The sequence below is a fragment of the Flavobacterium soyangense genome, assembly GCF_015277675.1.
GTDB classification, from domain to species: domain Bacteria; phylum Bacteroidota; class Bacteroidia; order Flavobacteriales; family Flavobacteriaceae; genus Flavobacterium; species Flavobacterium soyangense.
In genome coordinates, this window is record NZ_JADHEC010000001.1 from 1 (window position 1) to 57,671 (window position 57,671).

At 34.9% G+C, this 57,671-nt stretch carries 46 protein-coding genes and 1 pseudogene (1 of these 47 running past the window's edge); 22 read left to right on the forward strand and 25 right to left on the reverse strand.

The window, feature by feature from the left end; all coding sequences use genetic code 11:
* A partial coding sequence (locus IR213_RS00005; RefSeq protein WP_194310263.1) for a gliding motility-associated C-terminal domain-containing protein occupies positions 1–4,090 on the forward strand: 4,090 nt, incomplete at its 5' end.
* Between the two features lie 57 nt (positions 4,091–4,147).
* On the opposite strand, the gene IR213_RS00010 is transcribed toward IR213_RS00005, so the two are convergent.
* Positions 4,148–4,624: a TspO/MBR family protein gene (locus tag IR213_RS00010; protein ID WP_194310264.1), complete on the reverse strand. Its 477-nt coding sequence runs from the start codon at positions 4,622–4,624 to the stop codon at positions 4,148–4,150.
* A 103-nt stretch (positions 4,625–4,727) separates the two neighbouring features.
* Here IR213_RS00010 and IR213_RS00015 point away from each other — a divergent pair, with 103 nt between their 5' ends.
* The 6 genes from IR213_RS00015 to IR213_RS00040 all read left to right on the forward strand — a co-directional run bounded on the left by IR213_RS00015 (position 4,728) and on the right by IR213_RS00040 (position 9,614).
* Positions 4,728–5,810, forward strand: coding sequence for a diphosphomevalonate/mevalonate 3,5-bisphosphate decarboxylase family protein (locus tag IR213_RS00015; RefSeq protein ID WP_194310265.1), 1,083 nt, complete (start codon positions 4,728–4,730; stop codon positions 5,808–5,810).
* 13 nt (positions 5,811–5,823) lie between these two features.
* On the forward strand, positions 5,824–6,171 hold the full coding sequence (locus IR213_RS00020; protein ID WP_194310266.1) for a four helix bundle protein: 348 nt from the start codon (positions 5,824–5,826) through the stop codon (positions 6,169–6,171).
* Positions 6,172–6,220: 49 nt separating this feature from the next.
* Positions 6,221–7,159 carry a mevalonate kinase family protein gene (locus tag IR213_RS00025; RefSeq protein WP_194310267.1) on the forward strand — a complete coding sequence of 313 codons (939 nt, stop codon included), beginning with the start codon at positions 6,221–6,223 and terminating at the stop codon, positions 7,157–7,159.
* Between the two features lie 2 nt (positions 7,160–7,161).
* Positions 7,162–8,082 (forward strand): geranylgeranylglycerol-phosphate geranylgeranyltransferase, encoded by a 921-nt coding sequence (locus tag IR213_RS00030; RefSeq protein ID WP_194310268.1) that lies wholly within the window; start codon positions 7,162–7,164, stop codon positions 8,080–8,082.
* A gap of 187 nt (positions 8,083–8,269) precedes the next feature.
* Positions 8,270–9,178, forward strand: a complete 909-nt coding sequence (locus tag IR213_RS00035; RefSeq protein ID WP_194310269.1) for a pseudouridine synthase — start codon at positions 8,270–8,272, stop codon at positions 9,176–9,178.
* 73 nt (positions 9,179–9,251) lie between these two features.
* Positions 9,252–9,614, forward strand: a complete 363-nt coding sequence (locus tag IR213_RS00040; protein ID WP_194310270.1) for a nuclear transport factor 2 family protein — start codon at positions 9,252–9,254, stop codon at positions 9,612–9,614.
* A gap of 4 nt (positions 9,615–9,618) precedes the next feature.
* Here IR213_RS00040 and gldD read toward each other — a convergent pair whose 3' ends face one another.
* The 4 genes from gldD to mutY are packed head-to-tail and all read right to left on the reverse strand — an operon-like array spanning position 9,619 to position 13,032.
* Positions 9,619–10,182, reverse strand: coding sequence for a gliding motility lipoprotein GldD (gene gldD / locus IR213_RS00045; RefSeq protein WP_194310271.1), 564 nt, complete (start codon positions 10,180–10,182; stop codon positions 9,619–9,621).
* Between the two features lie 7 nt (positions 10,183–10,189).
* Entirely contained in the window at positions 10,190–11,485 is a 1,296-nt protein-coding gene (locus IR213_RS00050) for a gliding motility-associated protein GldE (RefSeq protein ID WP_194310272.1), read from the reverse strand.
* A gap of 23 nt (positions 11,486–11,508) precedes the next feature.
* Positions 11,509–11,949 carry a single-stranded DNA-binding protein gene (locus IR213_RS00055; protein ID WP_194310273.1) on the reverse strand — a complete coding sequence of 147 codons (441 nt, stop codon included), beginning with the start codon at positions 11,947–11,949 and terminating at the stop codon, positions 11,509–11,511.
* A 39-nt stretch (positions 11,950–11,988) separates the two neighbouring features.
* A complete protein-coding gene (gene mutY, locus IR213_RS00060; RefSeq protein ID WP_194310274.1) occupies positions 11,989–13,032 on the reverse strand; it encodes an A/G-specific adenine glycosylase in 1,044 nt (347 codons plus the stop codon).
* A gap of 133 nt (positions 13,033–13,165) precedes the next feature.
* Here mutY and IR213_RS00065 point away from each other — a divergent pair, with 133 nt between their 5' ends.
* The 4 genes from IR213_RS00065 to IR213_RS00080 all read left to right on the forward strand — a co-directional run bounded on the left by IR213_RS00065 (position 13,166) and on the right by IR213_RS00080 (position 19,332).
* Positions 13,166–13,456, forward strand: a complete 291-nt coding sequence (locus IR213_RS00065) for an HU family DNA-binding protein (protein ID WP_143390122.1) — start codon at positions 13,166–13,168, stop codon at positions 13,454–13,456.
* A 389-nt stretch (positions 13,457–13,845) separates the two neighbouring features.
* The gene (locus IR213_RS00070) at positions 13,846–15,390 is read left to right on the forward strand and encodes an Rne/Rng family ribonuclease (protein WP_194310275.1); all 1,545 of its coding nucleotides are present in this window, start codon (positions 13,846–13,848) and stop codon (positions 15,388–15,390) included.
* 313 nt (positions 15,391–15,703) lie between these two features.
* Positions 15,704–18,712, forward strand: a complete 3,009-nt coding sequence (locus IR213_RS00075; RefSeq protein WP_194310276.1) for an HsdM family class I SAM-dependent methyltransferase — start codon at positions 15,704–15,706, stop codon at positions 18,710–18,712.
* The gene (locus IR213_RS00080) at positions 18,712–19,332 is read left to right on the forward strand and encodes a hypothetical protein (RefSeq protein WP_194310277.1); all 621 of its coding nucleotides are present in this window, start codon (positions 18,712–18,714) and stop codon (positions 19,330–19,332) included. The genes IR213_RS00075 and IR213_RS00080 overlap by 1 nt, the downstream gene beginning before the upstream one ends.
* Positions 19,333–19,445: 113 nt before the next feature.
* Here IR213_RS00080 and IR213_RS00085 read toward each other — a convergent pair whose 3' ends face one another.
* Positions 19,446–19,889, reverse strand: a complete 444-nt coding sequence (locus tag IR213_RS00085) for a nucleoside deaminase (RefSeq protein WP_194310278.1) — start codon at positions 19,887–19,889, stop codon at positions 19,446–19,448.
* A gap of 38 nt (positions 19,890–19,927) precedes the next feature.
* Here IR213_RS00085 and IR213_RS00090 point away from each other — a divergent pair, with 38 nt between their 5' ends.
* On the forward strand, positions 19,928–21,697 hold the full coding sequence (locus tag IR213_RS00090) for a 1-deoxy-D-xylulose-5-phosphate synthase (RefSeq protein ID WP_194310279.1): 1,770 nt from the start codon (positions 19,928–19,930) through the stop codon (positions 21,695–21,697).
* Positions 21,698–21,735: 38 nt separating this feature from the next.
* Positions 21,736–22,770, forward strand: coding sequence for a DUF3078 domain-containing protein (locus IR213_RS00095; protein ID WP_194310280.1), 1,035 nt, complete (start codon positions 21,736–21,738; stop codon positions 22,768–22,770).
* A 2-nt stretch (positions 22,771–22,772) separates the two neighbouring features.
* Here the strand turns inward: IR213_RS00095 and IR213_RS00100 are convergent, their stop codons facing one another.
* The 6 genes and pseudogenes from IR213_RS00100 to IR213_RS00125 all read right to left on the reverse strand — a co-directional run bounded on the left by IR213_RS00100 (position 22,773) and on the right by IR213_RS00125 (position 30,425).
* On the reverse strand, positions 22,773–24,119 hold the full coding sequence (locus IR213_RS00100; protein ID WP_194310281.1) for a deoxyguanosinetriphosphate triphosphohydrolase: 1,347 nt from the start codon (positions 24,117–24,119) through the stop codon (positions 22,773–22,775).
* Positions 24,120–24,215: 96 nt separating this feature from the next.
* Positions 24,216–24,695, reverse strand: a complete 480-nt coding sequence (locus tag IR213_RS00105; RefSeq protein ID WP_194310282.1) for an RDD family protein — start codon at positions 24,693–24,695, stop codon at positions 24,216–24,218.
* 66 nt (positions 24,696–24,761) lie between these two features.
* Positions 24,762–25,603, reverse strand: a pseudogene (gene dinD, locus IR213_RS16605) (DNA damage-inducible protein D).
* Positions 25,604–25,967: 364 nt separating this feature from the next.
* Entirely contained in the window at positions 25,968–28,397 is a 2,430-nt protein-coding gene (locus IR213_RS00115) for a ribonucleoside-diphosphate reductase subunit alpha (RefSeq protein WP_194310283.1), read from the reverse strand.
* A 222-nt stretch (positions 28,398–28,619) separates the two neighbouring features.
* Positions 28,620–29,597: a ribonucleotide-diphosphate reductase subunit beta gene (locus IR213_RS00120; RefSeq protein ID WP_194310284.1), complete on the reverse strand. Its 978-nt coding sequence runs from the start codon at positions 29,595–29,597 to the stop codon at positions 28,620–28,622.
* 261 nt (positions 29,598–29,858) lie between these two features.
* Positions 29,859–30,425 carry a DUF3109 family protein gene (locus IR213_RS00125; RefSeq protein WP_194310285.1) on the reverse strand — a complete coding sequence of 189 codons (567 nt, stop codon included), beginning with the start codon at positions 30,423–30,425 and terminating at the stop codon, positions 29,859–29,861.
* A gap of 203 nt (positions 30,426–30,628) precedes the next feature.
* Between IR213_RS00125 and IR213_RS00130 the strand changes: the two genes are divergently transcribed.
* The 4 genes from IR213_RS00130 (at position 30,629) to IR213_RS00145 (ending at position 32,971) form a co-directional block, all read left to right on the forward strand.
* Positions 30,629–31,207 (forward strand): MarC family protein, encoded by a 579-nt coding sequence (locus tag IR213_RS00130; protein ID WP_194310440.1) that lies wholly within the window; start codon positions 30,629–30,631, stop codon positions 31,205–31,207.
* Between the two features lie 138 nt (positions 31,208–31,345).
* Complete coding sequence (locus tag IR213_RS00135) at positions 31,346–31,549, forward strand: hypothetical protein (RefSeq protein WP_194310286.1); 204 nt, start codon at positions 31,346–31,348, stop codon at positions 31,547–31,549.
* Positions 31,550–31,551: 2 nt separating this feature from the next.
* Positions 31,552–32,160: an FAD-dependent oxidoreductase gene (locus IR213_RS00140; RefSeq protein ID WP_194310287.1), complete on the forward strand. Its 609-nt coding sequence runs from the start codon at positions 31,552–31,554 to the stop codon at positions 32,158–32,160.
* A 67-nt stretch (positions 32,161–32,227) separates the two neighbouring features.
* On the forward strand, positions 32,228–32,971 hold the full coding sequence (locus tag IR213_RS00145; protein WP_194310288.1) for a phosphatase PAP2 family protein: 744 nt from the start codon (positions 32,228–32,230) through the stop codon (positions 32,969–32,971).
* 7 nt (positions 32,972–32,978) lie between these two features.
* On the opposite strand, the gene IR213_RS00150 is transcribed toward IR213_RS00145, so the two are convergent.
* Genes IR213_RS00150 through IR213_RS00160 form a run of 3 tightly spaced genes read right to left on the reverse strand, consistent with a single transcriptional unit; the run spans position 32,979 to position 35,581 of the window.
* On the reverse strand, positions 32,979–34,553 hold the full coding sequence (locus IR213_RS00150; RefSeq protein WP_194310289.1) for a S41 family peptidase: 1,575 nt from the start codon (positions 34,551–34,553) through the stop codon (positions 32,979–32,981).
* On the reverse strand, positions 34,554–34,982 hold the full coding sequence (locus IR213_RS00155; RefSeq protein WP_194310290.1) for a deoxycytidylate deaminase: 429 nt from the start codon (positions 34,980–34,982) through the stop codon (positions 34,554–34,556).
* Between the two features lie 5 nt (positions 34,983–34,987).
* The gene (locus IR213_RS00160; protein ID WP_194310291.1) at positions 34,988–35,581 is read right to left on the reverse strand and encodes a HupE/UreJ family protein; all 594 of its coding nucleotides are present in this window, start codon (positions 35,579–35,581) and stop codon (positions 34,988–34,990) included.
* A gap of 184 nt (positions 35,582–35,765) precedes the next feature.
* Between IR213_RS00160 and IR213_RS00165 the strand changes: the two genes are divergently transcribed.
* Complete coding sequence (locus IR213_RS00165) at positions 35,766–36,197, forward strand: tellurite resistance TerB family protein (RefSeq protein WP_194310292.1); 432 nt, start codon at positions 35,766–35,768, stop codon at positions 36,195–36,197.
* Positions 36,198–36,307: 110 nt separating this feature from the next.
* Here IR213_RS00165 and fbp read toward each other — a convergent pair whose 3' ends face one another.
* Positions 36,308–37,327, reverse strand: a complete 1,020-nt coding sequence (gene fbp / locus IR213_RS00170; RefSeq protein ID WP_194310293.1) for a class 1 fructose-bisphosphatase — start codon at positions 37,325–37,327, stop codon at positions 36,308–36,310.
* A gap of 169 nt (positions 37,328–37,496) precedes the next feature.
* On the opposite strand from fbp, the gene IR213_RS00175 reads away from it, so the two are divergent.
* The 4 genes from IR213_RS00175 (at position 37,497) to IR213_RS00190 (ending at position 44,002) form a co-directional block, all read left to right on the forward strand.
* Complete coding sequence (locus IR213_RS00175; RefSeq protein WP_194310294.1) at positions 37,497–37,979, forward strand: GNAT family N-acetyltransferase; 483 nt, start codon at positions 37,497–37,499, stop codon at positions 37,977–37,979.
* 26 nt (positions 37,980–38,005) lie between these two features.
* The gene (locus tag IR213_RS00180) at positions 38,006–39,262 is read left to right on the forward strand and encodes an aspartate kinase (RefSeq protein WP_194310295.1); all 1,257 of its coding nucleotides are present in this window, start codon (positions 38,006–38,008) and stop codon (positions 39,260–39,262) included.
* A gap of 152 nt (positions 39,263–39,414) precedes the next feature.
* Entirely contained in the window at positions 39,415–42,828 is a 3,414-nt protein-coding gene (locus IR213_RS00185) for a hypothetical protein (RefSeq protein WP_194310296.1), read from the forward strand.
* Positions 42,829–42,934: 106 nt separating this feature from the next.
* A complete protein-coding gene (locus IR213_RS00190) occupies positions 42,935–44,002 on the forward strand; it encodes a glycosyltransferase family protein (protein ID WP_194310297.1) in 1,068 nt (355 codons plus the stop codon).
* Between the two features lie 132 nt (positions 44,003–44,134).
* Here the strand turns inward: IR213_RS00190 and phoU are convergent, their stop codons facing one another.
* From phoU to IR213_RS00235, 9 genes are all read right to left on the reverse strand, one after another.
* The gene (gene phoU / locus IR213_RS00195) at positions 44,135–44,800 is read right to left on the reverse strand and encodes a phosphate signaling complex protein PhoU (protein WP_194310298.1); all 666 of its coding nucleotides are present in this window, start codon (positions 44,798–44,800) and stop codon (positions 44,135–44,137) included.
* 57 nt (positions 44,801–44,857) lie between these two features.
* Positions 44,858–45,616 (reverse strand): phosphate ABC transporter ATP-binding protein PstB, encoded by a 759-nt coding sequence (pstB, locus tag IR213_RS00200; RefSeq protein ID WP_194310299.1) that lies wholly within the window; start codon positions 45,614–45,616, stop codon positions 44,858–44,860.
* 49 nt (positions 45,617–45,665) lie between these two features.
* A complete protein-coding gene (pstA, locus tag IR213_RS00205) occupies positions 45,666–46,610 on the reverse strand; it encodes a phosphate ABC transporter permease PstA (protein ID WP_194310300.1) in 945 nt (314 codons plus the stop codon).
* Between the two features lie 2 nt (positions 46,611–46,612).
* The gene (gene pstC, locus IR213_RS00210) at positions 46,613–47,818 is read right to left on the reverse strand and encodes a phosphate ABC transporter permease subunit PstC (RefSeq protein WP_194310301.1); all 1,206 of its coding nucleotides are present in this window, start codon (positions 47,816–47,818) and stop codon (positions 46,613–46,615) included.
* An 82-nt stretch (positions 47,819–47,900) separates the two neighbouring features.
* Positions 47,901–48,734 carry a phosphate ABC transporter substrate-binding protein gene (locus IR213_RS00215; RefSeq protein WP_194310302.1) on the reverse strand — a complete coding sequence of 278 codons (834 nt, stop codon included), beginning with the start codon at positions 48,732–48,734 and terminating at the stop codon, positions 47,901–47,903.
* An 86-nt stretch (positions 48,735–48,820) separates the two neighbouring features.
* A complete protein-coding gene (locus tag IR213_RS00220; RefSeq protein WP_194310303.1) occupies positions 48,821–49,654 on the reverse strand; it encodes a phosphate ABC transporter substrate-binding protein in 834 nt (277 codons plus the stop codon).
* Positions 49,655–49,700: 46 nt separating this feature from the next.
* Positions 49,701–51,014: a porin gene (locus IR213_RS00225; protein ID WP_194310304.1), complete on the reverse strand. Its 1,314-nt coding sequence runs from the start codon at positions 51,012–51,014 to the stop codon at positions 49,701–49,703.
* 300 nt (positions 51,015–51,314) lie between these two features.
* Positions 51,315–54,458 (reverse strand): T9SS type A sorting domain-containing protein, encoded by a 3,144-nt coding sequence (locus tag IR213_RS00230; RefSeq protein ID WP_194310305.1) that lies wholly within the window; start codon positions 54,456–54,458, stop codon positions 51,315–51,317.
* A gap of 238 nt (positions 54,459–54,696) precedes the next feature.
* On the reverse strand, positions 54,697–57,671 hold the 3' portion of the coding sequence (locus tag IR213_RS00235; RefSeq protein ID WP_194310306.1) for a TonB-dependent receptor. 25 nt of this gene lie beyond the right edge of the window; 2,975 of the gene's 3,000 nt are visible here — the last part of the coding sequence; the start codon falls outside the window, past its right edge — the gene reads right to left on this strand; the stop codon is at positions 54,697–54,699.

Below are 57,671 nucleotides of genomic sequence, written 5' to 3' on the forward strand. Positions count from 1 at the left end.
TCCTGTGACTATGACCATTGTCGTGAATCCGATTTTGGCTACTTTCATTCAAGTTTCCCCGATTTGTTCGGGTGCTGTTCTGGCTGATTTGCCTACGACTTCCACCAATGGCGTGACAGGAACCTGGTCGCCGGCTATCGATAACACCGCAACAACCACCTATACGTTTACGCCTACTGCGGGTCAATGTACCGTGACGCCTGCCACGATGACCATTGTCGTGAATCCGATTGTGGCCACTTTCAGCCAAGTTTCCCCGATTTGTTCGGGTGCTGTTCTGGCTGATTTGCCTACGACTTCCACCAATGGCGTGACCGGAACCTGGTCGCCGGCTATCGATAACACCGCAACAACCACTTATACGTTTACGCCTACTGCGGGTCAATGTACCGTGACGCCTGCCACGATGACCATTGTCGTGAATCCGATTGTGGCCACTTTCAGTCCCGTGGCGCCGATTTGTTCGGGTGTTGTTCTGGCTGATTTGCCTACGACTTCCACCAATGGCGTGACCGGAACCTGGTCGCCGGCTATCGATAACACCGCAACAACCACTTATACGTTTACGCCTACTGCGGGTCAATGTACCGTGACGCCTGCTACGATGACCATTGTCGTGAATCCGATTGTGGCCACTTTCAGTCCCGTGGCGCCGATTTGTTCGGGTGCTGTTCTGGCTGATTTGCCTACGACTTCCACCAATGGCGTGACCGGAACTTGGAGTCCAGCAATAAACAATACTTCCACAACCACTTATACTTTTACCCCTACTGCGGGTCAATGTACCGTGACGCCTGCTACGATGACCATTGTCGTGAATCCGATTGTGGCCACTTTCAGCCAAGTTTCCCAGATTTGTTCGGGTGCTGTTCTGGCTGATTTGCCTACGACTTCCACCAATGGCGTGACCGGAACTTGGAGTCCAGCAATAAACAATACTTCCACAACCACTTATACTTTTACCCCTACTGCTGGTCAATGTGCTACAACTCCTGTGACTATGACCATTGTCGTGAATCCGATTTTGGCTACTTTCATTCAAGTTTCCCCGATTTGTTCGGGTGCTGTTCTGGCTGATTTGCCTACGACTTCCACCAATGGCGTGACAGGAACCTGGTCGCCGGCTATCGATAACACCGCAACAACCACCTATACGTTTACGCCTACTGCGGGTCAATGTACCGTGACGCCTGCTACGATGACCATTGTCGTGAATCCGATTGTGGCCACTTTTATTCCCGTGAATCCGATTTGTTCGGGTGCTGTTCTGGCTGATTTGCCTACAACTTCCACCAATGGTGTGACAGGAACCTGGTCGCCGGCTATCGATAACACTGCCACAACCACTTATACGTTTACCCCTACTGCGGGTCAATGTACCGTGACGCCTGCCACGATGACCATTGTCGTGAATCCGATTGTGGCCACTTTCAATCCCGTGGCGCCGATTTGTTCGGGTGCTGTTCTGGCTGATTTGCCTACGACTTCCACCAATGGTGTGACTGGAACCTGGTCGCCGGCTATCGATAACACCGCAACAACCACTTATACGTTTACGCCTACTGCGGGTCAATGTACCGTGACGCCTGCTACGATGACCATTGTCGTGAATCCGATTGTGGCCACTTTCAGCCAAGTTTCCCCGATTTGTTCGGGTGCTGTTCTGGCTGATTTGCCTACGACTTCCACCAATGGCGTGACCGGAACCTGGTCGCCGGCTATCGATAACACCGCCACAACCACTTATACGTTTACGCCTACTGCGGGTCAATGTACCGTGACGCCTGCTACGATGACCATTGTTGTGAATCCGATTGTGGCCACTTTCAGCCAAGTTTCCCCGATTTGCTCGGGCGCTGTTCTGGCTGATTTGCCTACGACTTCCACCAATGGCGTGACCGGAACCTGGTCGCCGGCTATCGATAACACCGCAACAACCACTTATACGTTTACGCCTACTGCGGGTCAATGTACCGTGACGCCTGCTACGATGACTATTGTCGTGAATCCGATTGTGGCCACTTTCAGTCCCGTGGCGCCGATTTGTTCGGGTGTTGTTCTGGCTGATTTGCCTACGACTTCCACCAATGGCGTGACCGGAACTTGGAGTCCAGCAATAAACAATACTTCCACAACCACTTATACTTTTACCCCTACTGCGGGTCAATGTACCGTGACGCCTGCTACGATGACCATTGTCGTGAATCCGATTGTGGCCACTTTCAGCCAAGTTTCCCCGATTTGTTCGGGCGCTGTTCTGGCTGATTTGCCTACGACTTCCACCAATGGCGTGACTGGAACCTGGTCGCCGGCTATCGATAACACCGCAACAACCACTTATACGTTTACGCCTACTGCGGGTCAATGTACCGTGACGCCTGCTACGATGACCATTGTCGTGAATCCGATTGTGGCCACTTTCAGCCAAGTTTCCCCGATTTGTTCGGGTGCTGTTCTGGCTGATTTGCCTACGACTTCCACCAATGGCGTGACCGGAACCTGGTCGCCGGCTATCGATAACACCGCAACAACCACTTATACGTTTACGCCTACTGCGGGTCAATGTACCGTGACGCCTGCCACGATGACCATTGTCGTGAATCCGATTGTTACACCAACTTTTACTGCAATTGCTCCTATTTGTTCGGGTTCGGTAAGTCCTGTTTTGCCTAATACATCAAATAATTTAATCACCGGAACTTGGAATCCTGCAACTGTGAGTAATATTGCTACGGCTACTTATACTTTTACACCAACTGCGGGTCAGTGTGCTTTAACGACTACTATAGTTGTAACAATAACTCCAAAAACTGTTTCCTTATTTAATCCAATAGCTGATGTTTGTTATGGTTCTACCGCACCAAGTTTGCCTAGTTCTTCTACTAACGGAATTACCGGGACTTGGAATCCTGCAACTGTGAGCAATACGACTTCCACAACTTATACTTTCACACCAACTGCTGGTATTTGTGCTACAACTGCGACATTAACCATAAATGTAAACACAATTATACCAATATTTAATGCCGTTGCTCCAATTTGCGCTAACGCAACAGCACCAATATTATCATCACCATCAACAAACGGAATAACTGGAATCTGGAATCCAGCTACAGTTAGTAATACCGTTTCTGGAACTTATACTTTTACTCCTGATGCTGGTCAATGCGCAACAATAATAACTTTAAACGTAGCCGTTAATCCAATACTTACTCCAAGTTTTACTCAAATTACTCCAATTTGTTTCGGCACTTTACCCCCTGTTTTACAACTTACATCAAACAATGGAATTACCGGAACTTGGAATCCTGCCGTTGTGAGTAATACAACTTCTGGTGTATATAATTTTACTCCAAATGTTGGAGAATGTGCAATAGCAACTACTTTGAATGTAACGGTTAATCCAACTATCACTCCAACTTTTATAGCAATTGATCCAATTTGCTCAGGTTCGGTAATTCCGGTTTTACCTAAAACATCAACTAATTCAATAACTGGAACTTGGAATCCAGCAATTGTGAGTAATACTGCTTCCGGCACCTATACTTTTACTCCAACAGCCGGTCAATGTGCATTAACAACAACTTTGAATGCCATTGTTTATCCTTCTCCAACAGAACTTACTTTAAAAACAACGGATGTTATCAATGAAAGACCAGATGGAATAATTGAAATTGTTAGTGTAACAAGCGGTTTAAGTCCCTATCAATACAGCATAAATAATAGTTCTTTTACTACGAATACGACCTATAGCAATCTTTCTCCAGGAAATTATACAGTTACAGTAAAAGACTCTAATGGTTGCGAATTTAGTAAAGTAACTACCATTAGTTCTATTTGTCTCTTTCCAAATGCAATTTCACCAAATAACGATAGTTATAACGACACCTTTAACCTTAAAGGCTGTGGCGTTTCTAAACTCCAATTATTTAACAGATATGGAAGGGAAGTAAAAAATTATACAAATTATTCCGACCAATGGGATGGAACTAATAGCAAAGGAGAAAATCTTCCTGATGGCACTTATTTTTATGTTGCCGAAATAGCCGATGGAACTTCAAAATCCGGCTGGGTATTTATAGCTCGCTAGTTTAAAACAGAAAAAGCTCCAATTGGAGCTTTTTCTGTTTTAAATATCTTTAGAAAATTAACGGTTTAGCCACCAAATACTGGCATTTAAAACCGTTGCGAAACTTACCCAAAGCAAATACGGAATAAATAAATACCCTGCTATTTTATTGATTTTAGCAAATTTAGTATAGGTTTCAAAAATCATTAGCCAAAGAATGACAATTTCCAGACCGGCCAACATTGGGTTTTTCAAACCAAAAAACAAAAACGACCACAAAGCATTTAAAGCCAGTTGAACCGCAAAGAAAACCAAAGCGTTTCTAGCCGCTTCTTTTTCGTACTCCATTCGATTCCATACCAATCCAGCTGCGACCCCCATCATCACATAAAGCATACTCCAAACGGGTGCAAAAATCCAATTTGGCGGGTTAAAACTAGGCTTGACCAATGTTGGATACCAAGTTATAATCGCCGAACGGGTAACTATTCCAGAAAAATATCCTATCACCAAGCAAGTGACAACCACAACTAAAATTTTAGAAATTTTGTTCATAATGTGTTTTTTTACAAAATTAGTCAAAACTTTGACCGATTCAACAAATAAACAAATCAAGGTATAAACCAAAAAAAGTATCTTTGCATAAATTATACAATTGATGGTTTCAGCAAATGATTTTATTCCTACTCATTATTCTCATTCCATAGAGAATGGAAATTTCTCATGGAGTTCGCCCAGTAATATTGCTTTGGTGAAATATTGGGGAAAAAAGGAAAGCCAGATTCCAGCCAATCCATCGGTGAGTTTTACGTTGAATAATTGTAAAACGATTACCAAATTGGCTTTCGCCAAAAAAATAAATACTGGAAATTTTTCTTTTAATTTACTTTTTGAAGGAAAACCAAAAGAAGATTTCAAACCAAAAATCCAAAAATTTCTGGAGCGAATTGAAATCTATTTACCTTTCTTAAAAGACTATCATTTTACGATTAACACGGAAAATACCTTTCCGCACAGTTCCGGAATTGCCTCATCGGCATCGGGGATGGCTGCTTTGGCAATGAACTTGATGAGTTTGGAAAAAGCATTAAATCCGGAAATGACCGAAGATTACTTTTATCAAAAAGCCTCTTTCTTGGCTCGTTTGGGTTCAGGAAGTGCCTGTCGTAGCATAAAAGGAAAAGTTGTCGTTTGGGGAAATCACAAAAACATTCAAGGAAGTTCCGAATTATTTGGCGTTGAATTTCCAAATGCAATTCACGAGAATTTCAAGAATTTTCAGGACACCATTTTATTGGTTGACAAAGGCACGAAACAAGTTTCAAGTTCCCTCGGACATAATTTAATGAACGGACATCCTTTTGCCGAAAGGCGATTTGAACAAGCACACGAAAACTTGGACAAATTAATCAGCATATTCGAAAGCGGAAATCTAGAGGAATTCATCACCATTGTCGAAAGCGAAGCCTTGACTTTGCACGCGATGATGATGACTTCTATTCCTTATTTTATTTTAATGAAACCCAATACACTTGAAATTATTAATGCCATTTGGAAGTTCCGAAACGAAACAAAAATACCGGTTTGTTTCACTCTCGATGCCGGCGCCAATGTTCACGTTTTATACCCGCAAAATGTAAAAGTAAACGTTTTGCAATTTATTAAGGACGAATTAGTTGGCTATTGTCAAAATGGTCAGTACATTTGTGACGAAATTGGAATGGGTTCAATTGATAATTGATAATTGGCCATTAATGGAGAAGAATATTATCAAAGAAAAATCTTTTATTTTTGCAATTGAAATTGTTGGTCTTTATAAAGTTTTAGCAGAGAGGAAAGAGTTAGTTTTATCAAAACAATTATTACGTTCAGGAACATCTATTGGCGCAAATGTTAGAGAAGCCGAACACGCTCAAAGTAAGGCAGATTTTATTCATAAACTATCTATTTCATTAAAAGAAGCCAATGAAACAGAATATTGGTTAGATTTATTGTTTGAAACAAAATATCTTACGGAAGAAGAATTTCAAAGTATAAAATATAAAATAGTAGAATTATTAAAATTATTGACAAGTATAATTAATACTTCTAAAAACAAATAATTATCAATTACGAATTATCAATTGTTAACTGTTAATTATCAATTAATTTATGAAAGGACCATTATTTTACTCAAAAATATTACTTTTTGGAGAATACGGAATTATTCGTGACTCAAAAGGGTTGTCTATTCCTTATAATTTTTACAATGGCGCTCTGAAACGAGAAGAAAATCCATCAGTAGAAGCCATAAAATCCAACGAAAATTTAAAGCGTTTTGTTTCTTACTTAGAAACCTTACAAAGCGAACAACCTGAATTAGTTACTTTCGATTTAGCCACTCTAAAAAACGATGTCAAAACCGGAATGTTCTTTGATTCCAGTATTCCGCAGGGTTATGGTGTGGGAAGCAGCGGCGCATTGGTTGCAGCTATTTACGATAAATATGCCCAAAATAAAATCACGGTTCTGGAGAATTTGACTCGTGAAAAACTGTTGCAATTAAAAACTATTTTCTCCCAAATGGAATCGTTTTTTCACGGAAAAAGTTCCGGTTTGGATCCTTTAAACAGTTATTTGAGCATTCCTATTTTAATCAATTCTAAAGATAATATTGAGGCAACCGGAATTCCAACCCAAAGTTTAGAGGGAAACGGTGCCGTATTTTTGTTAGATTCAGGAATTGTGGGCGAAACCGCTCCGATGGTGAATATTTTTATGGAAAAATTGAAAGACCAAGGTTTCAGAAAAATGTTGAAAGAACAATTCATCAAACATACTGACGCCTGTGTCGAAAATTTCTTGGGTGGCGATATGAAATCCTTGTTTGCCAACACCAAAAAATTATCAAAAGTCGTTTTGAACAACTTTAAACCAATGATTCCGGAACAATTTCACGGAATTTGGCAAAAAGGAATTGACACTAACGATTACTACCTAAAACTTTGTGGTTCAGGTGGCGGCGGCTATATTCTAGGTTTTACTCAAGACCTTGAAAAAGCAAGAATTTCTTTAAAAGACTATAAACTAGAAGTCGTTTATCAATTCTAAAAATGCTAAGCAGACAGCACAAACTTTTAGTAATGAAATTTGTCAGTTTGTTCTCTGTCATTAGAGGTTATAACATTCCTATAATTGTTATCGCTCAATATCTTTCGGCAATATTTATCATTGCACCCGAAAAAAGAGCACTATCCATCTTACTCGATTTCAACTTGTTTATCATTGTTTTTGCTTCTTCCTTGACAATTGCATCAGGTTATATTATCAATAATTTTTACGATAGTAAGAAAGATTTAATCAATCGTCCCAATAAGTCAATGCTCGACCGATTGGTTAGTCAAAACACAAAACTAAATGTCTATTTTGCCCTCAATTTTATTGTCGTTTTTTTAGCAATTTTTGTTTCATGGCGTGCATTTGTATATTTTTCAGTTTACATTTTCCTGATTTGGTATTATTCACATCGAATTAAAAAATTCCCTATAATCGGGAATCTGACTTCGGCATTTCTGTCTGTTTTGCCATTTTTTGCCATTTTTTTATATTACAAAAATCTATATGAGGTTATTTTGGGGCACGCAGCTTTCTTATTTTTATTGTTGCTGATTCGTGAAATGATAAAAGATCTGGAAAACATCAAAGGCGACTTGGCAAATGATTACAAAACTATTCCCATTATTTATGGCGAACCTGTTTCGAAAAAAATAATTACCGTTTTGACAATCGCAACAATAATTCCGGTGTATGTTCTAATTGAAATTTTCGACGTAGGCTATATGGACATGTATTTTTATTTCTGCCTGATAATTCTGATTTTTTTCTTGCTGCGCCTTTGGAAATCGAACACAAAAGAACAATATTTATTACTTCATAATGTGTTGAAATTCCTTATTGTGGCAGGAGTTTTTAGCATTATCCTCATCAATCCAAGCGTATTGTGGCACGGAGAAAAATTGCTGCGTTCTATCTAATATTTTGGGAGCTATTTCCCGCTGTTCACTATATCTCTTGTGGCGAACCCCGCCACAAGAGGATGCCGTTTCCATCAGGGCTACGAAACCGTAATCCAAAAACAATCAACTATTAAGCAATAAAAAACTATCTTTGCAGACTCGAAGCCATTAAAGGCCGAACTGACCAAGTAAATTATAGAATATTATGAATAACAAGGAAGGCAATAACAAAAAAAGCGGTGGTAGAGCAAACAGCTCTAGACCAAGCTCAAATAAGCCAAAACCTGCGATGCAAAAAAGGGCACAAGGGCCTAAAAAAGTAAAAATAAATACTAAAGTTGCTGAGGTAGCTACTGATAAAGTGGAGAAAAAACCAAATCAGGCACCAAAAAGACCAAAAGTAAAAGATGAAATTCGTTTGAACAAATACATCGCCAATTCTGGCGCGTGTTCCCGTCGTGACGCTGATATTTACATTCAATCCGGAACAGTTAAGGTCAACGGAATTCCTGTTACCGAAATGGGATATATGGTAAAACCTGGAGATATAGTAAATTTTGACGGAGCAACTTTGACACCGGAAAAAAAAGTATATATCTTGTTGAACAAACCCAAAAACTTTACAACAGCGCTTGACGAAGGTCAAGAATACCGCAATGTTTTGGAATTGGTAAAAGGTTCAACTACAGCAAAAATTGGAGCTGTTGGAAGAATGGACAAGAATACAACCGGTTTGTTGTTGTTTACAAACGACACCGATATGATTCGTAAATTTACTTTACCAACTAACAAATCATCAAAAATCTATCAAGTTTCATTGGATAAAAACCTGAAATTTGAAGATTTAGAAAAAATAAACAAAGGACTTGTTCTTGACGGACACAGAGTTTTTGTAGAAGATGTAAGCTATGTTGAAGGAGAAGCAAAAAGCGAAATCGGACTGAAATTAAGATCGGCAAACGTTAAAGTGGTTCGTTCTATTTTCGAGAATTTTGGTTATGATGTTTTGAGAATTGACAGAGTAGCTTTTGCAGGATTGACAAAAAAGAATTTGCCTCGAGGAAACTGGAGATTACTTACTGAGCAAGAAATTATCAATTTGAAAAACGTATAAGTTTTATTAATTTATAACAGATATTAATTCCCGCTCTTTTCAAAGCGGGAATTTTGTTTAAAAAAAAAACTAAATGACATCTACAAAAAATTTATCTATTGCCCACAAATGGTTTGACGCATTCAACAACCATAATCTAGACCAACTTTTGTCTTTGTACGATGAAGATGCGGAACATTTTAGTCCCAAACTAAAAATCAAAAAACCAGAAACTAATGGTTTGGTAAAAGGAAAACAATCACTACACGATTGGTGGCAAGAAGCTTTTGAGCAAATACCAACTTTACATTACAAAGTAACCTCGCTTACCGCAAATGAGAATCGGGTTTTTATGGAATATGTAAGAACTGTTCAAGGTGAAAGCGATATGCTAGTCGCCGAAGTTCTAGAAATAAAAGAAGACAAAATTGTATTTTCGCGTGTTTATCACGGCTAAAAAATTACTTCCACTTCAAAGTTTCCATCAAACGCTGCATATCATTTCTGACGTAGCTTGCGGCTGGCATAATGGAATCAAAATTAGGTTTTGCGTAGAAATAAACAGAACCTGTTACAAAATGTTTGATGCTGTCAGTCACATAAAACTGGGAATTTGTAGCTGCATTTCCATCAACTTGATAGAACATTCCATATACTTTTTGGGTTGGATTCAAATACGGTTGTTCTAAAATATCATCTGCTTTTATCACGTGCTCGTAGGTTAGTTTTTGAGCATCTTTCAACAGCAAATTAATATCATTGTTTACTGGTTTATAAGTTAAGTAAATCGTGGCTTTCATTTTTGGATACGTAATGGTAAATCCACAATCCTTCTCGCCTTTGATGACTGCTTCTGAATTCATTTCGAAAGTGAAAGGACATTTACTTTCGAAATTGGCATATTTTGCCTCAGGATAATCCAATCGCAAATAGCTGGATGGTTTTGGTAAAACTTCGTTTTTACAACTAAAAATAGAAAACAGTGTTATTAAAAATATCCCAATCGTAATTTGTCTATTTAGCATTCTATATTTATTCAATGGTCACTTTTATTTGTTTTACACGTTTTTTATCTACCGTTTCAATTGTAAACAGGCAGTTTTCAAAGGCTATTTTTTGATCTTTTTTTGGAAAATTTCCTAAAATTTCGAGAATAAATCCTGCCAAAGTTTCGGCCTCCCCTTTTTTTATTTCGAATAAATCCTCATCAACATCAATAACCCTATAAAAATCTTTAAGGTTTATTTTTCCTTCAAAAAGATAATTTTTATCGTCAATTTTAGAATAATTTACATTATCCCCGTCGAATTCATCGCTGATATCTCCCACAATTTCTTCGATAATATCTTCTAAAGAAACTAATCCTGAAGTTCCTCCATACTCATCGACCACAATGGCCAAATGGCTTTTCATACTCTGAAAATCCTTGAGCAAATTGTCAATTTTTTTATTTTCAGGAACAAAAAACGGTTCTCTAAGCAATGTTTTCCAATCAAAATCCTCTTTATCGATATGCGGAAGCAAATCTTTCACAAACAAAACGCCTTCTATCTGGTCTATATTGTCCCGATACACCGGAATTCTGGAAAAGCCTTTTTCGATTATTTTGGAATAAATAACTGCAAAAGATTCTTCAATTTCCAAGGCAAAAATATCCATTCTCGGGCTCATCACCTGCTTGGTATCTGTGTTTCCGAAAGTTACGATTCCTTCCAGTATTTTTTGTTCTTCGGTCGAAGTTTCATCTGAATCAGTAAGTTCAAGAGCTTGTGATAATTGGTCTACGGAGAAATTTGTCTTTTGTTTTCCTAATTTATTATGCAGGTAAATGGTGACTTTACGCATTGGCAAACTTATTGGCGAAAGTAATTTATCAAGTGCCGCGACAGGATATGCAATCAACTTAGCAAACTTGATATTGTTTCTACTAGCATACACTTTTGGCAAAACCTCACCAAACAGCAAGATTAAGAAAGTGACCAAAATCACTTCCAAAATAAATTTTAAAATGGGCGAAGTGACAGCCGAAAATATATTATGCCCAACATAAGAAAACAAAATTACCACCCCAATATTAATAAAATTGTTAGCAACAAGAAGTGTAGCGAGCAATTTTTTAGGTTTTTCTAAAAGTTCTGAAATAATTTTCCCTTTCGAAGGATGTTCTTGTAAAGTATCATCAATATCCTTTTGCGACAAGGAAAAAAGCGCAACTTCAGCACCAGAAACCAATGCAGAACAAAAAAGCAACGCAAATATTGCGATAAAATCAAATACTAAATTAGTATCTAGCGAGTATTGAAGAAAAAAACTGGGCTCTGGGTCCAAATTATAAGAGATTAGTTAAAAAATCAAAACGGCAAATCATTTACTGGCAAACCGTTATTTTCTGGGGCAAAGTTAGCGTTTTTTGTTGGTTCAATTGGTTTATTCTCTTTGCCACCTTCGATTTCCTTTTTAGTTGTAAGAAAAGTAAAGTCTATTGCTTGAATTTCTGTAATGTATTTAGTAGAACCATCTTCGGCCTGCCATTGGCGTGATTTTATACGACCTTCAACATAGATTTTATCGCCTTTTGACAAATATTTTTCGCATAATTCTGCAGCTTTATTCCTTACCACAACATTGTGCCACTCTGTAGAAGTTATTTTTTCGCCTGTTTCCTTATTAATATAAGTCTCGTTTGTTGCCAAAGGAAATTTTCCAATGCAGGAATCACTTTTAAAATAGTGCATCTTCACATCGTCGCCCAAATGACCAATTAACATTACTTTATTTAAGGTGGAATTCATATTCAGTTTTTTCTAAAAACAAATATACTGAATTTTGAGTTAGTTCAAAAAATCCTTTTTCATAAAATTATGAATCACAATAGGGAAAGGTAATGTTTTCAATGTTTCGGCATTTATTCCCTTTTCGATAATTCCGTTAACTTTTACTTTCCAAAACTTGATATACAAATGTTGATGCGACAATTTATGTATAATACTTTCTGGATTACTTTCTAATATACTGACGATTTCGTTCCCACTGAAAAATTCAGATTTAATTAGGTCTGCAATACAATCAAAACCTTCTACTTTCTCGGTTTCAATCAATGGAAATTCATAGAGATTGTGCCAGATTCCTTTGGCTGTGCGCTTCTGGATTATTGTATTTTCATTATCATCAGCAACTACTAAGTAATTAAAGTATCGATTTCTGACCTTCAACTTCTTTGATTTCACGGGCAATTGATTTACTTTCTTTTTTTGCAAAGCAGCACAACTGGTGTTGAAAATACAAACAGAACAATTGGGACTTTTTGGAACACATTGCAAGGCGCCAAACTCCATAATAGCCTGGTTGAACAAAGCGGGGTTGTCTTTTGGCATCAATTCGAAAGCCAAAGCAGCAAATTCCTTTTTGGCGGAAGCCGAAGCAATTTCCGTTTCTACATCTAAATACCGTGACAAAACCCGAAAAACATTTCCATCGACAACAGGAACGGCTTCATTATAGGAAAAGGACGCAATTGCGGCGGCTGTATATTCGCCAACACCTTTTAGTTTCAATAAGTCATTATAATTATCCGGAAATTTTCCAGATAATTCATTAGCCACATATTGAGCAGTTTTATGCAAATTTCGAGCACGGGAATAATAGCCCAAACCTTGCCATAGTTTCAGAACCTGTTCCTCATTGGCGGCAGCCAAATCAAAAACAGTTGGGAAATTAGCAGTAAAAGACAAAAAATATGGCATTCCTTGCGCCACTCTAGTCTGTTGAAGCATAATTTCGGAGAGCCAAATTAGATACGGATTATCAGTTTTTCGCCACGGCAAATCCCGTATATTTTCTATATACCACCCTGTCAATACTTTGGAAAAATTCATTATAAAATATTAGTTAGCAAAAGTAAAAGTTTATGTGATTAAATTTTAATGAATTAGCTTGAATAATTGTTTTTTTAATTCCTATCTTTGCAACCTCAAAAAATTAGTACACCATTTATAAATTACGAATAAAATGACAAAAGCAGATATCGTAGCAAAAATCTCAGAGAGATTAGGTCTAGAAAAGGGAGATGTTCAGGCAACAGTTGAGACCTTTATGACAGAAGTAAAAAATTCATTAGAAACTGGAGACAATGTTTATTTAAGAGGTTTTGGAAGTTTCATCGTGAAAACAAGAGCTGAAAAAACAGGAAGAAATATTTCTAAAAATACCACGATTAAAATTCCAGCACACAATATTCCGGCTTTTAAACCTGCAAAAGTGTTTGTTGAAGGAGTAAAAACGAATAACGAAGCAAAATAATAATATTTATTAATCACAAAATCACCAGATTATGCCAAGTGGTAAAAAAAGAAAGAGACATAAAGTAGCAACGCACAAACGCAAAAAAAGAGCGAGAGCTAACCGTCACAAAAAGAAAAAGTAGTTTTAAACTACTTTTTTCTTTTTAAAAGTTCATTGAAATTTGGAAAACAGAATGCAGATTACAGATTACAGATTGCGGTTTTAACTGCAGCCTGACAACTGTTTCCTGCCAACTGAATTTCCTCCCGGGTTCAATACCTGTTAAAATTATTGTTTAATCCATCCTTACTGCAAAGTTGATGGTTGATAGTTAATGGTTAATGGAGTTTTCCAACAATCAACAACCAACAACCAACAACTCCATTGTTCGGATAAAAATTTACAACGTGAATAAAGAATTAATCATTAGATCTAGTTCCGAAGCCGTAGATTTTGCCTTATTAAAAGATGGAAAACTAATTGAATTACACAAAGAACAAGAAACTAGCAACTTCCAAGTTGGCGATATTTTTATTGCCAAAATAAGAAAACCCGTTGCTGGACTAAACGCTGCTTTTGTAAATGTTGGCTACGAAAAGGATGCCTTTTTACATTATCACGATTTGGGTCCAAACCTTGCTTCCCAACTGAAATTCATAAAACTTGTAAGCGCAGGTAAAATAAAAGATTTCTCCCTAAAAAACTTTCAGTTTGAAAAAGAGATAGACAAAGATGGGTCGATAACAGAAATTATCAATCCCAATCAATCTATTTTAGTACAAGTCGTCAAAGAACCAATATCTACAAAAGGACCAAGAATTAGTGCTGAGCTTTCTCTTGCCGGAAGATTTATTGTTCTCGTCCCGTTTTCTGACCGCGTTTCTATTTCACAAAAGATAGAAGACAAAAAAGAAAAAGAACGATTGAAACGATTGGTACAGGCCATCAAACCAAAAGGATTTGGTGTTATTGTTCGCACAGTAGCCGAAGGCAAAAGCACAGTAGAATTAGAAAAAGATTTGCAGAACCTCATAGAGAGATGGACTGCAATGTGTAAAAAATTACCAACCGCTCATCATCCATCCAAGGTATTAGGAGAGCTCAATAGAGCTTCATCAATATTAAGAGATGTCTTCAACGATACCTTTAGTGGCATCCAAATAGATGATGAAGAGTTGTACAACCAAACAAAGGACTATTTACAAGAAATAGCTCCTTCAAAAACATCGATTGTCAAGTTTTATCAATCCAAAGACACTCCAATTTTCGAGAAATACAATATAGAGAGACAAATCAAAACCTCCTTTGGAAAAACAGTTTCCATGAGTAAAGGTGCTTATCTTATTATAGAACACACTGAAGCTTTGCATGTTATAGACGTGAATAGTGGAAATCGTTCTAATAAAGCATCCAACCAAGAAGATACTGCAATGGAAGTTAACATGATTGCTGCCGCTGAAATCGCAAGACAATTACGTCTACGAGATATGGGCGGAATAATCGTGATTGATTTTATCGATATGGGAAATCCCGAAAATCGAAAAGTCCTGTTCGACTTCCTCCGGGAAGAAATGGACGATGATAAAGCCAAGCACAAAATCTTACCGCCGAGTAAATTTGGATTAGTCCAAATTACCAGACAAAGAGTAAGACCGGAAGTCAATATTAAAACTAGAGAAGAAGATCCCAACAATATTGAGGGCGAAATTGAAGCGCCAATCCAAATCATTGACAAAATCGCTCTTGATCTAGAAAGCATATTAAAAACCCACAATGACGTTGTGCTTAATGTACATCCATTTGTGGCTGCATACCTTACAAAAGGTTTTCCATCAATACGTTCAAAATGGTTTTTTGAACATAAAAAATGGGTGAAAATCATACCGCGTGACGCTTACACGTATCTAGAATATCATTTCTACGACAAAAAGAAGAATGTTATTATTGAATAAATCAGAAACCGCCTTTCGTAAGATTGGCGGTTTTTTTGTGCGTCATTGCGAGATTTTCCGAAGCAATATTTTTTTATTTTAGGAGCTTAATCCAGCTATCTGTTGCAATTTTTTTATTTTTAAAGAAAAAATAAAAAGGATTTCCACTGCTATCTGGGCTAGAATATTTGCCAAAAAAAATCTAAAATGTTCATTCTTTTATGTAAAATTAATTCCATTTATATACGAAAATGTCTATTTTAATTCTATTTTTGTTAGAAAGAAGCAATATTATTTCATTTCAAATTTATTACTAAATACAACTATCAATCAAATGATGAAATCTATAATTAACCAATTAGATATAATTGACTTTGCAACTGATTGTAAAGACTTTGATATTAATTTGTTTGATAAAAATAGATATGGAATTGTAAAAATTTATTCAAATGAAAATGAACCTGTTTTATTTATAAAAGAAATTGATTCTTTTGACTATAAAAACCTGAAATTGATTGCTGATATTCAGCATAAATGTTGGAATTTTCAAAAAGTATTGTTTCTCTATGTTTATAATAAAACCGAAATTAGAATATACAATTGTTCGAAAAAACCTTTTGTTTTAGAAGAAAATGTTACCGATCTAAAACTAAAAAAAGAGTTACAAGAATTAGAACTTTATTCTTGCAAGGAAACTGATGACAAATCAAAACTTCAAACTTTAAATACTGTTTTTTCTAGATTACCTATTGACACTGGTTTTATTTGGTCATCAGAAGAAGCGATATCAATTAGGGAAAAAATAAATCTACAAAACAGAGTTGATAAATACCTAATTCAAAGTCTTGTAAATGTTTCAAATTCGTTAGAGGAAAACGGATTAAGTAACAGATTGATTATTCATAAATTAGTAATGCGGTCTTTATTTTTATTGTATTTAGAAGACAGAAAAGCAACTTCAGAGGATTTATATAAAACCTTCTTACCAAAAGCAACTTCTTATTTTGATGTTCTTGAAGAAGTAGAAGCAACCTATAATTTATTTGAAAAACTCGCTGATGATTTTAATGGCAGCTTATTCAATTTTGAAGAAAATGAGAAAGATTCTATAACAAAAAAACATTTGTCGTTAATCAAAAAGTGTTTTATCGATGGTAATATCGATGAATCTCAACAACAATTATTCAACTGGAGGTTATTCGACTTTAGTATCATCAGAATAGAATTATTAAGTGAAATTTACGAAAACTTCCTGACTAAATTAGACAAAAGAGAAACAGGTACTTTCTACACACCGCCAACATTAGTTGAATTAGTTTTGAAAGAAGTTCTTCCAATAAATGAAACTAACTACAGCGTAAAAACTTTAGATCCAAGCTGTGGTTCTGGAATTTTTTTGGTTCAAACTTTTAAAAAACTCATAAAGAGATACGAGAGAGAAAACGATAAACCACTTACAGATTTTAAAATCCTCGAAGAAATTCTTAAGAGAAATATTTTTGGAATTGAAATAGATTCTAAATCCATAAAAGTGGCAGCTTTCAGTTTATATCTAGCTTTGTTAGAAAACTTAAATCCAAAAACAGGTTGGTGGAATAAAACCATTCAATTTCCTTATCTAATTAATGACCCTGAAGATACAACGCTAAAAAAACAAGGCAATAATCTTTTTAAACGAGATGCCATTTCTGATTTATCTAATGTTGGAATTTTGAAAAATTTCGATTTGATTGTTGGAAATCCTCCATTTGGCACAAAAAACTTATCGAATACAATCACAAATTATTGTAATGAAAATAAATTTGCCAAAGAAATGGTTTTGCCATTTCTTCATAAAGCAACGGCATTTGCTCCAAACGGAAAGATTGCTTTAATTTTTAATACCAAGGTTTTAACCAATACTGGGAACACTTACCAAAATTTTAGAGAATGGCTTTTTACTAAAAATTATGTGGATAAAATTTATAATTTTTCAATTTTAAGAAAAGTAAAAAAACAACACGGGGGACAACTTTTCGGATCAGCTGTTGGCCCCATAAGCATAGTTTTTTATCAAAAAGAAAAGCCTGAAAATCCAAATAACACAATAACTTATTACGCTCCAAAAACCTATATAAAGAATGATGTTTTAGAAGGAATTGTAATTGACTCGTCTGATATTAAACATTTACCAAGAACTGAATGTGAAAAAAAAGATACGAAAATCTGGAAAATAGCAATGTGGGGTAGTTATTTTGACTTTGAGCTGATTAAAAACATTGAACTAAAATACAAATCGCTTGAAGAATATTTTAAAACTAATAAAAATGATTGGATAAAAGGGAGTGGACTTCATTCTCCATCAAAAAAACAAACAGAAGAAAAAAAGTTTTTCAAACCAAATAAAACTCTCGAAACTGGTTTGATAGATAAATATTATACCTCAAGAAAAGCATTGGTTGGCAATTCTAAAATTTTTAGACCAACAAATGAATTATTATACAAAAGCCCCTTTTTAATCATAAAAGAAGGGCAAAAAGAAAAAGAATATTGTTCTAGTATAATTGACTTTGATTGTTATCATATGGCATATAGCATTGTGCATAAAGATATTCAAATTCTAAAAACCTTGTCTTCATTTATAAATTCAAGTTTTTCAAATTACTATTTTTCAATGAGTTCTTCATCTTGGGGAATAGAAAGAGAAAGGGTTCAATCAAATGAAATGTTACAACTTCCAGCAATTATTGAAAATATGGAGGTGAAAAATACTATTAAACTATCTTCAAAAATCGACGAAATAATTTCAATAAAAAAATCAAACGAAATTAACCTAGACACTTCTTATTTAGAAAAAGATATAGACAAAATAATTTATAATGATATTCTAAAATTAACAGAGGATGAACAAATAATTATTCAAGACTCATTAGATTATAGTCTAGATTTATTCGAAAAACAAGACAAATCATTAGCCGTTTTTCCTGTTATAAATAGTGAGGATTATACTAATCGACTATGCAAAGGATTAAACAATTGGTTAGACGAGGCAAATTTAAAAATTTCGACAACAACTTATAATATCAACAGAAATTGTCCATTATATATGGTGAAAATTTCATTTGGGGAAGAACAAAAACCAATTTTTGAATCAAAGGAAAACATATACGATGAATTAAAAAGATTAGATAGAAATCTTTGGCAAGAAGAAGGTCAAAATCTTTATTTTAGAAAAAAAATAAATTATTATGATGGAGATAATGTTTACATTATAAAACCAAATCAAAGAAGATTTTGGAGCCAAACTTCTGCAATGGAAGATAGTAAATCTTTATTAGCCGAAATTCTAAATATGAAAGAATAATGGCTGGAATCTTAAACTCTCATATTTTTATTTCTGCTCAAAATCTATTTAGAAAGAGATGCGTAACTTTATTTTTAGACGCTTACAATTCATCAATTTTAGAAGGTTCAATTTCCATTTCTTTAGACGAAAATGACATTTCAGCAATACTTCATAATTTTATTCATAAAAATCTTGACAGGAAGAAATGGCAAATATCTTCTCAAATAGAAAATCATTTGTTTAACGAAAAAATCACTTCTTACACAAAAGGCTTTGCTGCAAAACAGTCAAGAATAGATTTCAAGTTTGGTGTTTTTTGGAGTGGAAACGAATATGATTATTTTGTAGAAGCCAAAAATCTAAAGTCTTCTGATTCACATTTAAAAAGAAGATATATTGACACAGGAATGAATAATTTTTTGTCAGGTGGGAAATATCAAAATTGTGATGGTTTTTTAGTTGGCTATATATTGGAGGGCAATACTAAAGATTGTGTTGACGGAATAAATAAATTACTTGAAAAAGATGGAAGGAAAACAGAATTTATTTTTAGTTCAAAACTATTTTCTTTTGATTTATTTTGTTCAAATCATATTGACCGGGATTTAAATCATATATTTCTGTTGTATTCAAATTAAAAAACTGAAAGCAAAACTCTTTGCATAATTGAAATCAACAAAGTTAATCCTTGATAGTTTAAGCAAAATAAAATTATAAGATGTTAATTACAAAAATTATCTAATATTAAAAATCATTTCCTTTTCTCCGCAAAAAATCGCTTCATCAATTCACTTGCTTCATCTGCCAAAACTCCCCGAACAACTGTAGTTTTAGGATGCAATTGTGTTCCCATTTTCTCGAATCCGCGATGTTCATCACTGGCTCCAAAAACAATTTTAGAAATCTGGCTCCAATACAAAGCGCCGGCGCACATTTGGCAAGGTTCCAACGTGACATAAAGCGTGCAACCTATTAAATATTTTCCGCCCAAGAAATTGGCAGCTGCGGTTATCGCCTGCATTTCTGCGTGAGCGGTAACATCATTGAGCATTTCGGTAAGATTATGACCTCGTGCAATGATTTTATTGTCGATTACAATTATGGCACCAACAGGAATTTCGTCTTTCTCAAAAGCCATTTCCGCCTCTTGCAAGGCTTTCTTCATAAAATACTCATCGGTGAAAGGGTTTATCATAGTTACAAAAATAAGAATTCAATTCGTACATTTGCTTTATGACCAATAATTTACTTTCAAACATCAATAATCCAACCGATTTACGCCAACTCGATGAAGTCCAACTTCCTCAAGTTGCCCAAGAATTGCGAGACTTTATTATTGATATTGTTGCCACAAAAGAAGGTCATTTGGGCGCAAGCCTTGGCGTTGTAGAACTCACCATCGCTTTGCATTATGTATTTGATACACCAAGTGATCTACTAATTTGGGACGTGGGGCATCAAGCTTACGGACATAAAATATTAACCGGAAGAAGAGAAAATTTTCATACCAATCGTCAACTTAACGGGATTTCTGGTTTCCCAAAAAGAAGCGAAAGTATTTACGATGCTTTTGGCGTAGGCCACTCCTCCACTTCTATTTCGGCAGCTTTGGGGATGGCGATTGTGTCTAATTTGAAAGGCGATTTCGAAAAACAACATATTGCTGTTATTGGCGATGCTTCGATTGCCTCGGGAATTGCGTTCGAAGGATTGAATCACGCCGGCGTTACCGATGCCAATTTATTGGTTATTCTCAACGACAACGCCATCGGCATTGATCCGAGTGTTGGCGCCTTGAAAAATTATCTCACCGCCGTAAAAGAAGGGAAAAATCCACGGAAAAATAATATGATTAAGTCCCTGAATTTTGATTATTCAGGCCCTGTAGACGGACACGATATTTTTGCAGTCATCAAGGAATTGAAACGGTTAAAAAAAGTAAAAGGCCCAAAATTCCTCCACATCATAACCACAAAAGGAAAAGGTTTACAACAAGCCGAAGACGATCAGGTAAAATACCACGCCCCAGGAAAATTTGATAAAATTACTGGCGAAATTCCTTTGAAATCGGAAGAAAATCTACCCCCAAAATATCAGGATGTTTTTGGATTGACCTTATTGGATTTAGCAAGAACAAATGAAAAAATTATTGGAATTACGCCTGCAATGCCGTCGGGAAGCTCGTTGAAATTTATGATGGACGAATTCCCAAAACGCGCTTTCGATGTTGGGATAGCGGAACAACACGCTGTCACGTTATCAGCCGGAATGGCAACTCAAGGAATGGTAGTTTTTTGCAATATTTATTCCACATTTTTGCAACGAGCTTACGACCAGGTCATCCATGACGTGGCTTTGCAAGATTTACCCGTGATTTTTTGTTTAGACAGAGCGGGCTTGGTTGGCGAGGACGGCGCGACACACCATGGCGTTTTTGACTTGGCCTATCTGCGCTGCATTCCCAATATGATTGTGTATGCACCATTGAATGAAATTGCGTTGAGAAACATTTTATATACTGCCCAATTGGGTTTAAATCATCCTATTGCGATTCGCTATCCGCGAGGTCGTGGTCAAATTGTGGATTGGCAAAAACCGTACGAAAAAATTGAAATTGGCAAGGCAAATTGCCTCAAAAAAGGTTCAAAAGTGGCCGTTTTGTCCAATGGAACCATCGGGAATAATGTGACTTTGGCTTTAGCCAAAATGAAACATCCGGAAACTATTGCTCATTATGATTTTGCCTTTGTAAATCCTCTGGACGAACAATTATTGCATAGCATTTTCAAGGAATTTAAAACTATAATTACCCTTGAAGACGGCGTGATAAAAGGCGGATTTGGTAGCTCTATTCTTGAATTTTCAGCACAAAATAATTATACTTCAAAAGTAAAAACATTAGGGATTCCTGATGAATTTATCGAACAAGGGACTATTGAGGAGCAACAACAATATTGTAAAATTGACGTTAAAAGTATAGAAAATATTTTTTCAAGCTTTTGAAATGAATTATTTTCGTAATTTTAACTTAATAGTCAACGATGAAATTATCTTCTTTTAGTTTCCATTTTTTCATATTCTTTATCTCCATAAGTAGTTTTTCACAAGAAACAATAATTACGCCCGTTGAAGTAGATCTTATACCCGTGACGACCCTTGCTACAGCTACTTCAAAATTTAGAATAACGGTGACAACACAACCAACAATTCCGTTAATTTCAATATCCCATTGGACAAATAAAAATACAATAGGTTTTGACCTGAACGAAATTGCCTTTGTAAACTGGAATGCCGGTGGTGTAAGTTCGATTTCTGGTCTGTTAAAAGGAAATTTTACAAGAATACATACGCTTTACAAAAGCAAATGGGTCAATGAATTGATAGTCAGATATGGAATTAACAAGCAAGATGGTTTGGCAATAAGAAAATCAGATGACGAATTTCGATTTAATTCAACTTTTGGCTACAGAAAAGATACCTTGTCGAATTGGTATCATTCAGCTAAATTTAATTTTAACACCCAATTTACCAATGGTTATAAATATCCGGACACCAGTTCCCCTATTTCAAAGCCATTTTCACCCGCCTATACATTCCTTGGCGTTGGAGCTGATTATTTCAACAAAGAAAAAAAATTTGATGTTTATATTTCGCCCTTGACTTTAAAAAACACCTTAATTTTAGACCAAACCTTAGCCAATAAAGGCGCTTTTGGCGTAACCAAAGCAACTTATGATTCGGAAGGAAATTTAATTTCAAAAGGGAAACAATCAAAAACCGAATTTGGCTTTTTAATAACCAACTACTATAAAAAAGAAGTTCTAAAAAATATCACTATGGAAAACCGTTTGAGTCTGTATTCAGATTACCTCCATAATTTTGGAAATATTGACGTGGAATGGAAATTATACTTTGATTTAGTGGTAAATGAATATGTAAGAGCAAATATTGGAACTCACCTCATTTATGACGATGATGTGAAAACTATAGAAGAAATTAATGGTGTTCAAGTCGTTACAGGGGCAAAAGTACAGTTAAAACAATCTCTTGGTGTGGGAATGGTTTATCTTTTTTAAAATTAATTCGTTTTTCTGCCATTGATAGTTTCGTATAATTCTAACGCATTCCCGTCGGTCAAAAGAGAAACGTAATAGCAAATATGCATTAGCCTTTTGTACAAGTCTTCTTTTTCCTCCAAGAATTTTTCGGGTAACATTTTTAGCAATAATTTATCATAATTAGACGCATTCCCATCAAATTTATTATTGAAAGCGGTAATGAATTTATCCAATAAGGTTTGAATAATTTGGTAGCCCACGATTTCTTTTTCAATGACTTCACGACTTTGATAAATATTTTTGACGCTCAGTTTGATAATATCATCCATTTGAACTTTATACTTGCTTTTGTCCGTCAAAGCGTGTGGAAATCTTCCATCCAAAATTGCCTCTTCATTTTCGATAAAAACTTTTACGGCATCATTTATTAAGCTTCCAATTGCCAAAGCTCTCAAGTAACTAATTCGGTCTTCTTTGGTGGTTAATGTATTGTATTTACCGGTATCAATGCTGTCTTTTACCAATTTTATTAAATATTCTAAGGCGAAATCTTCGGAAACCAATCCTAGATTTATACCATCTTCGAAGTCAATAATCGTGTAACAAATATCATCGGCAGCTTCGACTAAATAGGCCAAAGGATGTCTTTCGAAACCAATGTCGTTTCCATCTTTGTTTGGAATCATCCCCAATTCCGAAGCTACATCTTCAAAAAATCCCTTGTCCGATTGAAAGAATCCATATTTCTTGTCGGCGATATTTTGTGTTGGTTTTTTAGGCAAACTTTCCTTTGGATATTTCATAAATGCACCAAGAGTTGCATACGAAATTCTCAATCCGCCTTCAATTCCGGGACGACTTGCCGTCAGCACTGAAAATCCATTAGCATTTCCTTCAAAATCAATTAAATCCTGCCATTCTTTGGCCAAAAGTTGGTCTTTGTATTGTTGTCCTTTTCCAATGGAAAAATATTCGCCAATGGCTTTTTCTCCAGAATGTCCAAAAGGCGGATTTCCAATATCGTGTGCCAAGGAAGCCGCAGCAACTATCGCCCCGAAATCATTCGCCTGAAAACCGTGAATCTCCTTTAAATGCGGATATTTTTCGATAATTTTTTTACCAACCAATCGCCCGATGGATCGACCAACAACCGAAACTTCTAAACTGTGCGTCAATCGAGTGTGCACAAAATCCGTTTTCGAAAGTGGAATAACCTGTGTTTTATCCTGTAAACTCCTGAAAGCCGACGAAAATATAATTCGGTCATAATCGACTTCAAAGCCCAAACGCGTGTCGTCTTGCTCTATTCGTAATCGTTTCCCTGTATCGCCTTGGCGTTTTAGTGATAAAAGTTGTTCCCAGTTCATTGTGCTATTTTAGATTTAGCGAATATAATAAAAAGGAGTTGTTTTAAATAAAAACAGCCATCAAAATTGACGGCTGAATCTGTTTTTCGGGTTTCGTCAAGGAAATAAAGCCGCTCCCTTTTTATGATTGAACTCGTGTTTTTTTACCACATAAGTATCAGAAAATAAATCGTGCAATCCTCTGACATTTGTTCCCAAAAAAGTAAGACATTCAAGAGGAATAAATCGGGAGAGTGTTCGAATGCTTATTGTCCTTTTTTTTGGTCTAGAACCGTCTTTTGTAACCACAATTGTTTTGGTAAAATACTTGGCAAAAGTTCTTGAAAAATAGGTTTCGGTCAAAAAGTAGTATAAGAACAACATTATAGCCCAAAGAAGCAATCTTTGGAAAGTTGTTGTCGATTCAGCCCACTTAGTCAGGTCATAATTATTAGTAACATTCCCAATGATGACAATAGTTGTGGCAATACTGACTATAATAATATGGACAATCAAAGTATCGAGAATGCAATTGATAAAACGTTGTCCTCGTGTAGCCAATAAATCATCTGTAACGGTAAACACATTATTTTTCATTTTGAAGAGTTTTTAATGTCTATGAAAAATGTTTTTGTAGCGATAACTCCCTCAAATATAGTAAAATTAAGTCAATTTATCCGGGTTTTTACCGATGTTTTTTGTCTCTGAATTTACCCTTCTCTCCAGTTTTTTTATATCTTCTTCAGGAGGAAGATTTTCAGGTACAATTTTCCTGTCTAACAACAATTTTCGCACTCCTAGATTATTATTTATATGTTCCGATGAGATACTTCTTTCAGAGGACAATCCTTTATCTTTCGTATTAAAAACTGTAATTTCAGTTGCAAAATCTTTGGCTTTTATGACAATTGTTGGAAGGAAATCAGCAAGTGGTCTACTTTCTGGAACACCAAGTTTCATTTTCATTTGCGAAGTGTTTTTACCTCCAAATAATGCTTGATCTCCTTTACTCCTGATTATGCGAAATTTTTATCATTCCCTGTTTTTTCAAAAATAAGTTCAGACAATTCCTTTTTAGATAAAGTTAATTTTTGTCTCGCATTTAACCTTTCCCAATCATCGATTCTTTTGGCAATTAATTCAAATTTTCTTGTTTGAATGGCAAAATAATTTTGAGCGAATGCAATTTGTTCTTTTCTTGGATCACCGTTTTGAGCTATTAAATAACAAGCATAACGAGTTAGCATTATATCATCAATTTCTCTTTCGGTTCCAGAACCAATTGTAACCATTTTGTTGATGTCAACAAAATGGTCTAATATCAGATTATCAGAGACTTCACAGGAAGTTTTTGCCTTAGAAATTACTTTATTAAAATTTCGCCATTCTGAATATCCTAACAAATGTTGAATATCTCTCGCAAACCAAAATTCAATTCCGTTTTCGGTGGTTTGAGAATGGTCTTCAAAATCATTTGTCAAACTTTTTATTAACTCGTTCTTCATAGATATTTTATTATTAAAGGTAAAAAAAGGGAGTTAAAAATAACTCCCTGAAAATTTAAACTACTTTTTCTTGGTAATACTAACCGTTGTTTTTGGATGTTTAGAAGCGTAATCAGGCTTAACGTATTGTCCCGTTACAGCGCTTCTATATCCTACGCTTGGTGTTTCTTTTTTACTCATTTTATTGAATTTAGAAAATTAAACAATAAAGAAGTCCTTTTTTTACCAAAATATTTTATATTTGAACTGTGAAAACAAATAAATGTTTGGCTATAGAATAGAACTTCAATTCTATTATCTACATTTAATTTTAATAGAGGCTTCAACTACAATTGAAGCCTTTTATTATTAATAATTTCTCGAATTAACTTCCACACATTTCGCAATCTTCCGGACCTGCATTTTTTGCCAATTCGATCATTGCTTTGTATTCTTCAACACTCATTTCAGCTGGTTCGTTTAAAACAGCAATAGGTTGTAATACTTGTTCTGTTGATTGTTCTTTGACTTCAATTGGCTCCGCTTTTTTGTCGTTATTCAAGGTAAATTTAATCGCATCAACCGCTGATTTTGTTCTCAAATAATACATTCCGGTTTTCAATCCCGATTGCCAAGCGTAAAAGTGCATCGAAGTCAATTTCGAATAATTCGCGTCTTGCATAAACAAGTTCAACGATTGCGATTGATCTACAAAATAACCGCGTTGGCGTGACATATCGATGATGTCTTTCATCGACATCTCCCAAACAGTTTTGTACAATTCCTTTAAATCCTGAGGGATGGCAAGGTCTTGAACAGAACCATTATTTCTCATTAATTCTTGTTTCAAAGTTTCATTCCATAAACCTAATTTCACTAAATCTTCGAGTAAATGCTTGTTTACCACAATAAATTCGCCAGACAAAACTCGTCTGGTGTAAATATTGGAAGTATAAGGTTCGAAAGCTTCGTTGTTTCCTAGGATTTGTGAAGTCGAAGCAGTTGGCATTGGCGCTACCAAAAGTGAATTTCTCACACCGTGTTCCATCACTTCTTTTCTCAAAGATGCCCAATCCCAGCGACCGGAAAGTTCTTCGTCTTTCAATCCCCAAAGATTGTGTTGGAATTCTCCTTGCGAAATTGGTGATCCTTTAAATGTAGAATACGCCCCTTCTTCTTTTGCCATTTCCATCGAAGCGGTTACGGCTGCAAAGTATAAAGTTTCGAAAATTTCCTGGTTTAATTTCTTGGCTTCGTCGCTCGTAAACGGCAAACGCAACATTATGAAAGCATCAGCCAGACCTTGTACACCAAGACCCACAGGGCGATGACGTTTATTTGAATTTTCGGCTTCTATAACAGGATAATAATTTCTGTCGATTACTTTGTTCAGGTTTCTCGTAACGCGTTTAGTTACGTCGAACAATAATTTGTGGTCAAATTTCCCGTGTTCCACAAACATTGGCAACGAAATAGACGCAAGATTACAAACCGCAATTTCGTCTTTCGAAGTAAACTCCATAATCTCAGTACATAAATTCGATGAACGAATGGTTCCAAGATTTTTCTGGTTTGATTTTCTGTTCGCTGCATCTTTATACAACATATAGGGCGTTCCGGTCTCAATTTGAGATTCCAGAATTTTTTCCCACAATTCACGTGCTTTGATGGTTTTACGTCCTTTTCCGCGAGTTTCATAATCAATGTACATCGCTTCAAATTCCTCGCCGTAAACGTCATATAAACCTGGGCATTCGTTCGGGCACATTAGCGTCCAATACGTATCTTCCTGCACACGTTTCATAAACAAATCCGAAGTCCACATCGCAAAGAATAAATCCCTGGCGCGCATTTCCTCTTTTCCGGTATTCTTTTTCAAATCCAAGAAATCAAAAATATCGGCGTGCCAAGTTTCGATGTAAATCGCAAAACTTCCTTTACGTTTTCCACCACCTTGATCCACATAACGAGCCGTATCGTTAAAAACTCTCAACATTGGTACAATTCCGTTTGAAGTTCCGTTTGTACCGCGAATATAAGAACCCGTTGCACGAACATTGTGAATAGACAATCCAACTCCACCGGCCGATTGCGAGATTTTGGCCGTTTGTTTCAACGTGTCATAAATCCCATCAATGCTGTCGTCCTGCATTGCCAAAAGGAAACAAGAAGACATTTGTGGTTTTGGAGTTCCTGCGTTGAACAATGTAGGTGTGGCGTGAGTAAAGAATTTTTTCGACATTAAGTCGTAAGTTTCTATCACCGAATCCAAATCATTCAAGTGAATTCCAACCGAAACGCGCATCAACATATGTTGTGGGCGTTCTACTATTTTTCCGTTTATTCTTAACAAATATGAACGTTCCAAGGTTTTGAAACCAAAATAATCGTAGTTAAAATCTCTATTGTATATAATGTGCGAATCCAAGAATTCAGCATTTTCCATAATTACTTTATGCACTTCTTCAGAAAGCAATGGTGCTTCCTGACCGTTTCTCGGATTGATGTAATGAAACATATCGTTCATCGTTTCCGAGAATGATTTTTTGGTATTGGAATGCAAATTCGAAATTGCAATTCTCGCTGCCAATTGTGCATAATCAGGGTGAGCAATCGTCATTGAAGCCGCAGTTTCTGCAGCAAGATTATCTAATTCTGAAGTCGAAACTCCGTCATACAAACCTTCGATTACACGCATTGCCACTTTTACTGGTTCGACTAAACCATTTAGTCCGTAGCATAGTTTTTTAATTCTATCCGTTATCTTGTCAAACATTACTGGCTCTTTGTGGCCATCTCTTTTTACTACGTACATAATTTTTTAGTTTTGTGAAATAGACAATCCCTTCTCTATTTCGGGGTATTTGTGATTGTTTTTGGGAAACTAATCCCGGGTAATTCTGAAAAATTCTTATTTATTTTGGAGCTTTATCCCGCTATCATTCCAATCCACGCAAAAAAAGCGTGGGATTTTCCCTTCTATCGGGGCTATGCTATTTTTCAGATTTAGGTTTCTGTAAAAAATGGATTTTATTTTTTAAAAATCGGCATCAAAGCTAATTTTTTGGGCATCAGAATCGGTATTCATAACTCCCGTTTTTTGATATTCGGCAACTTTCTTTTCAAAGAAATTCGTTTTTCCCTGAAGCGAAATCATATCCATAAAATCAAAAGGGTTCGCTGTGTTGTATTCTCTTTTGCAACCCAATTCTACCAATAATCTGTCGGTAACAAATTCTAAATATTGTGTCATTAAAACGGCGTTCATTCCAATCAAACTCACCGGAATCGATTCTGTAATAAACTCTCTTTCAATGTTCAATGCTTCAACGATAATTTCTCTTATACGTGCTTTAGAAACTTTATGTTTTAAATGGTGGTTGTGCAAATGCACGGCAAAATCACAGTGTACGCCTTCGTCACGAGAAATTAATTCGTTAGAAAATGTCAATCCTGGCATCAAACCGCGTTTTTTTAACCAAAAAATGGAGCAAAAACTTCCAGAGAAGAAAATACCTTCCACCGCTGCAAAAGCAATTAATCTTTCAGCAAATGATTCAGATTCAATCCATTTCAAAGCCCATTCCGCTTTTTTCTTAATTGCCGGAAAAACCTCGATTGCTGTAAACAATTCGTCTTTCTCTGTTTCGTCTTTCACATAAGTGTCAATCAAAAGCGAATACGTTTCGCTATGAATATTTTCCATCATAATCTGGAAACCATAGAAGAATTTTGCTTCGGCATATTGTACTTCGTTGATGAAATTTTGTGCCAAATTCTCATTGACAATTCCGTCTGAAGCTGCAAAAAAGGCAAGAATGTGTTTTACAAAATATTTTTCGTCTTCACTTAATTTATTGTTCCAATCGTTCAAATCCTGAGCCAAATCGATTTCTTCAGCAGTCCAGATACTTGCTTCCGTTTTTTTATAAAATTCCCAAATATCGTGGTGTTTAATTGGAAAAATCACGAATCGATTTTTATTTTCTTGTAAGATTGGTTCAAGTTTTGACATTATTTTTTTGTTTTTTTGAAATTTTAACGAATTTTTATGTTTTTCGTAGATTACAAAGATTGTGAATTCTTGCGGTTATAAAAAGCCAAACTTATTCACAATTGGATTGAGTTTTTAACAAATCGAAGCGATTGGAATATTTTTCATATAAATTGTAAAACATTGAAAATCAATATTTTAAAAAATAAAATATATCGCAAGATACTGTAAAATATAGGATTTAAAAAAACGCTAAATTGGAAAATTATAATTTTTTGGAAATTATTTTTTAAGTTCCTCGGCTACTTTTTCGAGTTCTAAATACCAATCTTCGCCAAATCTTCGAATGAGTGCTTCCTTTACAAATTTATAAACCGGGACTTCGAGCTCTTTGCCTAAAGAACAGGCATCATCGCAGATTTCCCATTTGTCATAATTCACAGCAAAAAATTCAGTGAAATCTTTCACGCGAATTGGATACAAATGGCAAGAAACTGGTTTTTTGAAAGTAACTTCCCCTTGATTGTAGGCTTGTTCGATTCCGCAAAGTGCGGTTTTACCGTCATAAATGACATAAGCACAAGCTGCATTATCAATTAAAGGCGTTTCAAGATCGCCATCTGTGCCTTTTGTCCAGGTTCCCTGAGCTTCAATGGCAGCAATGCCATCCTTGCGGAGAAATGGTTTTACCTTTGGATAAATTTCTTCCAAAATCTTGGTTTCAGCCTCGTTTAAAGGCGCGCCAGCATCGCCATCGACACAACAAGCACCTTTGCAGGCTGATAAATTACAAACAAATTCTTTTTCGAGAATATCTTCCGATACGATGGTTTTTCCTAGTTGAAACATTTTGCAAATATACTTTGCAATTCTGAATCTCGAAAGGTAATTTTTGAGTTTTTTAAGCCCCAAATTATCGGTAAATATTCAAATTATTGCATTAAAATAGACATTGTCAACTATCTTAGCCAATACACTTTACCAAAAAAATTAACCTTAATTTGACTTTTAAACCTATAGAAAATACTACTTTTGCCCCATAAATTTAAGAAATTATGGAATTGGATTTTAAAGAAATAATTACTGTCGGGATGGTGCTTTTTGCTGTAATTGATATTGTGGGAACGATTCCTATTGTTGTTGATTTAAGAACAAAACACGGCCATATTGAATCTGAGAAAGCTTCGTTAGTTGCCGGAATTATTATGATTGTTTTCCTTTTCGTAGGTGAAGAATTGCTAAATCTTATAGGAATAGATGTTCATTCATTTGCCGTTGCAGGTTCGTTTGTCTTGTTCTTTTTGGCTCTTGAAATGATTTTAGGGATTCGCATTTATCGAGATGAAGAAGCAGGTTCCGCTTCAATTGTACCAATTGCTTTTCCGTTAATTGCCGGCGCCGGAACGATGACCACTTTATTATCATTGAAAGCCCAATACCAAACCATAAATATTGTAATTGCCATTGTTTTAAATATTATTATCGTATATATTGTTTTGAAATCATCGGCAAAAATCGAAAAAATGCTGGGAAAAAATGGTTTGGGAGTAATCAGAAAGGCTTTTGGAGTTGTTCTTTTGGCTATAGCTGTTAAATTATTCGCCGGTAATGTTAAAGGTTTGTTCGCGTAAAATAAATTTTTATAAATTTACACATCATTTTTACAAAATAATATTTTTATGAAATGAGCATAACACAAATGCGATGCAAGCATCGACGAAGATATATGCGAATTCCATATTCCTTTAAAAAATAAATAATATCTAAATATGAAACTTTTCACTAACATATTGGTAGTTTTGGCAATCGGGCTAATCATATTCAATATTAGTCTGCTCGACTTCAAACATCCTCTCGAAGGGAACAGTATGATTGCTTTTATTGGAATTGCAGCTTCATTTTGTGCAGTTTTAATTCTTTTGATATTTAGAATGTCAAAAAGCATCGAAGAAAAAATGAATGATAAATTCTAATTGTGTTTGATGCTTTAATCATTGGTGGTGGCGTTTCCGGAATGTCATGTGCTCTTGTTTTGGGTTCAGCAAAAAACAAACCCTTTGTCATTGAAAAAAAAATTGGCATAATAACACATCAGAAAACCTCCTCTCTTCAGGAAGCCGTTATTAATAATACTTATGGCATTCCTCAGGGTAAATTAGGTTCTGATTTATTAGTTGAAAGTATTCAGCATTTATCAGAAACTTATCCTCATATTACCCAGATTTCAAATGAAAAAGTCCTGAAAATCGAGGGCGAATCCCCACAAATTACAATTACTACAAATAAAAATATTTATAAATCTAAATCAATTATTGTAGGAATCGGTGCTGCCAATACTTTTGCAATTGAAGGATTAATGCAATATGTGGAACCGCATCAAAAAATACCTATCGAAAAACAAAGAATCCAACTCAAAAATATAGACCACAGAGCCGCAGAAGGCATTTATGTTACCGGAACACTTGCCGGCTGTAGAAGCCAAGTGGCAATTGCCGCAGGTAGCGGTGCTGCAGTAGCAACCGACATTCTTACTGTATGGAATGGCGGAATTCAAACACAATCGCACCATAGCATTAAGAAATAGTTTATTGACCTTTAGAAGTTTTTATTTCTGATTTTATTTATTAGTATTGCTTTACAGATGTAAAATCATGAAACTAAAAATACCTTTCATAGCAATTGTCCTAATCTTTACCATTCAAGCAGCAAATGCTCAAACTGATAGTTTGACAACCAAACCAAAGCAAAAAACTACTCTTTTAAAAACAACTGTTTTGCCAATATCTCTTATTACTGGAGGACTGTTAATAAGCGGGAGTGCCTTTGAAAAGTCTTTTCAAGAAAGCGTTAGAAACAGTGTAGGAGAAGACTTTAGTACTTCAGTGGATAATTACACAAGATACGCCCCGATAGTAGAGCTTTATGCGGCTGATGCATTGGGCATAAAGGCAAAAAACCACTGGTTTGACCAAACAAAAAATCTAACACTATCCATTATAATTACTGATTTTATCACTTTTAAAATAAAAAAAATCAGCAATAAAACCAGACCAAATGGTAATGGGAATCCGGACTCTATGCCCTCTGCACATACTTCATCTTCTTTTACTAATGCAACCGTTTTATATCAAGAGTTCAAAGACACAAGTCCTTTGCTTGCTTATAGCGGATATGGATTTGCTGCAACGACCGGAGCATTACGAATTACGAACAATGCCCATTGGCTTTCAGATGTGTTAGTGGGAGCCGGAATAGGAATGCTGGTAACTAATGTCATCTATTATTTTGATCCAATTATTAAATGGAATCCCTTTAAAAAGACAGATAATATTACCCTTTTACCAGAAATAGACAATAATCGATATGGTTTTTATTTATGTGTAAGAATAAAATAATTTGAAATTATTTATTATTCAAAACCGTCTTAACCATTGCATCGTCTTTCAAGACAATCTCATAAAATTTACTTTCATTGAATAACTGTCGGGCAAATTCTGCAGCCAAATATCGTTTTACCAAAGCTTTATTATCATCCAATTTCATATCAATTCCATTCCTAGAAAGAAATTTTTGGAAAGCATTAAAATACAAATCCGTTCCATCAATTTTGACCTTAAATTGTTCGAAAGTCATTCCTTTAAAAATAGTTCGGTTATGGTCTAACTGTTCAAACACAAATTGACCAAGAATACCAGATTGCAATAAATAAGCGGTATGTTCTTTGCTTTGCTCCACTTCAAGCGGAACAAAAACATCAGGAACAATTCCGCCGCCACCATACACGATTTTACCTTTTGGTGTTTTGAATTTTGGTGTTTTAGGCGTTTTTATGCTGTCTTTATTATACAATTCACCATTGTCAAACCTCGATTGTGATTCTTTAAAATAGTCTTCATTTCCTTTTGAATACGGTTTTTGTATCGAACGTCCTGTAGGGGTATAATATCTGGCAACGGTCAATCGCACTGCAGAGCCGTCATCAAAATCCATTTCGCGTTGCACCAATCCTTTTCCAAAAGAACGGCGGCCTACAATTGTTCCTCTATCGTTATCCTGAATGGCTCCTGCCAAAATCTCGCTTGCCGACGCACTGTTTTCGTCAATTAAAACAAACAAATTTCCAGTTTCGAAACTTCCTGTTTTAGTGGCGAAAGTTTTTTCGATAGTTCCTTTTTTATTTTTTGTAAAAACAATTAATTGCTTGTCTTTCAAAAATTCGTCAGCAATGGCAATCGCTTGGTCCATATAACCTCCGCCGTTTTCTCGAAGGTCAATAACGAGTGATTTTATACCTTGTTCTTTTAATTTGGTTAAACCAGTTTTGAACTCGTCATACGTAGTTTCGGCAAAGCGATTTATTTTTATGTAGCCAGTAGTAGCATTCAAAAGTATAGCTGCGTCAACACTTTTTAGCGGTATAACACCTCTTTTTATTTTTATTTTAATGTTTTTTCGCTCCGATTTTCTATAAACCGTGACAACAATTTCAGAACCTTCTACTCCTTTTAGTTTTGAGAAAAGACTGTCCGTTGGTAATTTCCGTCCAAATAATTTTGTTTTATCGGCATAAAGAATCCGGTCTCCTGATTTGATTCCGGCTTTTTCCGAAGGACCATTTTCTACTGTTTTAATAATCGCCAATGAATCTTTATACATATAGAAATTTACTCCGATCCCCACGAAATCACCTCGCATGCTTTCGGCAACTTCGGTTTGTTCCTTTGGCGGAATATAAACCGAATGTGGATCAAGTTGTGCCAGAATATTGTCAACAGTATGGGCGACAATTGAATCCGTATTTACATTATCAACATATTCCGTGTTAATGAAATCAATTAGTTTGTTGAGTTTATTTTTCGAATTGTTTTTGGCCAAAAATTGATTTTGGTCCGGAAAATTAAGCCATCCGCCCAGAAGAATTCCAAAGGCAAGGGTAGCAAAAATAAGTATTGGAAAATATTTAGGGTTAATTTTCATTTATTCTAAAACTTCTATTTGTTCAACAATTACACCTGCTTTTGCAAGAAAATCTACTCCCGAAGTATCTCTGTACCCTAATTGATAAACGACTCTTTTTATTCCAGATTGATGAATTAATTTGCTGCATTCTTTACAAGGCGAAAGCGTGATATAAAGTGTTGCTCCCTCACAAGTTTGTGTCGAACGCGCTACTTTTAAAATTGCATTTGCTTCTGCGTGAAGTACATACCAATTAGTCAGGCCTTCTTCGTCTTCACAACAATTTTCAAAACCAGAAGGCGTTCCGTTATATCCGTCAGAAATAATCATTTTGTCGCGAACGATTATGGCTCCTACTTGTTTGCGTTTACAATAAGACAAAAGACTCCATTCTTTGGCAATTCGAAGATACGCTTTGTCGTATTTATTTAACTTTTTCTTTTCCATATAATTTATCTATTCCAAATTTCGCTCGAGATAATCATTGGCAAAACAACCCCAATCACAAAAGACGACATCACTAATGTCCAGTCGCGTTTTGAAAATCGGAAGAAGGTCTGAACAATGTACGAAAGTATTAACACAATTAAAACAACTATTATTTGAGAAGTTTCTATTCCTAATGAAAACTCAGACAAAGGCAATAATTTTGACTGTGGTGAACCTCCAATAACCGTTTTAAAATAACTCGCAAAACCCAACCCGTGGATAATTCCAAAAAACAAAGTTACAAAACCAATTATGCTGATGCTTTCTTGTTTTGATGATTTTCCAGCCGTGAAAAGATTAAAAAAAGCCACGATAAGAATGGTTATTGGAATTAAAAAATCAACCAAATTGCCTTTTATAATAATTACTCCAAAAACAGACAAGAGCAATGCCAATGTATGCCCAACAGTAAAAATAGTAACCAAAAGCAACAATTTTTTCCAATCCTTGAATGCATATGAAACCGTCAAAGCAATTAAAAATAAGATGTGGTCATAAGCAAATTGGTTGAGAATGTGCCTCAAGCCTTTTTCAAAATAAATCCAAAATTCAGACATGTAAATAACTTTAAAGATTAGGGGTTGTCAAACTTACAATTAATTTTGAAATTAGTTTGAAACGACACTGTTAAAAGCCTTTCTTGTCCCATTTATTTTATTATAATACAAAAATATTAAGAATTGCTTTTCCTTAAAATCGAAATTAGTATTATCTTTATATGACAATTTAAAACTCAAAATTATGTCAATAGCAGAATTATTTGATAATGAATTTAAACGCAGGATGAAAGGTCGTTTTGCCGCTGTGGTTCGTGTCTTGTTCGCCGATGGAAAATTTGATCCCGACGAAAAGAAATTTTTAGACAAGCTAGCCATAAAACTAGAAATTTCGAATGAAGAATATGAAGAAATTTTAGAAAACCCATTGAAATATGAACTAAATCCACCCTATTTACACATAGAAAGACTGGAAAGTTTATATAATATTGCCAGAGTGGTTCACCATGACCACCATTTGGGCGATAAACAAGAAATTTTATTGAGAAAATTTGCAGTAGCCTTGGGGTTTACTACCAGCAATGTAGACTATATCGTCAATAAAGCATTGGCATTAGTTGATAAAAAAGTAGATTTAGACACCTTTATTTACGAAATGCAAAATATGAATAGATAATCCTCTCCCCCCCCCCAACCTTATTCAAAGGAAAGGGGGCTAATAATGAAAAATTATTTTTTAAAAGCCTCAGATTTAGACTGCGCTTTTTTTAAAATTCTTAAGTCTTTTTAATATTTACTTAACTTGGCTAATCGCATAAAATCTTCCGCTTTTTCAACCATGTTATGACTACCACAAAAGAATGGTGCTCTTTCGTGCAATTCTGTTGGTTGAAGTTCCATAATTCTGGTAAAACCATCCGATGCTTTTCCTCCAGCTTGCTCAACAATAAATGCCATTGGATTGCATTCGTAAAGCAATCGTAATTTACCTTTTGGTGCTTTTGAACTGGTTGGATATAAATAAATTCCCCCTTTTATCATATTTCTATGTATGTCAGAAACTAAACTTCCAATGTATCTTGAAGTATAAGGTCTTTCTTCTTCTTCTAGCTGGCAATACTTGATATAATCTTTCACACCTTGCGGGAAATGGACATAATTCCCTTCGTTTATGGAGTAAATATTTCCGTTTTTGGGAAATTCCATTTTGGGATGCGACAAATAAAATGTTCCAATGGCGGGGTTCAAAGTAAATCCATTTACACCGTGTCCAGTCGTGTAAACCAGCATTGTCGATGTGCCGTAAATGACGTATCCTGCTGCCACCTGATTAATTCCGGGTTGCAAGAAATCCTCTAAAGTTACCGGAGTTCCCACAGGGGTTATCCTTCTATAAACCGAAAAAATGGTTCCCACAGAAACATTCACATCAATATTTGAAGAGCCATCCAGCGGATCCATTAAAACTACATATTTATTGTTGTGGCTGTTGTCAGAACCTTGTACGGTTATAAAATCATCATTTTCTTCCGAGGCAATTCCACAAACAATCTCGCGATTTATCAAGGTTTGAATAAAAACTTCATTGGCATAAACGTCCAATTTTTGCTGATCTTCACCCTGAATATTTTGTGCTCCTGCGGCACCAACGATATCAACTAATCCAGCTTTGTTCACTTTGTAGTTGACCACTTTGGCCGCTAATCGAATCGAGTTGATAATTCTTGATAATTCGCCTGACGAATATTGAAAGGCGGTTTGATTTTCGATAATATATTCTCCTAAAGTTTTGTTGCGCACTTCCATTACGAAATCGTTATAGTTGTATTGAAGTCACAAATATCGGTTTTTTTGTGAAAATGATATAATTTTATTTAGTTCGTTCATCATAATTGTATATTTGCCATTCAAAGTGTGTATTTTCAGAATAAAAACTTATTTTTTCAAGCCAATAAACAATTATAAATAAAATATTATGACTATTAGAAAAGGAAATCCAGAAGATATGGAAGCTGTTTTAGGTCTTATTCAAGAATTGGCCCATTTTGAGAAAGAGCCAGACGCCGTTTTAGTGACAGTAGAAGATTTAATTCGGGATGGTTTTGGTACCATTCCCTTATTTCAAGTTTTTGTTGCTGAAGTAGAAGGCGAAATCGTGGGAATTGCTTTGTATTACTATAGATTTTCTACCTGGAAAGGAAAAACAATTCACTTGGAAGATTTGGTTGTGAAAGACAAAATGCGTGGCACAGGACTAGGTTACGCCTTGTATTCTGAAATTATCAAACAGGCAAAAAAAGATAAAGTTCGAAGAATTGACTGGAATGTATTGGACTGGAATTCGCCAGCAATCGAATTCTATGAAAAATCAGGTGCAAAAGTGCTTGACGAATGGAGAGTTGCACAAATGGACGAAGCAGCAATCACTTATTTCGTTGAAAATAAATTAAAAGAATAAGTAAAAAATTAAATTTTTTTTAAATTATGAGAGTATTTAAATTTGGTGGTGCTTCCGTTAAAGATGCCGAAGGAATTAAAAACGTGTATGACGTTTTACAAAAAGTGGGCTACGAAGATGTATTATTAGTGGTTTCTGCCATGGGAAAAACCACAAATGCCCTTGAAGAAGTAATAAAAAACTATTTCGAGAAATCAGAGGAATTGAATTCATCGGTGCAAGAAGTAAAAAAATACCACAACCAAATTCTGTTGGATTTATTCGAAGATGACAAAAATGGAGTTTTTGCAGCAGTAAATACGCAATTTTCAGATTTAGAATATTTTTTAATACATAATAAATCACCAAATTATAATTTTGTCTATGACCAAATCGTGAGTTATGGCGAATTGATTTCGACTACGATTTTAAGTCATTTCATGAACTATAAAGGCATAAAAACGCAATGGCTTGACGTTAGAAACTTCATAAAAACAAATTCGAATTATAGAGATGCCGAAGTAGATTGGGATTTAACCCAAAAAAATATCGCCAAAAACGTAAAGCGAAAAATATTGAATATTACCCAAGGATTTTTGGGTTCTGACGAAAATAATTTCACTACAACTTTAGGTCGTGAAGGTTCAGATTACACTGCGGGAATTTTTGCTTATTGCCTCAATGCCGAAAGCGTAACCATCTGGAAAGACGTTCCCGGAGTGATGAATGCCGACCCAAGATATTTTGAAAACGCGAGTTTGTTAAGCCATATCTCCTATCGTGAAGCGATAGAAATGGCGTTTTATGGCGCAACCGTTATCCACCCAAAAACATTGCAACCGCTACAGAAAAAGGAGATTCCTTTGCATGTAAAATCATTTATAAATCCATTATTACCTGGAACTTGTGTCTCAAAAGGTTCTGATTCAGAGTGGCAAATTCCTAGTTTTATTGTCAAAAGAAACCAACTTTTGATTTCGCTTTCCTCTATAGATTTTTCTTTTATTATGGAAGAAAACATCAGCGAAATCTTTGCTATGTTTCACCAATTCAAACTGAAAGTAAACCTAATCCAGAATTCTGCAATTAGTTTTTCAGTATGCGTTGAGGATAAATTTGGAAATTTTAAAGATTTGAATCCTATTTTGTCCAAAAAATTCAAAGTCGATTATAATGAAAATGTAACTCTTTACACCATTAGGCATTTTAACGACAAAGCGGCCCAAACTGTCGAGCACAACAAAACGGTTTTATTGAAACAAGTGAGCCGAGAAACAATGCAGATTGTGACTATAGAAGGTTAATCTGAACATTAAAAAAATTAACCGCAGATTGACAGATTTTAAAATTTGTGAATCTGCGGCTTTTTTTATTAAGTTAATTTAGCTTCAAAATATCCTCTTTATAATTTCCCAATTATAAATACTACTTTTGATACTTTCGAGTTAAAGTATTTATGTTAAAAAATATCTTGATTTTGTTGGCACTAATCTGTTTATCCGGACTTCACGCCCAGGAAATCAACTCGTCGTACAAAACCAAAAAAATACTCGTTTCTCGTGATACCATTCACCTTGGAAATGAAAGCCTGAACCCAAGTTTTTTTAAATTGCTTGACGCCAATGAAAAACCCATTGATAACACTTTCTACAAAATAAATTTCGAAAAAGGAATTTTAATTTTAAATGAAAATTTTCCAAAAAGTTCAGATTCCATAACGGTGAATTATCTCAAACTTCCTGAGATTTTAACCAAAGAATATCGCATTTATGACTCCAGTAAAGTGGTGAGTAATGAAGCCGCTTCTGGAAGTTTGTATACCGTTGAAGCCATTCAAGAGAAAAAAACTATTCCATTCGAAGGACTCAACACTTCGGGAAGCATAACGCGAGGTGTCACTATTGGCAACAATCAAAACACGGTTTTAAACTCCAATCTGGATTTACAAATCACCGGAAAACTATCCGAAAAAGTGAGTATGCGTGCTTCTTTACAAGACAACAATATTCCGCTACAAGATGGAGGTTACTCCCAAAAACTAGATCAATTTGACAATGTTTATATGGAGCTTTTTAGCGATAAATGGAACATTCGAGCGGGAGATGTTTTTCTTGAAAACCATAAAACCCAATTTCTGAATTTCAACAAAAAAGCACAAGGATTGACCGCTAATTTTGACTTTGGGACAAAAGATAATAAAACCAATGTTTTTGCTTCGGCGGCATTGGTAAAAGGACAATATGCCAAAAGTAATTTTGTGGGACAAGAAGGAAATCAAGGACCATATAAATTAATTGGACAAAATGGAGAATTGTATATCCTTGTTATTTCAGGTTCAGAGCGGGTTTATGTAAATGGAATCCTTCTGAAACGGGGAGAAAACAATGATTACACCATAGATTATAATGCCGGCGAAATCATTTTTACACCACTTTTTACCATTACTTCCGAAATGAGAATCACCATAGAATATCAATATTCTGAACAAAATTACACCCGATTTGTTACTTATGCAGGCGGCTCACACGAAAGCAAAAAATGGAGTTTTGGCGGTTATTTGTATTCCGAAAGTGATTTAAAAAATCAACCATTACAACAAAGTCTTTCGACAGAACAAGCCCAAATTTTAGTCAATGCCGGCGACAACAGTGATTTAATGGTTGCGCCTTCGGCATACCAAGATTCCTACTCTGACAACAAGATATTGTATAAAAAAACATTGGTAAACGCAGTAGAAGTTTTTGAATATTCAAATAATCCACAGGATGTATTATTTAATGTTAGGTACAGTTCAGTTGGAACCAATAATGGGAATTATATTTTAAAAAACACCTCCACAATTGGCAGAATTTATGAATATATTGAACCCTTAAATGGAATTCCTCAAGGAAATTACGGGCCTGTTATTCAATTAGTGGCGCCCATAAAAATCCAGGTCGCCACCTTTTTAGGAAAATATAAGCCCACAGAAAAAACAGCTATTGATTTTGAAATTGGGTTGAGCAACAACGATAAAAACTTATTTTCTTCAATGGATGATTCCAATAATCAAGGCTTGGCGACAAAAATAAATGCACGACAACGACTGTTTTCAAAAAAATGGAATGTGGATGCTTTTGCTAATTATCAGTATATACAGAAAGATTTTCGAACAGTTGAAAGACTTTACAACGTTGAATTTGGCAGAGATTGGAATCTAGGAACGACAACCTTTGGCAATCAAAGTTATTTGGTTTCGGGACTACTTATGGCTTTGCCAGAAAAAGGGAACTTAGTTTACCAATTTGAAAAACTTGATTTCTCCGAGAGTTTTTCTGGAAATCGCCATATTTTGAATGCTTCATTTAATTTGAAAGATTGGAAAATTCAAAGTCAGGGAAGTTTTCTGAATAGCGATGCTACTATATCAACATCGAAATTCCTGAGAAACCAAACGCAAGTAAAATATCATTTCAAGAAAAACTGGATTGGCAGCAGTCTGAAATTTGAAGATAACCAAGAAAAAACCAAATCAACAAATCAGTTTTCGGCATTGAGCCAGCGGTTTTTAGAATATGGCTTTTTTGCAGGTCGTGGTGACAGTACAAAGGTTTTTGTGGAATTGGGTTATTATAAAAGAACGAATGACAGTCTGCAAAACGGAATTGTTCACCGTGTGAATAACTCCCAAACCTTAGCCTTACGGTCAAAATTAATTCAAACCAATAAAAGCGAATTGTCACTTTTTGTGAATTACAGGGTTTTGAATTTTGTAGATATATCCAAGAGAAACGAGCCTTCACTGAATTCCAGAATGGTTTACAATGACCGTTTTTTCAATCAATTAATTCAATCTACTACCGTTTTTGAAACCAATTCCGGTTCCATTCCGCAGCAGGAATTTACCTATCTTGAAGTTCCTGCTGGACAGGGAGTTTATACTTGGAATGATTACAACAGTAATGGAATTCAGGAATTAGAGGAGTTTGAAGTTGCTCCTTTTATCGACCAGGCAAAATACATCAGAATCTATTTGCCTAACAGAATTTACATCAAAACGCACCAGAATAAATTCTCCCAATCGATAATTTTGAATCCTAATCAATGGCAAAATGAGAGTGGTTTCAAAAAAATAATTTCTTATTTTTACAACCAAACTTCCTATATCATTGATCGAAAAATTAAAAATAAAGGCGATAATTTTGACCTAAATCCTTTTAACAATTCAACTGAAAATGTATTGGGATTAAATTCCAGCTTCAGGAATAGTTTGTTCTTTAATCGAGGAAAACAATACCATTCCGTAACCTATTCCTACATTCAAAATGAGACAAAAAATTTACTTTCTATAGGCTCACAGAAAGGTAAAAACAGTTCGAATCAATTGCAATATTCACACTTGTATAAGAAAAGTTGGTTGTTTGGTTTTTTTGCTAAAACAATTCAAACTTCTATTGATTCGGAAAATTTTGCTGAAAAAAATTATGAAATAAAAGGCTATCAATTGGCACCAAAAATTAGTTATTTATTTTCAAAAAGTACGAGTTGGGATTTGTTTTATGAACTGCAAAACAAGAAAAATCAAATTGGAAACTTAGAAACATTGATGCAAAATAGGTTTGGAACTTCCTTTACGTATGCGGGCAAAAAGAATTTCACGATGAATGGAGAAGTTTCTTTTTACCAAAATAAATTCGTAGGAAATGAATTTTCATCGGTTGGATTTCAAATACTTGAAGGTTTACAAACAGGACAAAACCTAACTTGGAGATTACTTTTGCAAAAAAACTTAACTAACTTTCTGGATATTAACTTTAATTATCAAGGTCGAAAGAGTGAAAGTAGCCAAACAATTCACACGGGAAGTATTCAATTGAGAGCTTATTTTTAAATTTTGCAACTTAATAACTTAATGGTATCGTAATACTTTGAAAATATGAAACACTAATGCTTTTTATACTTTCGCTTTTATAATTACATAATACTTATCTCAATAAATGACTTTAAGTTCAACTAACAAAACCATCTTGATTGCTCCTTTAAATTGGGGCTTAGGTCACGCTACGCGATGTATTCCTATTATTAAAGCACTACAAGAGAATAATTATATTCCCATTATTGCTTCTGATGGAATTGCTCTTGAGCTGTTGCGAAAAGAGTTTCCGTACATAAAAACCCTAAAATTACCTTCGTACCAGATTGAATATGCTAAGGACGGCAAGAATTTTAAATGGAAACTATTGCAAAATTTTCCAAAAATGATGAAAGCAGTTTTGAATGAAAAAAAACTAATCAAAAAATGGGTCAAAAAATACGATATTGAAGGTATTATTTCGGATAATAGATTGGGTGTTTTCAGCAAAAAGGTGCCTTCGGTATTTATCACCCACCAATTGAATGTGATAACTGGAAACACAACTTGGATTACCAGCAAATTGCATCAGCATATAATTAAAAAATACAAGGAATGTTGGGTTCCGGATGTTGAAGAGACTCCAAATTTGACCGGAAAACTAGGTCATCTTGAGAATCCTGATTTTAAACTAAAATACATTGGCCCTTTGAGCCGATTTCATAAAAAAGAAACACCAAAACAATATGATTTGATGATTATTCTTTCGGGACCAGAACCTCAACGTGAATTCTTGGAAGAAAAGCTAAAAAAAGAGGTTTTAAATTTTGGAGGAAAAACAATTTTTATAAAAGGAATTGTTGAAAAAGACCAAAAAAAGGAACAAATTAAGAATGTTACCTATTATAATTTTATGAATACCAGACAACTCGAACAAACCTTTAACGAAAGTGAAATGGTACTGTGTCGCTCTGGTTATACCACGATTATGGACTTGGTGAAACTAGAGAAAAAAGCCTTTTTTATTCCAACTCCAGGTCAGTTTGAACAAGAATATTTGGCCGAAAGACTAGAAAAAGAGGGCCTGGTTCCTTTTGCAAAACAGGATGATTTTAAGCTGAAAAACATCTTTGAAATTCAAAATTATAAAGGATTGAAAGGATTTGAATACTCTGTAAATTGGGAAGAATTGTTCGAAGTATTTGAAAAGTAAAAACAACTATTGAGCTATAACAAAATTGCCACGAATTACACCAATTCTTACTAATTTTTCTTAATAATTTTAAAGAAATTAGCGTTAATTGGTGTAATTCGTGGCAAAAAATTGTGGTGTAACCTAATTTACTTATAAATTCAGGTCTTCGTGTTTATCATGCTTTATAATTTTGGCATTTACCATAAAATGCACATACTCAGCAATATTAGTGCAATGCTCAGAAATACGTTCCAGATGTTTTAACACAATAACAAGATTAGTTCCAGAAACAACAACTTTAGAATGTGATTTCATTTCTCCTATAATCCCATCTATTGCGTCATCTCCTAGTTTCTTGATTGTACTATTCAAAATAAAAACTTCTCCAATCGTAATTTCGTCACGTGTCAAGTAACATTCATTAGTTTTCATAGTAATTAACTCAACTTTTTTGGCCAAATCGCCTATATCAAACTTGGCTATTAAATCGTGTTTGTCTTTAATATTTTTTGCTCTTTTAATAACGCTAACAGCTAAATCACCAATTCGTTCAATCTCATTGCTAATTTGCATTGCCGCCATAATAAACCTTAAATCTGAGGCAACTGGCTGCTGTAAAGCAAAAATACTTTGACAAATTTCGTCGATTTTTACATCTAATTTATCTATTTTGCTTTCTGTTTTCTTTACTTCTTTTCCTTCTATAGGTTCAGAGAGTAGTGCTTTTACAGATTCAACTACTTGGGTTTCGGCAAGATTACCAATTTTTATAATTTCGTTTTTAAGTCTTTCTAGTTCTATTTCAAAGTGTGTCATATAATATACGATTTTAGATATTTATTGGATAATTGGATAAAGGATTTTGAATACATATTATCCGAATCGTCCCGTGATATAATCTTCCGTTTGTTTTTGTTCTGGTTTTGTAAATATAGCATTTGTTTTGCCAATTTCTATTAATTCGCCAAGATAAAAGAACGCAGTATAATCACTTGTTCTTGCTGCTTGTTGCATATTATGGGTTACAATAATTATAGTGTATTGCTCCTTTAATTCGTGAACCAATTCCTCAATTTTTGAGGTCGAAATTGGATCCAAAGCACTTGCAGGTTCATCCATCAAAATAATATCAGGGCTTACCGCCAATGTTCTTGCAATACACAACCGTTGTTGTTGTCCACCTGAAAGTCCCATTGCCGAATCACCTAATCTGTCTTTTACTTCATCCCAAATTGCGGCTTGTCTTAGCGAAGTTTCCACAATTTCGTCTAATTCATTTTTGTCTTTAATTCCGTTGATTTTTGGACCATATGCAATGTTCTCATAAATAGATTTAGGAAACGGATTTGATTTTTGAAAAACCATCCCGATTTTCTTTCTAATATTGACAACATCTACGTTTTTATCATAAATATCAATGCCTTCAACCAGCATTTGCCCGGTAATTTTCACATCAGGAATAAGATCATTCATTCTGTTGATGCATCTTAAAAACGTTGATTTCCCACAACCTGAAGGACCAATTAGTGCCGTAACTTTATTTCTTGGAATCTCAAGTGAAATTTCTTTTAGTGCCTTTTTTTCGCCGTAGTATAATGATAAATCTTTTACTTCTATTTTTATGTTTTTCATTGTAATTTTTGTTAAGTCTAAAATATAAATTATTAGTTAGAATTTCGAATTATTTTGCTCTTCTCCTAATTCTGGATCTAATAATTACTGCTACTAAGTTTAACGATAAGGTTAGGATTAGCAATACTAACGTTGTAGCGAATTGTATCGGCATTGTTTTTTCAACATCAGATGATTGGGTTGACATAATATAAATATGATAACCCAAATTCATAAATTGATCACTCAAAGATTTTGGCAAAGTGGCTAAGTAATAGGCTGCCCCTGTAAATAAAATGGGAGCAACTTCTCCCGCGCCACGACTTACAGCAAGAATTGTTCCTGTCATGATTCCTGAAACTGAACCCGGAAAAACAACGTTTTTTATGGTTTGCCATTTGGTCGCGCCTAATGCTAAACTAGCTTCTCTTAATTCACGAGGAATTGTTTTTAAAGCTTCTTCGACAGAAACGATAATTACGGGAAGCGTAAGCAATGACATTGTAAGGCTTGCCCAAAGAATATTAGGTTGTCCCCAATGCAATTCACCGCCATTAAAAGCCTTGTCCATTCCTGTTCCCATAAATTGGATGAAAAATCCAAGTCCAAAAAGTCCAAATATAATTGATGGTACAACAGCTAATGTTCTAATCGAAAAGCGAACTGCCGCAGCAATTTTTGAATTTTCTTTGGCATATTCTGTCAAATAAATCGCAGTGATTGTTCCGAAAGGAACTGCCGCAATTGACATTACCACCACTAAAATAAAAGTCCCAATCAAGGCAGGAAAAATTCCTCCTTTTGTCATTCCGTCTGTTGGAAAAGAGCTGATGAATTCCCAAGAAAATTTTTCACGTCCTTCATAAACAATGATTCCTAAAATAATAAAAAGAATTGCAATAATCAATAAAACCGCAACTTGCGTGATTCCAACAACAAATTTTCCTTTTATGTCAATGCCCTTTTTTTTGTTAGAAAAAAATTGGTTTTCTGTTTCGTTTATAGTTGTTTCCATAATTATTTACCTTGGAATTTTTTGATTAATTTGCCTTTTACATAAAACTCTGCAACGGCATTTAATGCAAATGAAAAAATAAAAAGCAATGAGCCAATAAAAAATAAAACGCTGTAATGGGTTTCACCAAAAACAGTTTCGGCCATTTCAGCACCAATGGTAGCGGCAAATGTTCGCACACTTTCGAAAGGATTTGCCGATAAAAGCGCTGCGTTCCCTGTTGCCATAAGCGCAATCATTGTTTCACCAAAAACACGACCAATACCTAAAAGCAATGCTGCAAAAATTCCAGGAGTTGCTGCAGGCAATGTCACGAAAAAAGCGGTTTGCCATTTGCTTGCACCCAATGCTAAACTTGCTTCAGTATAAGTCTTTGGCACTGCCGAAAGTGCATCTTCTGAAATGGTATAAATAATTGGAATTGCTGCCAATGCCATTGCCACACCACCAATAAAAGCATTCAATCTAGAATCGTAGCCAAATATATCTTGGAAGAAAGTTGCCAAAACCATCAATGCAAAAAAACCAATTACTACAGATGGAAATGCAGCTAGCATTTCGATTATGGGTTTAATGATTTCTTTAGTTCTTTTCGAGGCAAAACACGAGGTATAAAGCGCTGCTAGTATGGCAAGTGGTCCAGCAATTAGCATTGCTATTATGGTAACCTTTAAGGTCCCTACGAGTAACGCAATTAATCCAAATCGAGGATGTTCAGAAACGGGAACCCATTCTGTGGTAAAAAAAGTGCTCCAGGTTTTGTCTGCGCCTTCTTTATTTTCTGAAACTGCTTCTGGAGTCTCATTTGAAGTGCTTTCCACTGTTGGTTCCGCTTTTACGTCACCATACGTTTCAGGTTTTAAATCTTCTTGAGTTACAGGTTCAGAACCGTAAGTTTCAGGTTTTAATTCCCCTTTTGCTGCTGGTTCAGCACCATAAGTTTCTGGTTTCAATTCCTCAGTAGGAGTTGAGCCATAGGATTCTGGCTTTGAATCTGTAGTAATTTCTGTTTTAGCAGCATCACTTTTTCCAAAATTAAAAATGGGCAACGACTCTTTAAAAACAAAGACAAAAATTAAAACGATGATTGTAATAGACAGAAAAGCAACCGATGAAATGATTTTCTCTGCTAGAAACTCAGAAAGCCTGAATTGTTTTTTCAGGCTTTCTTTGGTAAAATTTTGATTAATCGGAAATTGGGAATTCATTGATATTCTTTAAGAATTCATACTTTTTTAAATGCAAAATTATCCCTCACTAGAAACTGAAATGAGGGATAATGCAAAGATATTATTTTAAAGGGAAATAACCCGTTTCAACAACTAGTTTTTGGCCTTCTGGGCTTAAAACCCAATCAATAAAGGCTTTTGTTTCCCCTGTTGGTTTTGATTTTAAGTACATATACAAATATCTTGATATTGGATACGTTTTGTTTTTTATGGTAGCAGCAGTTGGTAAAATCCCTTTGCTTTTAGCATCTTTTTTAACTTTACAATCTTTTACACCTTCCGCATAAGCAGCTCCACCGTAACCTATACTATATTTATCTTTTTTCACTGCATTAACAATCGCTGCCGTTCCGGGTAAAGTTTGGCACGTTGGCGAAAAATCAGTCTTAACAACGTGTTCTTTGAAGAACTCAAAAGTTCCAGAGCTGCTTTCTCTACCGTACAATTGGATTTTAGCATCATCTCCTCCAACCATTTTCCAGTTCGTAATTTTTCCGGAAAAAATATCACCCAATTGTTGAATGGTTAATTCCGAAACCTTATTTCCTTTATTCAAGAATACTGACAAACCGTCTTTTGCACAAGGAATTTCAATTGCATTTTTACCAAAACTTGCTTTTATTTTCTCTAATTCGGCTGGCTTTATCGGACGGCTTGAATTAGCAATTTCTGTAGAGCCATTAATCAATGCCGCAAGTCCTACTCCTGATCCTCCTCCGGTTACTTGAATAGTTGTTTCAGGATGCTTTTTCATATACAGTTCAGCCCATTGCTGTGACAAAATCACCATAGTATCAGAACCTTTAATAGTTACCTTACTTGCTGTAGTAAATGAATATCCAATAGTCATTATGACTACTAAAATTGCTGCGAATTTAATGTTTTTAATTTTCATATGATTTTATATTAATTTTGATAAAAATATAAAAAATCCCTCACTACGTGCAGCAAGGGATATTAAATAATTGTTATATAAAATTATTATTTTACTGGGAAATAGCCTACTGTTGCAATAATATTTTGTCCTTCTGGACTCAAAATCCAATCAATAAAAGCTTTTGTTTGACCAGTCGGTCTAGATTTTAAGTACATATACAAGTATCTTGATATTGGATAAGTTTTGTTTTTAATTGTTTCGGCAGTTGGCGCATAAGCAGGGCTTTTGTCGTCTTTTTTTACTTTACAATCTTTTACACCTTCAGCATAAGCTGCACCACCGTATCCAATTCCGAATTTATCTTTTTTTACTGCATTTACAATAGCAGCTGTTCCAGGTAAAGTTTGACAGCTTGGAGAATAATCTGTTTTTACAACATTGTCTTTAAAGTAAACGAATGTTCCTGAACTGCTTTCTCTTCCGTATAATTTGATACTTGCATCAACTCCTCCAACTTCTTTCCAGTTTTTTATTTGTCCTGAAAATATTTGTCCAATTTGTTTTAATGTAAGTTCAGAAACTCCATTAGCTTTATTGATGTAGATTGAGATACCATCTTTAGCACAAGGAATTTCAACACCAAGTGTATTGTACCTTTGTTTTAGTTTGTCTAATTCAGACGATTTAATTGGACGGCTAGAATTAGCAATATCAGTTGATCCATTAATTAAAGCTGCAAGACCTACTCCTGAACCACCACCAGTCACCTGAATTGTAGCTTCTGGGTGTTTTTGCATATAAACTTCAGCCCATTTTTGAGATAAAATAACCATAGTATCAGACCCTTTTACTGTTACTTTTTCTATAGCTGTAAACGAAAATCCTATTGTCATCACGACTAATAAAATTACTGCGATTTTAATTTTTGTTGTTTTCATTTTAAATTTGATTACTTTTTGAATTATAAATAGAAATTATTATTTATTAAAATTTAGCTTGAAGTCTTATCGTAAAAGTGTTATCTTTTTTGTCCCTGTTTACGAAATCAGTACCAACACCCGCAATTGAACTTTTTTCATTCGTTGGCAATATATAACCAAAATTAATTTTAATATTATCATCAAAGAAATATTGCCAAGAAATTGACCACGTGCTGTATTTTAAATCCCCAGCATTAGCTACTTGATTACCTGATATTTTTCTATTAGGATCCCAAACGTCATAACGAGCAATAAATTGATTTTTTACTCCAATGTTTTTAATAAATGTTGCATAAAAACTTCTAAAATCTCTCACTCTATTGAAATTAAAATTAGAATTATTTTGAACAGCATTAGTCGTTCCAGAAATTGTTCCTGATATATACTCTCCTTTTAAGGCTGCGCCTCCCAAGAAATCATAATACACCTGCACTTCAGCTCCATACCATTTTTTATCTAACTTATCTCCAACTCCTGGCGTAAAATTAACACTATTCACGTCACTAAAAACAGTTACAGGCGTAGTTTGCGAAAGAATTTGTGTTGAACCAAGATAACCATGACCGCCAAAATCAATACCAAGACCTGAACTAGGTAATTTTAAAGAGTATACCGCCCTTACAATAACATCTTTATTGTTATCTATATCCCTCAATTGGTTTCCTATTGCGCCCAGATTAAAATTCCCGTTTACAACAGCCAATTGAAGTTTCAAAGGCAAGTGGTATTTTGTTTCAAAATTGGCTTCCAATTTTGCTCCCAATTCTTTTTCTCCAGGATACAATATCCCAGCAGCTCTTGTTCTTTCTAAAGTTTCAATGGAACCAGAAGAATATTCAAGCTCGTAATTTGGTCTGTCAAACTGACCTAAAAACAAAGAAAATGTTTTTGTCCAACGATCATTCAAAACCACATAAGCATCCTTCAACGAAACTTTATCGAAAGAAAAATCTGGTTGCAATACAAATTTAACTCCTTCTGCAGCTTCGTAAGCAAATTTAATTCTTGCTCTTCTTAAAAAAAACGAATTTGTAACTAAAGTTGGAGGAGTTGTTGAAGCTACTGAAATTCCATGACCGGCAGCACCCCATGTGTCATACACATCATATTGAGCCTGAATGTATCCTGAAACTTTAATTTTTGTCAATTTAGCAAGGTCACTATCCATAGTAGATAGTCTTTCATCTAATCCTGAGAATTTCATTGAATGCTCATCAATGGATTCTTTTAAAGATTGAATAATAGTGTCTTTTTGAACCTCTTGTGCTTTAGCCATAAATGCGCCTAATAATAAAAACGCTAGTGTAATTTTTTTCATTCTTAGTTGTATTGGTTGATTTTCTGATGCAAAGATGCGGATGCAATGTTAAGCTAACGTTAACTCGACATTAATCAAATGTTATTTTAATGTTAAGCAGAATATTACTATTAATTTATCGCTAAAATAAAGCCTTTGTCTTACACTATTTGAATTTAGAATTGCAGGGCTTGTACGGTAATTAGCCCCGAAATTCCCTATCATATCTACGAACAAATATTTATTATATAGGTTTTTTTTCAAAAAATAAAAAAGCCTGTAAAAAATAAATTTTTACAGGCTTAAAGGTATTAAAAATATTTAATCTTTGATAACTCTAACCGATTTGCTTATGTTACCTTGTTTTAAAACTATGATATAAACTCCTGGAGCATATCCATTACCAATTTCTTGGTTGTTAATGTTTGTATAGTTTACACTTAGAGATTCTAATAATTTCCCTGTAAGATCGTAAGTCGCAACTTTTACATTTTCATCACTAGGTGAGAAGTAATTAATTTTAAAACTATTTGCCGATGGATTTGGATATACCACTAAAGAGAATTCTGAACTTGCAATGAAATTATCTGTTCCAAGACTTGCATCTGTAAAATCAGCACCAGTCAATGCAATAGAACCTGTAGCAGGTCTGTAATCTAATCCTGTATATATTGTTGCATCAGTCAAATCGTAAGGTTTGGTAAGTAAACCACCATTAGAAGATACTGTTGTATTGCCATTGGCAGCATACCAAGTAGTCATATTAAAACTCGGATTAACTCCAGCAGTTATTGTTCCTGGAGAATTTACCTGCAACTCTTTTGAAACTATTCCTGCCATAATGTTGTTTTTCCATTTCAACGTGTTGTTTATAGCATTTGTTTCTGTTGTAACACCATCTATATGTAATCCTTCTTGGAAATCCATAAAAATTGAATTGTAGACCTTAAGTTGTGTATTTCTTCTTAAACGTGCCGCTCTTTTATATCCTGAAGCTATTGTTCCTCCATTTGGCAATGTCAATCTGTATGAAGGCCCTAATAAAGTCATATTTGTAAAAATGGCTCCTGTGTATGGAGAAACTGCAGTACTTGATGCATTGTTGTCAGATTCAAATCCTTCTGAAGTAGAAACCGTCGGATTGTCTGAAATTTGAGGGTCTCTAATTCCTAATCCAAATTGTACGCTTCCACTATATCCATTATCTGTATCAAAATCATCATCAAGCCCTCTGTAAGCAATGATATGTTTACAGTTTACTGTTCCTCCAAACCATTCAAATGAATCATCATTGGCGAATGATACCTGAACATAATCAATTGTTGTTCCTCTTCCCACAGCTCCAAATGTTAAACCGTTTATTTCTTGATTTGCAGCATACACATAGCCTGCGTATTCGATTCTTACATATTTTAATGTTCCTGAATTGTCGTTGTCGTCCGGAGATAAACCTCCTCCATACTCTGTATCTGTACTTGCAGCAATACCTTCAATATTGTTTACACCATTGTTGATATTAAAAGAACCTTTACCCAATAAAATAACACCTCCCCAATCACCTTTGTTTCTAGAACCAACAGCATTGTCAGAAGTGAAAACAATTGGATTTGTCGCAGTTCCTATTGCTATAACTTTAGCTCCTTTAGTTACAAACAAACCAGCTCCTGTAGCCGTATGATCTGCTCGGATAACAACACCTGCATCAATAGTTAGGGTAGCATTGTTTTTTACATAAGTTTGACCTTTTAAGTAGTATGTGTTTCCTGCTGTCCAGTGGGTATCAACAGTGATATTAGCTGTTACATCTACATTAGGCGTAGGATATACAGCATTTTGTGGGTCAAAATTAGTCCAAGAATCTGTCCACATTGGGATTGGGGCTGGAGCAAATGCGCCTCTATAAGCAACCTTAGTAATTGTAGGACAATTAGACTGAATGGCAGTATTTGTATCATCGCAATCAGGACCATTTGTTGTAAAAGAATATCCTATAGGTGGAGTCGCAGCCGCTAATACAGCCGTGCCAGAATCATATCCATCACCGTCAACATCTACATAATAAGTAGTTTGAAGGTTCCCTGTGAAACTTGCATCTGTAAAATCAGCACCAGTCAATGCAATAGAACCTGTAGCAGGTCTGTAATCTAATCCTGTATATATTGTTGCATCAGTCAAATCGTAAGGTTTGGTAAGTAAACCACCATTAGAAGATACTGTTGTATTGCCATTGGCAGCATACCAAGTAGTCATATTAAAACTCGGATTAACTCCAGCAGTTATTGTTCCTGGAGAATTTACCTGCAACTCTTTTGAAACTATTCCTGCCATAATGTTGTTTTTCCATTTCAACGTGTTGTTTATAGCATTTGTTTCTGTTGTAACACCATCTATATGTAATCCTTCTTGGAAATCCATAAAAATTGAATTGTAGACCTTAAGTTGTGTATTTCTTCTTAAACGTGCCGCTCTTTTATATCCTGAAGCTATTGTTCCTCCATTTGGCAATGTCAATCTGTATGAAGGCCCTAATAAAGTCATATTTGTAAAAATGGCTCCTGTGTATGGAGAAACTGCAGTACTTGATGCATTGTTGTCAGATTCAAATCCTTCTGAAGTAGAAACCGTCGGATTGTCTGAAATTTGAGGGTCTCTAATTCCTAATCCAAATTGTACGCTTCCACTATATCCATTATCTGTATCAAAATCATCATCAAGCCCTCTGTAAGCAATGATATGTTTACAGTTTACTGTTCCTCCAAACCATTCAAATGAATCATCATTGGCGAATGATACCTGAACATAATCAATTGTTGTTCCTCTTCCCACAGCTCCAAATGTTAAACCGTTTATTTCTTGATTTGCAGCATACACATAGCCTGCGTATTCGATTCTTACATATTTTAATGTTCCTGAATTGTCGTTGTCGTCCGGAGATAAACCTCCTCCATACTCTGTATCTGTACTTGCAGCAATACCTTCAATATTGTTTACACCATTGTTGATATTAAAAGAACCTTTACCCAATAAAATAACACCTCCCCAATCACCTTTGTTTCTAGAACCAACAGCATTGTCAGAAGTGAAAACAATTGGATTTGTCGCAGTTCCTATTGCTATAACTTTAGCTCCTTTAGTTACAAACAAACCAGCTCCTGTAGCCGTATGATCTGCTCGGATAACAACACCTGCATCAATAGTTAGGGTAGCATTGTTTTTTACATAAGTTTGACCTTTTAAGTAGTATGTGTTTCCTGCTGTCCAGTGGGTATCAACAGTGATATTAGCTGTTACATCTACATTAGGCGTAGGATATACAGCATTTTGCGGGTCAAAATTAGTCCAAGAATTTGTCCACAATGCCGCAGGAGCTGGAGCAAATGCCCCTCTATAGCTAGTTGCGATAATTTGTGAAAAACTTGTAAACCCTGCTAATAAAAGCATCGATAAAATGTAAATTTTTTTCATTGTGTTTTTTATAAGTTATTTAGCAAAAATAGGTTCGAAGTGTAATTTCAAGGTTATCTAAATAATATAGAAATGTCATTATTAAGTTACCTAATTGTTAATTCGTTTAAGGATTTATAACCCAATTCTGTTTGTAAGAGACAATTAATTGAATTATCCTAAAATCAAAAAACCTTGAAGTCTAACTCCAAGGTTTTCAATAAAAAAAGCAACTAAAAATTATAATTAATCCATCTTTTTAAAAATTATAATAAACTCCTAATGAAAGCGTTGGTCCAAATTTTGTTTTCGAAACAATATCATCTTCCTTACTGTTGTATCCATTTTTATTTTGAGAATCTCCTGTAAAAACCTTGTTCACAAAAGCATTGAAACCCTTAATTTCTTTTGTGCCTGACAAATCATTGTTTTGGTAAATATACAAATCTTGAGCCAGTGCATTTTGAACATTAAATCTAAATTCCAATTTGTCTTTTAAAAAGAATTTTGCTAATTGAAAATCTAAAACTGTTCTGCTTTTTTCCCAATATGCATAAGTTTCATCGTTTTGGGTTTGGTTTCCATGAATGGCAATTCTGTTTCCAATTCTATTCATATTGGCCGAAAAAGACCAACCTAATTCTTTATTCATATACTGAAGTCCTGCATTGAAAACATAAGGGGACTGACCTTGCAATGGAGTGTCTTCTAGCTTGTCCGAACTTACCAAATTAGAAATGTCCACTTTGGAGCGAATTATCGCCAAGTTTGTAAACAGCGTCAAATCATTTAAAATTTTAGTGTTTTCAGAACTAAATATAGAACTTACCAATGTTCTATATTCTAACTCAATACCATAATTTGTTCCTGATAGCGCATTTTTGTACTGATTGGAGTTATTAGCTTTCGCTATCACTTCAATTGGATTAGTGAAATCCTTATAGAATGCAGAAATTGAGAACAATTGTGCTTTTCCTGGAAAAATTTCATATCGTAAATCGGCATTAATAATGTCTGTGATTTTCAAAGTTGGGTCTCCAGAAGTATTCATTTTTGTGGCATTATCATAAAACAAGAACGGTGCTAATTCTCTAAATTCTGGTCGGTTCAGCGTTTTTGAAGCACTCAGTCTCAAATTTTGTTTTTTAGTAAGGCTATAAATAACATTCACCGAAGGTAAAAAATCAAATTGAGTAACATCTACTTTTACGGGATCTCCATTATCATACTTTGAATCCAACTTTTGAGAGTAATTCTCCAATCGAGCTCCCCAAACCACTCTAAATTTATTAAAAATGTTGTCAATCATTAAATACTCAGCGTCTAAATTGGATTCAGCCGTATAGCTATCATTCCCTTTTGTACCATCAAACAAGGTTAACCCACTTGATTTCGGACCTAAAATACCCACATTTGCCGCATTAAAAATTGTGGAATTGGTTTGTGTTTGGATAGAAGTTAAAAAAGTTGAGTCACCATATTGAATCCCACTAATTGTGCCATTAAAAGGATTATATCCCAATTGTCTAGCTGCAAACTTTCTGTTTCGAGATTGTGTAATTCCTCCTATTTTTAAGTCCGTAGTGAATCCTTTAGGGAAATTAATTTTTTTGCTGATATCTACTTTTGTGCTAATGATATATTCCTTATTTTCTTGCGTATAAATAGATCCTGGATAATCTGCCCCTACTGAATTAATAGAGAAAAATGCAGTTGGTGTTGATTCGCTTCCATCGTCATATTTTGTATATACATAGGCATTACGTCTTTCACTAGGCACTTCCCTACTTACATTACTAAAAGAACTTACCCAATTTATTTTTATCTTGCTCACTGGTAAAAAATGCTCTCCGGCCAATTGACCTGTATAAATTTTGTTGTTAATATAAAGTCTGTTTGTAGAACTAATGTAAAACGGGTCACTTTCTTGACTCAAAGATCCATTTCTGTACATTATTCTGCTCTCAGAATTAACACTGTATAAATTTTTGAAACTAAAACTGTTGTTTACATTTATTTTTAATCCCAAGTTTACAATAGCTCCCGAAAGTTTTTGCTCATTATACGTTTGGTCTAATTGATTCTCTTTAAGTGCACCCGGCGTTTCGTATGTCCTTCTATTTGTTTCATTGTAATTGTTTGTAACATTATGTGAAAGAGAAACTAACAAACCCAAACTTTCCTCACCAATAAATTTAAAATACCTTCCAAGTGTATATTGAAAACTAGTGTTTGGGCTAAATTTTTTGTTGTCCAAATTCCAGTCCGTCTGATAAGTTTTTGCTAAAGATGCTATTTGCTGAATACTCGTTTCTGTTTTTGTGTTTTGCAAAGTTTGAAAACTAGCAACATCAGGAAAATATGACGGTAAAGCTGATTTTATATCCTTAGAATAAAGCTGATTTTTTCCTGTGGTAATGGTGTTATACCCTGTTCCAATTGCAATTGTCTGAAAATTTTTATCCGGGGTTGCCTTAGTGGTAATCTCTACAACTCCTCCAGCAAATTCTCCGGGTAAATCTGGTGAAGCTGTTTTGTAAATTACCAAGTTATCAATCATGTTGGCAGGAAAAATGTCAAACGAAAAAGCTTTTCTGTCGGGCTCTGTACTCGGAAGAGGTGCTCCATTCAAATAAGTGGTGTTATATCTATCATTCAAACCTCGTATAATGACAAATTTATTATTTTGAATACTAGCTCCACTAATACGTTTCAATACATCAGATGCAGTTTTATCAGGAGTCCTTTTGATGCTTTCAGCAGATATTCCATCAGAAACTCGAACACTGTTTTTCTGCATTGTCAAAAGCGATTTTACCGATTCCGTCTTGGCTTTAACAGTTTTTACAACAACCTCATCCAAAACACCATTCAATTCAGATAAAGAAACCGTCAAAATTGTAGCTTCCTTATCAATAACCTCAACCTCAGAAATTATTTTGGTTGCAAATGAAAATAAAGAAAACTGTAAGTTATATTTACCGGCAGGCATTTTTCTAAAGCTAAATTTTCCTTCAGCATCTGTTAGATTCGCTAGCTTTGTCCCCACTATTGAAATAAGAACTCCAGGCAAAGGCTTTCCTGTAGATTCTTCTATTACGGTTCCTTTAATAATGGAAGACTCATCAATCTTATTAGATGATATAGAAGTTGGCGTAGCATTTGCTACATAAGAATTTGTTGATTCTGCAACATCAGAACTTTGAGAAAACACAGAGGAAACAAAAAATAAAA

Coding starts and splice junctions, on each gene's coding strand:
- IR213_RS00105 (WP_194310282.1), bottom strand. CDS start 24,695: ATGAAAAATAATGTGTTTACCGTTACAGATGATTTATTGGCTACACGA.
- IR213_RS00030 (WP_194310268.1), top strand. CDS start 7,162: ATGCTAAGCAGACAGCACAAACTTTTAGTAATGAAATTTGTCAGTTTG.
- IR213_RS00020 (WP_194310266.1), top strand. CDS start 5,824: ATGGAGAAGAATATTATCAAAGAAAAATCTTTTATTTTTGCAATTGAA.
- IR213_RS00015 (WP_194310265.1), top strand. CDS start 4,728: ATGGTTTCAGCAAATGATTTTATTCCTACTCATTATTCTCATTCCATA.
- IR213_RS00220 (WP_194310303.1), bottom strand. CDS start 49,654: ATGAAAACAACAAAAATTAAAATCGCAGTAATTTTATTAGTCGTGATG.
- IR213_RS00215 (WP_194310302.1), bottom strand. CDS start 48,734: ATGAAAATTAAAAACATTAAATTCGCAGCAATTTTAGTAGTCATAATG.
- IR213_RS00040 (WP_194310270.1), top strand. CDS start 9,252: ATGACATCTACAAAAAATTTATCTATTGCCCACAAATGGTTTGACGCA.
- IR213_RS00085 (WP_194310278.1), bottom strand. CDS start 19,889: ATGATAAACCCTTTCACCGATGAGTATTTTATGAAGAAAGCCTTGCAA.
- IR213_RS00115 (WP_194310283.1), bottom strand. CDS start 28,397: ATGTACGTAGTAAAAAGAGATGGCCACAAAGAGCCAGTAATGTTTGAC.
- IR213_RS00080 (WP_194310277.1), top strand. CDS start 18,712: ATGGCTGGAATCTTAAACTCTCATATTTTTATTTCTGCTCAAAATCTA.
- IR213_RS00155 (WP_194310290.1), bottom strand. CDS start 34,982: ATGGAAAAGAAAAAGTTAAATAAATACGACAAAGCGTATCTTCGAATT.
- IR213_RS00125 (WP_194310285.1), bottom strand. CDS start 30,425: ATGTTTCAACTAGGAAAAACCATCGTATCGGAAGATATTCTCGAAAAA.
- IR213_RS00100 (WP_194310281.1), bottom strand. CDS start 24,119: ATGAACTGGGAACAACTTTTATCACTAAAACGCCAAGGCGATACAGGG.
- IR213_RS00150 (WP_194310289.1), bottom strand. CDS start 34,553: ATGAAAATTAACCCTAAATATTTTCCAATACTTATTTTTGCTACCCTT.
- IR213_RS00165 (WP_194310292.1), top strand. CDS start 35,766: ATGTCAATAGCAGAATTATTTGATAATGAATTTAAACGCAGGATGAAA.
- IR213_RS00160 (WP_194310291.1), bottom strand. CDS start 35,581: ATGTCTGAATTTTGGATTTATTTTGAAAAAGGCTTGAGGCACATTCTC.
- IR213_RS00180 (WP_194310295.1), top strand. CDS start 38,006: ATGAGAGTATTTAAATTTGGTGGTGCTTCCGTTAAAGATGCCGAAGGA.
- IR213_RS00055 (WP_194310273.1), bottom strand. CDS start 11,949: ATGAATTCCACCTTAAATAAAGTAATGTTAATTGGTCATTTGGGCGAC.
- pstB (WP_194310299.1), bottom strand. CDS start 45,616: ATGAAAAACATAAAAATAGAAGTAAAAGATTTATCATTATACTACGGC.
- IR213_RS00090 (WP_194310279.1), top strand. CDS start 19,928: ATGACCAATAATTTACTTTCAAACATCAATAATCCAACCGATTTACGC.
- IR213_RS00120 (WP_194310284.1), bottom strand. CDS start 29,597: ATGTCAAAACTTGAACCAATCTTACAAGAAAATAAAAATCGATTCGTG.
- fbp (WP_194310293.1), bottom strand. CDS start 37,327: ATGGAAGTGCGCAACAAAACTTTAGGAGAATATATTATCGAAAATCAA.
- IR213_RS00230 (WP_194310305.1), bottom strand. CDS start 54,458: ATGAAAAAAATTTACATTTTATCGATGCTTTTATTAGCAGGGTTTACA.
- IR213_RS00025 (WP_194310267.1), top strand. CDS start 6,221: ATGAAAGGACCATTATTTTACTCAAAAATATTACTTTTTGGAGAATAC.
- mutY (WP_194310274.1), bottom strand. CDS start 13,032: ATGAATTTTTCCAAAGTATTGACAGGGTGGTATATAGAAAATATACGG.
- pstC (WP_194310301.1), bottom strand. CDS start 47,818: ATGAATTCCCAATTTCCGATTAATCAAAATTTTACCAAAGAAAGCCTG.
- IR213_RS00225 (WP_194310304.1), bottom strand. CDS start 51,014: ATGAAAAAAATTACACTAGCGTTTTTATTATTAGGCGCATTTATGGCT.
- IR213_RS00075 (WP_194310276.1), top strand. CDS start 15,704: ATGATGAAATCTATAATTAACCAATTAGATATAATTGACTTTGCAACT.
- IR213_RS00035 (WP_194310269.1), top strand. CDS start 8,270: ATGAATAACAAGGAAGGCAATAACAAAAAAAGCGGTGGTAGAGCAAAC.
- pstA (WP_194310300.1), bottom strand. CDS start 46,610: ATGGAAACAACTATAAACGAAACAGAAAACCAATTTTTTTCTAACAAA.
- IR213_RS00010 (WP_194310264.1), bottom strand. CDS start 4,624: ATGAACAAAATTTCTAAAATTTTAGTTGTGGTTGTCACTTGCTTGGTG.
- IR213_RS00095 (WP_194310280.1), top strand. CDS start 21,736: ATGAAATTATCTTCTTTTAGTTTCCATTTTTTCATATTCTTTATCTCC.
- IR213_RS00065 (WP_143390122.1), top strand. CDS start 13,166: ATGACAAAAGCAGATATCGTAGCAAAAATCTCAGAGAGATTAGGTCTA.
- gldD (WP_194310271.1), bottom strand. CDS start 10,182: ATGCTAAATAGACAAATTACGATTGGGATATTTTTAATAACACTGTTT.
- IR213_RS00145 (WP_194310288.1), top strand. CDS start 32,228: ATGAAACTAAAAATACCTTTCATAGCAATTGTCCTAATCTTTACCATT.
- IR213_RS00135 (WP_194310286.1), top strand. CDS start 31,346: ATGAAACTTTTCACTAACATATTGGTAGTTTTGGCAATCGGGCTAATC.
- phoU (WP_194310298.1), bottom strand. CDS start 44,800: ATGACACACTTTGAAATAGAACTAGAAAGACTTAAAAACGAAATTATA.
- IR213_RS00185 (WP_194310296.1), top strand. CDS start 39,415: ATGTTAAAAAATATCTTGATTTTGTTGGCACTAATCTGTTTATCCGGA.
- IR213_RS00175 (WP_194310294.1), top strand. CDS start 37,497: ATGACTATTAGAAAAGGAAATCCAGAAGATATGGAAGCTGTTTTAGGT.
- IR213_RS00190 (WP_194310297.1), top strand. CDS start 42,935: ATGACTTTAAGTTCAACTAACAAAACCATCTTGATTGCTCCTTTAAAT.